Here is a 57,523-nt window from a genome sequence, read left to right as displayed (position 1 = left end):
GGCGCAGCCCCATCGGCCACGACCACGGCTTCGACTCCCACGGATGATGGTTGCCCGCGGAATTGGTCAGCCCCGAATGGAATTCGAGCACGTTCCCGCTGTAGTACCAGAGCGAGCGCAGTGCGTCGGGGACGAACGCGAACTGTCCGTCGGTGCCCACCTTGGTGCCGACGGCGTTCCGGTCGACGCCGGTCTCCGAGGCGAACCACGACCAGTAGCTCGCCAGGTACACCAGCACCGGGATCACCACGAGGGCGTAGAGCGCAGGTCCCACATCGCGCAGCCCGGCGCCGATCCACGGTCGGCTGACGCCGTAGGCGCGCCGGGCGGCAACGTCGAACGCGACGCTGAGGAGTCCGAAGAAGACGATGAAGTACACGCCCGACCACTTGGTGCCGCACGCCAGTCCGAGCAGCACGCCCGCGCCGAACCGCCACCAGCGCACCCCGAGGCGCGGCCCGTAGAGGGAGTCGTGGATCCGGCCCTCGACCCACACCAGGGCCATCCGTTCGCGCACCTCGTCCCGGTCGACCACCAGGCAGCCGAACGCCGCGACCACGAACACGGCCATGAAGATGTCCAGCATCCCGATCCGCGAGGACACGAACGTGACGCCGTCGGCGATGAGCAGCAGCCCGGCGATCGCACCGACGAGGGTGGAGCGGGCCATCCGGCGGACGATCCGCACCACCAGCAGCACCAGGATGGTGCCCGCGACCGCGGACGCGAACCGCCAGCCCCAGCCGTTGTAGCCGAAGATCGCCTCGCCGACGGCGATCAGCTGCTTGCCGATCGGCGGGTGCACCACGAGGCCGTAGCCGGGGTTGTCCTCGAGCCCTCCGCCGGTGAGGACCTGCCAGCCCTGGGGCGCATAGTGCTTCTCGTCGAACACCGGGGTGCCTGCGTCGGTGGGGTAGCCGAGCATGACGAAGCGGGTGATCGCCGCAAGGGTGGTGAGGAAGATGGTGACCGCCCAGCCACGCATCCGGTCGGTCGGACCGGGGTCGAGGGTGGGCGCGGTCGGCGCCGGGCTGACGATCAGGGTGTCGACTGCGGGCGTCGCGCGCTCGTCGGTCAACTGGGTCACGTGCTCGATCGTAGGCTGTGTGACATGAACGGTCGTCTTGTCCTAGCCGCGACACCGATGGGTGAGGTCCGTGACGCCTCCGAACGCCTCAAGGAGGCCCTCGCAACCGCGGACGTCGTCGCGGCGGAGGACACCCGCCGCACCAAGCACCTGGCGGCCGCGCTCGGGGTGGTGATCACCGGCAAGGTGGTCAGTTTCTACGACCAGGTGGAGACGACCCGGCTGCCGGCGTTGGTCGCCGATGTCGCCGAGGGCAAGACCGTGCTGCTGGTGACGGACGCAGGCATGCCGTCGGTCAGCGATCCCGGCTACCGGTTGGTGGCGGCGTGCGTGGAGAAGGACCTGCCGGTGACCTGCCTGCCGGGTCCCTCGGCCGTGACGACCGCGCTGGCGCTGTCCGGGCTGCCGGTCGAGCGCTTCTGCTTCGACGGGTTCCCGCCGCGCAAGCAGGGGCAGCGCCGCACCTGGCTGGAGTCGCTGCGCACCGAGCAGCGGGCGTGCGTGTTCTTCGAGGCGCCGCACCGGTTGGCCGCCTGCCTTGACGACGCGGTCGAGGTGCTCGGCGGCGACCGCCGCGCGGCGGTGTGCCGGGAGCTGACCAAGACCTACGAGGAGGTGCGCCGCGGCACCCTTGCCGAGCTGGCGCAGTGGGCGATCGAGGGGGCGCGCGGGGAGATCACCGTCGTGCTGGAGGCCGCGCGTCTCGTCGCCGCGGAGCCCGAGGATCTGGTCGGGGAGGTGGAGCGGCTCGTGGAGGGCGGAGCGCGTCTCAAGGACGCGTGCGCGATGGTCGCGACCGCCGGGGTGTCCAAGCGTGAGGTCTACGAGGCGGTGCTGGCGGCCCGACAGGGCTGAGTGGGTCCGGCAGCGCCGGAGCGTCAGTTCGGCGGTGCGCCCATCAACATGATGAGGCCGACCGCGGCGGCGAGGACGAGTGCTGCGGCGAGGGTCGGTGGAACCGTGGACGCGATCTTGGCGGCGATTCTGCTCATGGTCACTCCGTCGTGTGTGGTCGGCCACGTGCACACCGGCGGGAACAACCCCCCCTCGGGCTGACAGTTCCCGCCGGTGTGGCGCGGTGATGCAGGGCCCCCCGTGCGTCGAGATCAACTCTGGTCGGCGAGTGGGACCCAACCAAACCGCGTGTCCCGCTATCCGGGTATCGTCCCAGTTCGCAGTGGGTGAGGAACTTTTCCGCAGCGGATTTTCCACGGCAGGAACTGGGGTGATCGACGATGTCCGGTGGCGATTCGGCCGATGCGGTGGACGGTGCGGATGCACAGGCGCGGAGCCGGCGGAGCGCCCCCGACGAGCAGGAAGGCAGCCAACCGAGCGACCCGGACGCACAGGCGCGCCTGCACTTCGCGGATCAGCTGCGCCTGCTGTTCGCGACGGCTGGCGGGCCCGCCCTGAAGAAGGTCGTGTCCGAGGCGTCGGCGGTCGGCCGGACCATCGGCACGGATCGGCAGGTCTCGGTCCAGCGACTGAGCGACTGGCGATCGGGCAAACGCGTCCCCGCGACGTTCGACTCCGTCCGCCCGGTTCTGGTGGTCCTCATCCGCGCGGCCCAGGCGCTGCACGGCACCCAGCCGCCGGTGCCCGGCCTGTACTCGATGAAGCAGTGGCTGGCGTGGTGGTCGAGTGCCCGCGACACGAACGCCACGCGCGGCCGCGGCGAGACGGCCGATCAGGTGGCGCCCGCTCCGGTGACCGGGGTTCGGCCCTATCGCGGGCTCGAGCCGTACCGGGCCGAGGACGCGCGGATGTTCTTCGGCCGCGGTGCCAGCCTGCCCGGACTGGTCGACACGGTCACCTCCGCACACGGGCACGGGCTGGTCATCGTGACCGGTGCCTCGGGGGTGGGGAAGTCGTCGTTCGTCCAGGCGGGTCTCGTCGCGGAACTGGCGGGCCAGGGATCCGGCGCGCACGTCCGACCGGTGGTGCTCACCCCGGGACCGCGTCCGCTGCAGGCGCTGGGCGAGGCCCTCCCTGAGCTGCGGGAGGCGGTCGGCGATCCCCGGCCGGAGATCGTGCGCAGGGCCGTCCGCGCGGCCGCCGCCCGGCTGGATTCGAACCCGCTGCTGATCGTCGTCGACCAGATCGAGGAGCTGTTCACCCAGTGCGATGATCCCGAGGAGCGCGACCGCTTCCTCACCCTTCTCGATCTCGCCGCGACGACGGTCGGTGCGGAGGAGACGCCCGATGCCGCGCCCGTCGTCGTCGCGACGATGCGCTCCGACTTCTACGGGCAGGCGCTGTCCCAGCCGGTGCTCGCCCGCGCGCTCGAACGCCACAGCAAGGTCCTCGCGCCGCTGACGCGGGAGGACATGGTGGAGGTGATCACCCAGCCCGCCCGGATGATCGGTCTCAAACTCGAGGCGGGGCTGGTCGACCTCATCCTGCACGATCTCGGGGTGCTCACCTCGGACGAGGGCGCGGGCACGGTCCTGCCGCTGCTCTCGCACCTGCTCGACACTATGTGGGAGCGCAGGCGCGGCGGGGTGCTCACCGTGGCGAGCTACCGCGCCACCGGCGGTGTGCGTGGATCTGTCGCGGCGACGGCCGAGCGAACCTGGGCGGCGTTGGACGAGCGGGGCCGGGTGCTCGCCAGGGCGATGCTGGTGCACCTGGTGTACGTCACGGACACCGGCACCGACGTGAAGATCCGGCGCACGCTGCCGCAGTTGCTGGCCTTCGCGGGCGAGGACGCGGCGACCGGCAGGCAGGTGGTCGACCAGTTCATCGCGGCCCGCGTCCTGGTCGCGGACACCGAGAGCGTGGAGCTCATCCACGACGCGGTGATCGATGCCTGGCCGCGGCTGAAACAGTGGATCCAGGAGGACCGCTCGTACACCGCGCTGCGTCAGCAGATCGAGGCGGACGCCACGAACTGGGAGCAGGCGGACCGCAACAACAGCCTGCTCTATCAGCGCGGCCGCCTCGACATGGTCGCCGAGCACGACGCGTCGCGGGTCGCCGTCGAGGGGCTCGGCGCGACGAAGGTCGCCGCGTCCCTGACCCCGATCGCCTCGGAGTTCCTCGCCACGTCGACCGGGCACGTGCGCCGGGACACCTGGATCCAGCGGGCCGTGATGGCGGCGCTGGTGGTGTCCACGGTGATCGCGTTGGTCGCGGTGTCGATGGCCTGGACGGCGAAGCAGCGCGCCGAGTCGGAGCGCTCGGCCGCGCAGTTCCGCCAGTTGATCGCGCTGACGGACTCGCTGCGGGATTCCGACCCGACGACCTCCGCGCGGCTGGCGATCGAGGCGTGGCAGATGAATCCGGGCAACGACGCCGCGTACTCGCGCCTGATCGCGACCGAATCGACCCCGGTTGGCCGCGTCCTGACCGGCCATCAGGGCCCGGTCTACGGGGTGGCGGTCTCGCGCGACGGCTCGACGATCGCCTCCGCCAGCGACGACCGCACCGTTCGCCTGTGGGACCTCACCGATCGCACCGACCCGCGACCGATCGGGGGCCCGCTCGGCGGGGCCGAGAAGTACATGGCGTCGGTGTCCTTCAGCCCGGACGGGCGGATCCTGGCCGCGGGCAGCGGCGACGGCCTCGTGTTCATCTGGGACATCACCGACCGGTCGGCGCCGCGGCCGCTGCTCGACGGGACCAAGGTGGGGACCAGGGCGGTCCACAACCTCCGGTTCAGCCCCGACGGGCGGATCCTGGCGGTGCCGAACGACGACGGCACGGTGACGATGTTCGACACCTCGGAGCCGTTCTCGGGTCACTTCGGGTCCACGGTGCTGCCCGCCCATCAGGGCGCGGTCCGGACGGTGTCCTTTCGCGGGGACTCGGCGGTGCTGGCGACGGCGAGCGATGACCGCAGCGTCCGGTTGTGGGACATCGCCGGGGTCGGCGGCGGCGTCGCGCCCGTCCCGTTGCCGTCGGTGCTGACCGGATTCGGCGACGTGGTGCACTCGGTGGCGTTCGCGCCCGACGGGCGGACCCTGGCCGCCAGCAGCGATGACGGGGTGCTCCGGGTCTTCGACACCACCGACGTGCGGGCGGTCGGCGAGATCGGGGCCCCGGTCCAGGCCCACACCGGTGGGGTGTGGACTATCGCCTTCGCATCGGACGGCGCGACCCTGGTGAGCGCCTCGTGGGACGGCACGGTGAAGACGTGGTCCCTCGACCCCGCCTCCCGGAGCCTGCGCGAGCTGCGTCCCGCCCTGACGGGCAACGGCGGCGGAGTCCCGGCGCTCGCCCTGGTGCCCGGCAGCGGCGCCATCGTCACCGGCGGACAGGACTCGACGGTCCGGGTGTGGACCCTGCCGACGACGGCGATCCACGTCTCGGCGTCGGCGCTCACCCAGCCCGCGGCCAGCCGCGACGGATCGTTGATTGCGACGGGTGGATACGACTCGGTGATCCGGCTGTGGCGGGCCGCGGCGGATCGACGGTTGTCCCTTGCGGGTGCGCTCGCGCTGCCGCGCCCGTTCGGCGGAGCCCACGTGGTGGCGTTGTCACCGGACGGCGGCACGATGGCGACGGCACCGACCTCGGGCGGGCAGGTGCAGCTCTGGGATGTGCACGACCCGGCCCACCCACGTGCCCTCGGCGGACCGATCCTGACGCAGACCAGGTTCACCTGGGAGCTGGCCTTCAGTCCGGACGGGTCGACCCTCGCCATCGGTGCGGACGACGTCAGCGTCCGGCTGTGGAATCTGGCGGATCCGGAACGGCCGGTGCCGTGGGGTGAACCGCTCGGCGGTCCGACCAATCTCGTTCGCACGGTGGCCTTCAGCCCGGACGGGCGCAACCTGGTGGCGGCCGACGCGGACGGCGGGATGCACGTCTGGGACGTGCGGGACGCGGCGAGCCCGCGCGAGATCGTGGTCCCGGACGGCGGTCAGGCGGACGGGATCAACTCGATCTCGTTCAGCCCGGACGGGACCATGTTGGCGACCGGGGGTGACGAGCAGTCGGTCGTGCTGTGGGATCGGGCAGGCGATGGAACCCTCACCATGAGGGGTTCGCCGCTGCGTGGACACACCGGCACCGTCTACTCGGTGTCGTTCGACCCCGACGGCCGCCACGTGATCAGCGGCAGCGACGACGGCACGGTGCGGCTGTGGGACGTCGCCGACGCGGGGTCGATGCACAACGTCGGCGGGCCGATCACCACCGCGGGTACGGGCCGGTGGCAGGTGGCCTTCCTGCCGGGTACCCACGCCGCCCTCTCCGGCGACGGCGAGGGCGTGCTGCGGACCTGGGAGCTCGACGCGCCGTCGATCATCCGTCGGATCTGTTCGTCGACGGCCCCCCTGTCGGCGGACCGCGCGGCGGACTTCGAGCTGTCCGGCTCGGGGGAGCAGGCCTGCGCGCAGGCCTGAGGGGCGACTACCCGAGCGACATGATGCTCGACGCCTTGTCCAGGCATTCCTGCCACTCGGCGTCCGGGTCGGAGTCGATGGTGATGCCGCCGCCGACGCCGAGCACCGTGTTTCCGTCCGGGTCGAACTCGACGGTGCGGATCGCCACGTTCAGTTCGGTGCCCGCGAGTGGGGACGCGAACCCGACTGCGCCGCAGTACACCCCGCGATGGTCGGGCTCCCAGTGCGAGAGCAACTGGCGGGCGCGGTGTTTCGGGCAGCCGGTGACCGAGGCGGGCGGAAAGGCGGCCTCCAGCAGGTCCGCGGTGGTGGTGCCGGGCGCGGCGGTGGCGGCGACGGTGGAGACCAGGTGCCAGACCCCAGGGGCGGGGTAGACGCCGAGCAGGTCGGTGACCGTGACCGATCCGGGTACCGCGATCCGGCCGAGGTCGTTGCGCACCAGGTCGACGATCATCACGTTCTCCGCGACGTCCTTGACGGAGGCGCGCAGGCGATCCGGATCGTCGGCGATGGGCAGCGTGCCCTTGATCGGGCTCGAGCGGAGCAGGTCCCCGTGGCGCGAGAGGAACAGTTCGGGGGACAGCGATGCCACCGCGCCCCACTCGCCCTGCACAAAGGCGGCGCGGGCGGGCCGGGTCGCGGCCACGGCGTCGGCGAAGAAATGCAGCGGTTCGCCCTCCGCGCGGCCGCGGAACTGGGTGCACACGCAGGCCTGGTAGACCTCGCCCTGCCGGATGGCCTCGAGGCACTGCAGCACGCCGTGGCGGTGTGACTCGCGGTCGGGCGCGGTCCACTCGATCCGCCAGGGCTGCGCGGGCGCGGTGGGCGCGGTGATGGCGTCCGACCATGCGGTGGGGCAGGGGTCGTCGGTCAGGCTCTCGTACCACCAGCAGCCGTCTCGGTCCTGCCGCAACACCGAGTCCGTCCAGCCGCCTGCCGCGGCGGGGAGCGCGGCGGTCGCACCGCCGACCGGGGTGTCGGGGTAGGAGAGGTAGCCGATCCAGCCGCCGCCGATCACCGGACGGTCGTTCCCGGGTTCCTGGGCGGTGTCCGTTTCTCGATCCGAGAGGCCGAAGGCGCTCGCCGTGCCGACGGGGGCGGTGTGCACGGTCGGGGCCAGCACCGCCAGGGAACCGAACCAGTCGCCGATCAGCGCCGCGGGCGCGGGTGTGCCGCGGTCGACGGCCAGGCTCGCGAGGGCGCGCAACACGTCGGCCGGGTCGCCGCCGTCACCAATCCGCTCGATCCGCACCCGACAAGCGTGACACGGCCCCGCCCGCACACCCGAATCGAGCGGTCACGGGCCGTCAGTGCGGACCGCGACGCCACCGGTAGGACCCGCGAGTCGCCTGCTTCGCCATCCACTGCACCGTCGCGTCGCAGATCTGCTCCTTCACGAGCGCCCCCGCGCGTCCGGTGACCGCAGGCCAGGCGGGTGCGTCGTCCGCGCGGGTCGGCTGGAAGGCGCCGCGCTGCCGCCCGAGGCTGATGCACTGGCCGACGAATCCGAGCGAGAGCGGTGCCGGTTCGGTACCGCCGAGGCGGGCGAGGACCGTGTCGGCGGCGTGCGCACCCATCGGGAGGGCGGCCTGGCAGCTCATCCGGAGGTGGCCGAGTTCGTCCGGCGGTCCGGCGACCGCGTCACCGGCGCCGACGATTGAAGGGGTGCCAAGGCTCGTCAATGTCCCGTCGACCAGCAGCCTGCCATCGGCATCGACCTCGAGTCCGCTCCTGCGGGCCAGGTCGGGAACCGCGAAGGAGGTCGCGAGCACCGTGCAATCGCTCTGCAGGATCCGTCCGTCCGCGAGAGTGACCTTGCCCTCGGCGATTTCGGCCACCCGGTTCCCGTCGATCACCGTGACGCCGAGTGTGGCCAGCGTTGCGAGGATTGTGCGTCGCGTCCGCGGCGGCAGGGCAGGCGCCACCGGGGAGTCGGACACCAGGGTCACCGCGATCTCGGGATCCTCCTCGGCGAGCTCGGCCGCAGCCTCGACGCCGGTCAGTCCGCCCCCGATCACGGTGACGGCGAGCGGTCGCGGCAGAGCGCGCAATCGGAGCCGGAGCAGGTGCGCCTGTTCGAACTCGGACAGGGAGAAGGCGTGTTCGGATGCCCCCGGGATGTGGTCGCGCCGGTCGGTGCTGCCGACCGCATAGATCAGATGGTCGTAGGCGAGGTGTTCGCCATCGCCCAAACCGATCGAACCGGCCTGCGGATCGATCCGCTCGACGGTCCCCACCCGCAGCTCCACCCCGGGGTGGAGCACCCGCTCGAATGGGATTGTGGCGTCGGAGCTTCCGGTGACGAGCTGATGAAGCCTGATCCGTTCGACGAATGCGGGCCGGGGATTGACGACGATCACTCGCGTGTCCTCGCTCCGTGATTTCAGCCTGTTCGCGGCCATCACCCCGGCGTAGCCCGCCCCGACGACCACCACACTTGCGCTCATCAGCGCACCCCCTTCGACATCTTCAGTTCGGCGACCACGGACGTGGCCGCGCGTAGCGCGCTGTTGATCGCGATCTCCCCGCGCATCCCGGGGGCGGCGACCATGTCCCCGACGAGGTACACCCCCGAGCCCCGGTCGATCCCGGGTCGGTCGCGCCAGGTCTGGCCAGGCAGGTCGACGGCGCCGGTCCTGCCCCTCGCCGTCGCGGTCCGTTGCCAGGTGGCCCGGTCGCGCCAGTTCGGAACCGTGAGATCGGCGAAACGGTACAAGCGGGTGCGGGCCTGGTCGACGGACTCGCCCGCGCGCACCGGCATGTCGATCTGGAACAGGGACTCGCCCGGCGGCGCGACGGAGCGGTCCTGCATCGAGTAGCAGTCGTGGAAGCCGCCCTCGTCGAGGTCGGCGGCGGTGAACAGGTCGCGCCGTCCCTCGCGCACGGCGAGGTCGAGCATCACGCAGTGCCCGCTCTGCCAGTGCAGCGTCGAGTCGTCGAGGAGGCCTCGCGCGGAGGACAGTTCGGTCGCGACGATCGTCGGGGTGGAGGGGATCGCGTCCACCCGGGAGCCCAGTTCGATCCGGACCCCGAGGTCCCGCGCGCGGACCGCCATCCGGTTCGTGACCGCCTGCCATCCGCCGGCCACGTAGCGCACGCCGGGGACTCGCGGTCCGTAGATCCGTTGAAACAGATTCCACACGAAGGCCGCCGAGAGCTTCCCGGTGTCCGCCTCGTAGGTCGCGACACCGACGGAGTTCGCCATCGCTGTTGCGGCGTCGTGTCCGAAACGCCGTGTGGCCCAGGAATGGAAGTCGGTGTCGACGGGGGCGGCGGCCCAGGGGGTGAGCTGGGCCCGCAGCATCCCCATCGGCGGCCGCCTGCGAAATCTGCCACCCGACCGGAAGCCGAGCAGTGCGAGGCTGCGGACCGGTGGGAGGCACAGGCCCGCGACGAACCCACGCCGCTTGAGCCACTGCCAATGCGGGCCGTCCGCGTAGAACACGTGCGCACCCTCGTGGGCGACATACGGGCCCGCCGTGGCACGGGCTCGGCCGCCGAGCGTGGTGTGCGCCTCGTGGAGGGTGACCCGGGCGCCCGCCTCCGCGCACGCGATCGCCGCGGTGAGTCCGGCGAGGCCGCCGCCGATCACAGAAACCGAATCAGTCACGACTGCGACGTTAGGGAGCGGGCGACGATTACTCCAATGCATTGTTTCTGTCGTCTCGATGCGCTAGACGTATGCATGTGACCCTGACGCAGCTCGCCTGCTTCCTCGCCGTCGCGCGCACCGGGCATTTCACCAAGGCGGCCCGCGAGGTGCACCTGGCCCAACCCTCCCTGAGCAGACAGATCCTGGCGCTGGAGAAGAGACTGGGCGCCAGCCTGTTTCACCGCGCGCGGGGGAACATCGTGCTGACCGCGGCGGGCGAGGTGCTGCTGCCGCTGGCGACCAGGATGCTCGCGGACGAGGAGCTCGCGTACCGCGAGATCGCCGAGCTGACCGGGTTGCGGCGCGGCCGGGTTCGCCTGGGTGCGCCGCCGAGCCTGTGTGTCAGTCTCGTCGCGGACCTTCTCGAGCGCTATCTCGCGGCGTACCCGGGAATTGCGTTGAACGTGAACGAGAGTGGATCACGAGCGCTGGTCGACGCGTTGACCGGCGGTCTGGTCGACATGGCGTTGATCGTCTCGAACGAGGACCGCGGCGAGGAGGCGCTGGAGGTCACTCCGCTGCTGCGGGAGGACCTCGTCGTGGTGTCCTCGGCCGCCGCCGATCCGCTCACCGTGCGCAGTGCGTTGACGCTCGACGAACTCGCGAGCTCCCCCCTGGTGATGTTCCACCGTGGATACGACCTGCGCGCGGCAACCGACGTCGCGTTCCGGCAGGCCGGATTGACGCCGCGGGTCGCGGTGGAGGGCGCGGAGATGGAGGGCGTGCTGCGGTTCGTCGAGCGCGGTCTCGGTGTGGCCTTGGTGCCGTCGCTGGTGGCGGCCCATCGGCCCGGCCTGCGCTCGGTGCGGCTCAAAGCGCCGGAGCTCAGCCGCACCATTTCCCTGGCTCGCCGGGCCGACGTGCAACCGACCCACGCCGCGCGGGCGATGCAGGACATGCTGATGGCGGTCGTCGACGACATGGTCGCGGGAGGGGCGCACGGTCTCACGCGCCTTTGATCCGCCTTCACCCCGCGATCGCACGCCCTCCGGCCGAAAGCGTTGCCGCATCGGCGGCCTCCCGTCCCGCCCGCGCGCCACTCGGGTCGACCGCGGAATGCTGCCAACTCTTCGTGGGGCCGAACAGGCGGTCCACCTCGGCCTTCACCGCCGCCGCGCGCCCGGCGAGGAGGGGGAGCAGGTCCCCGAACCGGACTTCGGCGTCGACCACCACCCGTGCGGTCGCGGCCTTGTCCGCCTCGGTCAGTCGTTGGCCGATCCGGATGGCGAACCCGAACAGGAAGGCCTTGCGGAACGAGGTGGATCGCGAACCGTCCTCGCCCGCCTTGCTCATCGCCCTTGTCGCCTGGATGAGCAGCGAGGTGAACAGCATCTCGACCTGCTCGAGGTCGACGGGAGCCCCGACCACCGTGGCTGTGGCCATTCGTGAGTTGTACAGGGTCCGAACATGATTGGCATGGCCGATCGAGGTGAGCAGCAGGGCCTTCTGCTTGACATACGGGTTGTCGAGGTGGACCCGCCTGCTGTGCACGGTGACGCCGAGGCCCGGCTCGCCGGCGTCGAGAAGTGCGGAGCTGATCGCGTACCGGGTCATCAGCTCCTGGGCCTTGGCCGTGAGCGTCTCGGCCTCCTCGGTGAACTCCGTGCTCTCGGCCTTCGCCAGCAGACCGCGAATCTTGTTCGACACCTTCAGATCTGCCGGGCGAGATGGCTGCGTCTCCGATTCGCTGCGCTGCCGAGGCCAGGCCGAGGGCGGCGGGCACAGTGCCGTCCAGGGGCTCAGGTACTGCCACAGGAACCCGAGTGATCGGGCGTGCGCCTGGTCGACTGTCGCGGTCGCGACCGCCTCCGGGTGTGCGTCCGCGATTGCCTGCAGCTGGTCGAGCCACTGCCGCGGAGCCCTCGACCAGGCGTGGCTTCGTCGCGACTCCTCCAGGATCAGCGCCGCCGCGGTGAGGGTGGCGGTGGCGTCGAGCGCGCGTCTGGTGACGTGGATGACATCTGCGGGCTGCCAGCCGTGCTCGTACGCCAGGGCGAGCGCGTCGACTGCGGACATCTGTCGAATGCGTGTTCGATTATCGCTCATGGCGACAGTGTGCACCGAGGGTCCGACACGTGGTCCCGTCGCAGTTCAGGGGCGGAACGGGGCCTACTTGCGTCTGATTGCGCGCCCGCCCTTGGTCAGCGATGCGCTGTCCGCCGCGGCCCGCCCTGCGTGCCATCCCCTGGCGTCCACCGACCGGGCCCTTGCCTTCTTCGTGCTGGGGAACAGTCGGGTGAACTCTGCGTCGACCGCAGCGGATGTGGTGGCGAGGACCGGCAGCAGATCGCTCAACGGGATCGACTCCTCGTCGGCCGCCGCCTCGGTGGCCTTGGCGTCGGCGTCGTGCAGTCGCTGCCCGATCCGGCTGGCGAACCCGGCGAGGAAGGCCTTCCTGAACCCCGTGGTGCGCGCACCGCTGCGGCCCTCGGCGGCGGCCGACTGCATGGCCCTGGCCGACTGGACCAGCAGCGAGGTGTACAGCAGGTCGACCTGCTGTAGGTCGACCGGGGTCCCGACCGCGGCGACGATGTCGAGGTCGCCGAACAGGACGGTGCGAACCCGGTTCGCGTCACCGATCGCGGTCAGCAGGTGTGCCTTCTCCTTCAGGTACGGATTCTCGAGGTGAAACCGGCGGCTGTGCACCAGGGTTCCGCCGGTGTGGGCGCGTGACCGCAGCAGCGCGGCCGTGATCGCGTACCGCGTCATCAGCTCCTGCGCCTTCGCGGTGAAGGCCTCGGCCTCCTCCGCGAACTCGGTGCGCTCCGCCTTGGCGAGCAGCCCGCGGATCCGGCCCAGCACCTTGGGATCCGGGGCGGTCGAGGGTCCGGGGACCTCGGCGTCGGCTTCCGTGTGCGGCCGCTGCCCTGACGGGGCGGCGCTCTCAGCCGGCCACTGCGACGGCGGGGTGAGCAGAATCATCCAGTCCGGCAGCCGGTTCCACTCCGCCGCCAGCTCCGACAGTTGAAAGCCGAGGAAGCCCGACCGGCCTGCGGTCAGCGCGCCGGCGAGGTGCCCGCCCCGCGGACCGGTGACCGGTGTCCGGTCCGCCAGGCTGGCCTGCTCCGGGTACAGCTCGGCCACGGCGGTCAGCTGATCGGACCACTCCGCGGGGGCCCGCTCGGCCGCCCCGCTCAGCCGTGCCTCGTACAGCAGCACGGCCGCGGCGAGGGCGGGTGGCGACTCGGCGCCCCTGCGGGTCAGGTGCAGCAGGTCCGCGGGTTGCCAGCCGCGTTCGTAGGCGCCGACGAGCACGTCGAGGAGCGCCGCGGCCTCGGCCGACGGTCGGCCGTCGTCGGGCACGCCCTCGTCCCTCATGTCAGGCGGTTTCGGGCTCCACGTACCGGGGGAACACCGGCGACGGCGCAGGCAGCGGGTTCCCAGCCGCGATCCGCACGCCGAGGCTCGCGAAGTCGCGGGCGTCCTCGGCCTGCCCGAGCAGGTCCAGGATCTTCGCCCCGGAGTCCGGCATCACCGGCTGGACCAGGATCCCGACGATGCGCACGACCTCGAGGGTCACGTAGAGCACCGTCGCCATCCGGGCCGGGTCGGTCTTGCGGAGCACCCACGGCTCCTGCTGGGAGAAGTACCGGTTCGTATCCGCCAGCACCGCCCAGATCGACTCGAGAGCCAGGTGCAGGGCCTGACGGTCGAAGTCCGCGCGCACGACCTCGAGCAGCGCGTCGGCCTTGGCCAGCAGCGCGTTGTCGTCGTCGGTGAGATCGCCTGGGGTGGGGACCTGGGCGTCGCAGTTCTTGGCGACCATCGTCAGCGACCGCTGCGCGAGGTTGCCCAGCTCGTTCGCCAGGTCCGCGTTCATCCGCGTGACGATGGACTCGTGGCTGTAGTTGCCGTCCTGGCCGTAGGAGATCTCGCGGAGCAGGAAGAAGCGGAGCGCGTCGAGGCCGTACTGCTCGACCATCTCGAGCGGGTCGACGACGTTGCCGACCGACTTCGACATCTTCTCGCCCTTGTTGTACAGGAAGCCGTGCACGAAGATGCGCTTCGGCAGCTCCAGGCCGGCGGACATCAGGAACGCCGGCCAGTACACCGCGTGGAAGCGGGTGATGTCCTTGCCGATGATGTGCAGGTCCGCAGGCCAGAACTTGCGGAAGGACTCGCCGTCGGTGTCCGGGTAGCCGGCGCCGGTGAGGTAGTTGGCGAGGGCGTCGACCCACACGTACATGACGTGCTCGGGGTGACCGGGCACCGGCACGCCCCAGTCGAAGGTGGTGCGCGAGATGGACAGGTCCTTGAGGCCGCCCTTGACGAAGCTGACGATCTCGTTGCGCCTGGTGTCGGGTGCGATGAACTCGGGGTGCGACTCGTACAGCGCGAGGAGCTTGTCCTGGTAGGCGGAGAGCCGGAAGAAGTAGGTGGACTCCTCGGTCCAGACCACGGGGGTGCCGGTCAGCATCGAGACCCGGGTCCCGTCCTCGAGCAGTTCGGTCTCGGCCTCGGTGTGGTAGGCCTCGTCGCGCACCGAGTACCAGCCCGCGTAGGTGTCGAGGTAGATGTCGCCCGCCTCGGCCATGCGCTCCCAGAGCACCTTGCAGACGGCCTCGTGGTCCTCGTCGGTGGTCCGGATGAACCGGTCGTACGAGACGCCGAGGGCCTTGTCCAGCGCCTGGAACTCGTCGGAGTTCCTGGCCGCGAGCTCGCGGACGGGGATGCCCTCCTTGGCCGCGGTCTGCTGCATCTTCAGGCCGTGCTCGTCCGTGCCGGTCATGAAGAACACGTCGAAACCGTCGAGGCGCTTGAAGCGCGCGAGGGCGTCCGAGGAGATGTACTCGTACGCGTGGCCGACGTGCGGGACGCCGTTCGGGTACGCGATCGCCGTGGTCATGTAGAACGGCGGCCGGGTGGCTTCGGGGCGGCTGGGTGCGGGTGACACAGTCATGGTGCGCCTACTCTATCTGCGTGCCAAGAGACCGTCCGGCCCCGGACCTGCCAGAGCCGCTCGCGCCCCTGATCGACTCCCACACCCACCTCGACGCGTGCGGCGCCACGGACGCCGCGTCGGTGGCCGAGATCGTCGACCGCGCGGAGCGGGTCGGCGTCGGTCGCGTGGTCACGGTGGCCGACGATCTGGCCGCCGCACGGTTCGCGGTGGACGCCGCGAACTGGGATCCGCGGGTGTACGCGGCGACCGCGATCCATCCGACCAGGGCGAACGTGCTCGACGACGCGACAAAGGCCGAGATCGAGCGCCTCGCGGGCGATCCGCGGACGGTCGCGGTGGGGGAGACCGGGCTCGACTACTACTGGCCGGGCAAGCTCGAGGGCTGCGCCACCGTCGAGGAGCAGGTCGAGGGGTTCCGCTGGCACATCGACCTGGCCAAGCGGCTGCGCAAGCCGCTGATGATCCACAACCGGGAGGCGGACCACGACCTGCTGGCGGTGTTGCTCGACGAGGGCGCGCCGGAGACAGTCATCTTCCACTGCTTCTCCTCCGACGCGAACATGGCGATGGCATGTGTGGAGGAGGGCTACGTGCTCAGCTTCTCCGGCACGGTCAGCTTCAGGAACGCGCGCGAGCTGCACGAGGCCGCGAAGCTGGTGCCCGACGACCAGCTGATCGTCGAGACCGACGCGCCGTTCCTCACCCCGCACCCGTTCCGCGGCGCACCGAACGAGCCGTACTGCTTGCCGTACACGGTCCGAGCGCTGGCGCACACGCGTGGGCAGGATCCGCTCGAGCTCGCCCAGGCCTCGACCGCCACCGCCCGCCGGGTCTACCGCATCTGACGCCGAGTGTGCAGTTGCGGTCGCATCGCCCGAGAGCGACCGACGGAAACTGCACGCTCGACGAGTAGATTGGGCCGCACAGGTGACGACGAATGCACGGGTTCACGAATTCGACTCCCGTCGACCGCGGCGTCGACGTCGTCGCCGTGTACGTCGCGGCGTGGGAGATCGAGTGCTGCGCCTCGCCGCCCGAGGTGGGCCGCGAGGCGACGTGGGTGCTCTCATTCACCGCGGACGACACCGAGCCGGAGATCTTCCACCGACCGGTGCGCTGGGACCGCATCGGCAGCAAGCTCAGCGCTGGCGGCGTCAGTGCCTACTGGCGGGACGCGCCCGACGACCTGTCCGACCATCCCTCCGGGCTGCGCGGACGGTTGCAGGGGACGGTGCACGGCGCGGACGTCCCTGATGGATTCGACGGCACCACCGGCACGGTGCTTGGCGTGTACCTGCTCGACGAGCTGTACCGCGAGGACGAGGCGGGCGTGTGGCGCCCGCTGCCGGGGACCGAGTTGCGGACCTCGGTAGGGAAAAGTCCCAGTTGGTTCGGTGGCAGTGGGACATTCGTGTCCGGGATGGACTGCCGCAAACAGACCGGTGTCGTGATGGAGCTGGCGGTCCCGGGCTGACGCAGCCGCCGAGTGTGCAGTTGTAGGGGCATCGCCCGGGAGCGACCGACTACAACTGCACACTCGGCGAGCGGCGGGGTCCGGCTTACAGCACCTTCTTGAGGAAGTCCTGCGTGCGCGGGTTCTGCGGGTTCCCGAACAGCTCCGCGGGGGTGCCCTCCTCGACCACGAACCCGTCGGCCATGAAGATCACCCGGTCGGACACCTCGCGGGCGAAGCCCATCTCGTGGGTCACCACGACCATCGTCATGCCCTGGTCGGCGAGGTCGCGCAGCACCTGCAGCACCTCGCCGACCATCTCTGGGTCGAGTGCGCTGGTGGCCTCGTCGAACAGCATGATGTCCGGGTTCATGGCCAGCGCCCGGGCGATCGCCACGCGCTGCTTCTGTCCACCAGAGAGGTTGGCGGGCTTGGCGTTCGCCTTCTCGCCGAGACCCACCTGCTCGAGCAGTCTGAGCCCGGTGGCCCTGGCCTCCTCCTTGGTGGCTCGCTTGGTCTGCACCGGCGCCAGCATCACGTTCTCCAGCGCGGTCATGTGCGGGAAGAGGTTGAAGTGCTGGAACACCATGCCGATGTGCTGGCGCACCTTGTCGATGTCGACCTTCTTGTCGGTCAGGTCGTAGCCGTCGACGATCACCGTGCCGTCGGTGATGTCCTCGAGCTTGTTCAGGCAGCGCAGGAAGGTGCTCTTGCCGGACCCGGAGGGCCCGATCACGCAGACCACCTCGCCGTTGGCGATGTCCACGTCGATGCCCTTGAGCACCTCGTTGTCCCCGTACGCCTTCTTGAGGCCGGAGACCTGAATCTTGGTGGTGGGCGACGCAACCGGCGTCGCTGACGACTCCGTCATGCGTTGATCCTCTTTTCGAGCCGGTCGGACAGTTTGGTCAACGCCATGATGATGACGAAGTAGAAGATGCCGACGATCAGCCACATGTTGAAGGACTCGAAGTTCCTCGCGATGATGATCTTGCCGGTCTGGGTGAGCTCGGCGATACCGATCACCGACAGGATCGAGGTGTCCTTGAGGGTGATGACCGCCTGGTTCACGAACGACGGCATCATCGTGCGCACCGCCTGCGGCAGCACGACCTTGCGCATCGAGGCCATGTAGTTCATGCCGAGGCTGCGCGACGCCTCCATCTGGCCCTTGTCGACGGACTGGATGCCACCGCGGATGATCTCGGTGATGTAGGCGCCCGCGTTCAGGCTCAGGGTGATGACGCCGGCGGTGAACGCAGGCATCTGGAAGCCGAGCGCGGCCGGGATGCCGAAGTAGATGAAGAACGCCTGCACCAGCAGCGGGGTGCCGCGGAAGATGTCGACATAGGTGACGCCGATCGCGCGCAGGAACTTGCTGTGCGAGACCCGCAGGAACCCGAAGACCAGACCGAGCACCAGCGCGATCGCCAGCGACACCACGGTCAGCACGATGGTCATCCACAGACCCTTGAGCAGCTGCGGGTAGGTGTCCTTGAGGAGCGAGAAGAAGTTGTTCCCGCCCTGGGCCTCCTGCGCCCCCTCTCCGAGATAGGTGTCGAGGATCTTGTCGTACTGCCCGCTGGCGCGCAGGTTCGCGAGCCCGGCGTTGAACTTCTCGATCAGTTCGGCGTTCTGGCCCTTGGAGACCGCGAACCCGTAGGAGTTGCCCGCCTCCTTCTCGCCGACCGCCTTGAGGCCGTTGCCCTGCGCGATGCCGTACAGCAGCACCGGGTAGTCGTCGAACACCGCGACCGAGTTACCGGTCTTGACGTCGTCGTACATGCTGGCGGAGTCGTCGAAGGTGACGGTGGTGAAGCCGAACTTGTCCTTGATGGACTCGGCGAACATCGCGCCCTCGGTGCCGGTCTTGATCGCGACCCGCTTGCCCCTGAGGTCCTCGTAGGACTCGATGTCGTCGTTCGACTTCGCGACCGCCATCTGGACGCCGGAGTCGAAATACGGATCGGAGAAGTCGAAGACCAGCTTGCGCTCGTCGGTGATCGACATGCCGGCGATGACGCCGTCGACCTGGCGCGACTGCAGCGCCTGCACGGCGGCGTTGAAGCCGAGCGGCTTGACCTGGTAGCGGAATCCCTGGTCCTCGGAGATGGCCTTGAGCAGGTCCATGTCGATGCCGACGAAGTCGCCCTGCTCGTTCTGGAACTCGAACGGGGCGAACGTCACGTCGGTGGCGATGACGTAGGTCTTGTCGGGGTCGGATTGCGCGGTGGCGGTTCCGGCTCCGAGGACGAGGGCGAGCAGGGCGAGGATGCCGATCACGACGGGTAGTCGGTCGAGTCTTCGGCGCGATTGTGTACGCATCCGCGTGAGCATTCCTGGTCACGATTGCAGGAGCAAACGGCTCGCCCTGTGTACCGATTTGAGACCTTTGTTTACGCTGGTCAGAGCCTCGCGGTTGCCAGGAGTCCTCGTGCTCGTTACCGTACTGTGATCGAACCGCGTCGGGAGTACCCCCGACGACCGTCGGCCCTCAGGACTCCTCGTGTCACCTTTAACTCGGATCAACAACGCCAACTCCCCGCTGCTGCGCGTGGTCGTCGGAGCCCTGCTCCTCACCCTGATCGCGGGTGGACTGCTCGCGGTGTTCCGCCACAAGACGGTCACCGTTGACGTCGATGGGGAGACGATCGCGTTGAGCACGATGAGCACCGAGGTGGTCGACGTCCTCGCCGACGCCGGCTACTCGGTCGGCGACAAGGACGTGGTGGCGCCCGCCGCCGACTCCGCCGTCGCCGACGGGTCGACGGTGGTCCTGCGTCGCGCCCGTGAGCTCGCGCTCACCGTCGACGGCGAGCCGCGCACCATCTGGACCACCGCGCTCACGGTGGACGAGGCCCTGCAGCAGCAGCGACTGGCAGGCGACGTACACGTCTCCGCCTCCCGCTCGCAGCGTCTGCCGCTCGACGGCGCCGCGCTCGACGTGGTGAGCCCCAAGCTGGTCAGCCTGATCGACGGGGCCGCGGCTCCGGCCGAGCTGCGCCTGGCCGCGCCGACCGTGGGTGAGCTGCTGGCCGCCAAGGGCATCCCGCTCGAGCAGGCGGACACCGTCGTGCCCGCGCCCGAGACCAAGCTCGCCGAGGGCATGCAGATCGCGGTCACCCGCACGCGCACCGAGAACGTGACCGAGACGCTGCCGCTTGCGCCGCCGGACCAGCGCATCGAGGACCCGACGATGAACATGAGCCGGACCATCGTGGAGAACCCCGGCGCCCCAGGCGTGCACGACGTCACCTTTGCGATCACCAAGGTCAACGGTGTCGAGACCGGTCGCCAGCAGCTCGATGCCGTCGTCACCACCCCGGCCCAGCCGAAGGTGGTCCGGGTCGGCGCCAAGCCCGGCACCGAGGTGCCGCCCGTGACCAACGGCGCCACCTGGGACGCACTCGCGCAGTGTGAGGCGACTGGCAACTGGCACATCAACACCGGCAACGGCTTCTACGGCGGCGTGCAGTTCGACCAGAACACCTGGGAGCGGCAGGGCGGGCTGAAGTACGCACCGCGCGCCGACCTGGCCACCCGCGAGGAGCAGATCGCCATCGCGAGCAGGACGCAGGCGACTCAGGGCTGGGGCGCGTGGCCGTCCTGCACCTCCCGCCTCGGTATGCGCTGAGTGTCGGATTTCGCGGCAGCTCGGCAGAGGCGATAGGTTCATCTCGTGACAAACCCCGAGGTGAACCCCCTGTGACCAGCCCCGAGGTGGACCCCGCCGAGGGGAACCCGCGCGGCCAGGCCGCCCTGCTCGGCCCCGTCGAGGTGCGCGCGCTGGCCGAAGAGCTGGGCGTGCGCCCCACCAAGCAGCTCGGCCAGAACTTCGTGCACGACGCCAACACGGTCCGCCGCATCGTGACCACGGCAGGCGTCGGCCGCGATGACGTGGTGCTCGAGGTCGGCCCCGGACTGGGCTCGCTGACCCTCGCGCTGATGGATGTGGTCGACTCGGTGATCGCGGTGGAGATCGACCCGGTGCTTGCCGCCCGGCTCCCGACGACGGCGGCTGAGCGGGCTCCGGAGCTCGCGGACCGGCTCACCGTGGTGGGCGCCGACGCCATGAAGGTGATGCCCGCGGACCTGCCCGCCGCGCCGACCGCGCTGGTCGCGAACCTGCCGTACAACGTGGCGGTGCCCGTGCTGCTGCACCTGTTCTCCGAGTTCCCGAGCCTGCGCACCGCCCTGGTGATGGTGCAGGCGGAGGTCGCGGACCGGCTCGCAGCGGTGCCCGGCAACAAGATCTACGGGGTGCCCAGCGTCAAGGCCCGGTTCTTCGGCGAGGTCCGGCGCGCGGGTGCCGTCGGCCGCCAGGTGTTCTGGCCGGTGCCGAAGGTGGAGTCCGGGCTGGTGCGGGTGGACCGCTACGCGGAGCCGCCGTGGCCGATCGACGAGGAGCATCGGCATCGGGTGTTCGCCGTGGTCAATGCGGCCTTCGCGCAGCGCCGCAAGACGCTCCGTGCCGCGCTCGCCACCTGGGCGGGTTCGCCCGCCGAGGCCGAACGCCGACTGGTCGCGGCGGGGATCGACCCGTCCGCCCGCGGCGAGACTCTCGATGCGGCGGCCTATGTGCGCCTGGCGGGGGTCGAGCCACTCGACCCGATCGGATGACGCGGCCCTGACGACGGAAGCGGGCTTCTTCGGAGCCCGTTGCGTTTAACGAATTGCCAAGTGCAGCAACGGTATGCGAATTCGTTCCGCGCCCGGCCCGTCGTCTGTAGGTAATCCCCGGCCCGATGGTCGCGCCGTGGCGGCATAGGTGTGGCCCGTGTTCGGTCAGCTGGTGTTCCCCGCCGCCCTGGTTCCGAGATGCGTCGCCGCCTGGTCGTTGCGGGCATCGAACCATGCGCTCGAGGTAGGTCTTGGACGCCGCCGCTCTCGTGAGACTGGCGACCGTCGAGTGGTTCCGTGATTTGTTTGTGTTGAACGAATCATCATTTGCCGCAGGGATATTCGAATGCTGATGTGGGTCGGGGGCTTTGTCGGTAGGTTACCGCGCAGCGCCGGATCGGTGCTCTGACGGGTGGGTGAGTGCATCGTCGGGTAATTCGCTGTCGAAAGGGCTTCGTTATGGGTTCGGTTGAAGGATTGCTCTGGTACTACCTCATGGGTGGAAGTACGGACCCTGGGGGAATGGGGCCGTACCAGGGCTAGGTGTCTGCCCAGGCAGGTTGGTCGAGAGATTGCGACGACACGCTGTAGCTGGTCGTTGAACAACGAAGGTCTCCTGTCCTCGTGAAGCGGCTGCCATCACAGCCGCTTCGCGAGGACGGGAGAAGTTCGTGGCTGCCTAGCACTGACATCGGAGCAGGCTCCAATGGTCTCCGTTGCGTCTAACGAATCGCCTAGTGCAGCAACAGTATGCGGATTCTGATACGCGGCAGGCCCCTCGTCTGTACGGTGGCGCGAAGCGCGCTCGGTGCCGGTGCTGTCGAGGCTGCCGAGGCGTGACCCAATCCTCGTCACCGAATGGAGTTCATACATGCCTCGTCCCACGATGGGTCGTCTCGCGGCCGCCGTTGTCGCCTCGGCCGTGCTGGTCGGTGGCCTCGCCGCCGGGTCAGGTGCTGCGTCCGCGGCACCCGCCGGATCCCTCCTGCCGGCCGAATCCGTCGCCGCCGTTCCGGCCGGATCAATGGATGACGTCATGGCGAACCCCCTCCAATCCCTCGGTATCTTGATCGCCTTTCCGTTGGTCGTGCTGGGAAGTGGGAGTGCCACCCCCTGCCCTGGCACCCCTGGTTGCGGCCAGATGTGAGGCTGAGTCGAATTTCACCCCGGTCGTGACCATGGCGCGGCGCTGACGCTGTAGGCCGTGTTTCGAAAGTGGTTCCACCGGCGGGAACCACGCCCAGGCAGGCGTGTCGTGACAACTGAATGAACGAGGTCTCCGGTAGAGGGTGAACCAACCGGAATACCGGAGACCTCGTGCTCAGCGTCGCGGTGTCGGGGCGGGCGGGCGGACCTGACCGACGCACGGTGGGCGTTGTTGGGTCCGTTGCTGCCTCGCGGGAAGAAGGCGGGTGGACCGCTACGCCGAGCCGCCATGGCCCATTGACGAGGAGCATCGGCATCGGGTGTTCGCTATGGTCAATGCGGCCTTCGGGTAGCGACGCACGACGCTTCGTGCCGCGCTCGCCACGTGGGCGGGTTCGCCCTCCGAGGCCGAGCGCCTGCTGGTCGCGGCGGGGATCGACCCGTCCGCCCGCGGGGAGGTTCTCGGCGCTGCGGACTTCGTTCGATTGGCGAACGTCGAGTAGATCACCCGATTCGTTCGCGTTAAACGAATAATCAAGTGCCGCAACAATGTATGGATTCTTGCACCGGGCCTGACTGATGTCGGTAGGGTGCCGCGAAGCGTGCTCGGTGATGGTGCTCTTCGGCGCCGACGATGCACGACTCAATCGCCGTCTCTGAATGGAGTTCGTACATGCCTCGTTCCACGATGCGTCGTCTCGCCGCTGCTGTGGTTGCGTCGGCGGTGCTGGCCGGTGGTCTCGCCGCCGGGTCCGGTGCCGCGTCCGCGGCGCCCGCCGGATCCCTCTTGCCGGCCGAATCCGTCGCCGCCACTTCCACCGGATCCCTGGATGGCGTGGAGAACCTTCCCCTCTACGAGAACAAATACGGGGTGCTCGGCGCTCCGCTCGTCCTGCTCTCCTATTTTGGCGGAAGTTATGAGGAATGTAACTTCGCCCCCTACGGTTGCATGTTCCAGTAGGGAAACCGTCGCGGCCCGGTGTGCGCCTGCGCTCGGGCCGCGCTGCTCCGCACGGGCGGAGCATTGGCCGCTGATGTCGCAGCCTTGGTCACATGATCGCATCCGAGTCGCTGGACTCCGTCGTGTGACGGGCTGCTGGCGGCGTGGCAGATTCCGCCGATAGTCCGTTGTGTTGAACGAATCGACAAGTGCGGCAATAATGTACGAATTTCCGCACCGGGCTTGATTGTTGTCGGTACGGTGTCGCGAACCGTGTTCGGTATCGGCGTATTCAAGCCGTGCCGAGTGGGACACAATCTCGAAGCCTACGAATGGAGTTCGTACATGCCTCGTCCCACAATGCGTCGTCTCGCGGTCACGGTTCTCGTCTCGGCAGCGCTGACCGGCGGCCTAGCTGCCGGAGCGGCCGCCGCCACCGCCACCCCCGTTGAATCCCTCCAGCCTGCCTGATCGGTCACCACTCTTCCCGCCGACATCGACGCCGCAATATCCGGCGTCCTGGCAGAACTCCCAACCGGGAGCCTCGGGGGCAACGGGCTTTTGCACCGGCTACGCCCGTGAGTCCTTCTGGTGTGCAGTGACACCAGAAGGACTCACGGGCGGCGCAGCCGCCTACCGGAACCGACGCAGCCGTAGGCTGTTGCTCACCACGAACACGCTCGAGAACGCCATCGCCGCGCCGGCGAGCATCGGGTTGAGCAGGCCCGCCGCGGCCAGCGGGATGGCCGCCGCGTTGTAGGCGAACGCCCAGAACAGGTTGCCGCGGATGGTGCCGAGTGTCTTGCGGGACAACCGGATCGCGTCGGCGGCCGAGCGCAGGTCGCCGCGGACCAGCGTGATGTCGCTGGCCTCGATGGCCGCGTCGGTCCCGGTGCCCATCGCCAGCCCCAGGTCAGCCTGGGCCAGTGCGGCGGCATCGTTGACGCCGTCGCCCACCATCGCGACCACCTTCCCGCGGGACTGCAGTTCCTTGACGGCGTCGACCTTGTCCGCCGGCATGACCTCCGCCAGCACCGTGTCGATGCCGACCTGGTCGGCCACGGTCCTGGCGGCCGCCGCGTTGTCGCCGGTCAGCAGCACCGGTTCGAGGCCGAGCCGCTTGAACTGCGCGATCGCCTCGGCGCTGGTGTCCTTGACCGCATCGGCGACGACCAGCACGGCCCGTGCCGCGCCGTCCCAGCCGACCACGATCGCGGTCTTGCCCGCGTTCTCGGCCGCGGCCTTGGCCTCGCTCAGTTCCGCCGGCAGGCGCAGCGACCAGTCCTCGAGCAGCGAGGTCCGGCCCGCGACGACGGCGTGCCCGTCGACGACGCCCTGGACCCCGCGACCCTCGACGTTCTCGAAGCCCTCCACCGACGGCAGCTGACCTGTTGCATCGGCCGCGGCGGCGTTCGCGATCGCCTTGGCGATCGGGTGCTCGGAGGCGTGCTCCAGGGCACCGGCCAGGCGCAGCGCCTCGGCGCGATCGGTGCCCTCGACCACGATCACGTCCTCCAGCGTCATCTTGCCGGTGGTGACCGTGCCGGTCTTGTCCAGCACGATGGTGTCGACCTTGCGGGTGGACTCGAGTACCTCGGGCCCCTTGATCAGGATGCCCATCTGGGCGCCGCGCCCGGTGCCGACGAGCAGGGCCGTCGGGGTGGCGAGGCCGAGCGCGCAGGGGCAGGCGATGATCAGCACCGCGACCGCGGCGGTGAACGCGACCGACAACGGGTTGCCCGTTCCGATCCAGTACCCCAGTGCGGCAACGGCGATCGCGATGGCGATCGGCACGAAGACCCCGGCGATGGTGTCGGCGAGACGCTGCACCTGGGCCTTCCCGTTCTGTGCGTCCTCCACCAGGGCCGCCATCTGGGCCAGTTGGGTGTCGGCGCCGACCCTGGTCGCCCGGACGACGAGCCTGCCGCCTGCGTTGACGGTCGCACCGACCACCCCGTCGCCCTCGGCGACCTCGATCGGGACGGATTCGCCGGTCAGCATCGACATGTCCACCGCTGATCGGCCCTCGACGACCTCACCGTCGGTGGCGATCTTCTCTCCCGGCCGCACCACGAACAGGTCGCCGACCGCGAGTTCCGTTGCAGGAATGCGGGTCTCGACTCCGCCGCGGAGCACCGAGACCTCCTTGGCCCCGAGCTCGAACAGTGCGCGCATGGCGGCCCCTGCCCGCCGCTTGGAACGCTGCTCGAAGTAGCGGCCCGCGAGCACGAAGGTGATGACTCCCGCGGCGACCTCGAGGTAGATGTTGGCGGCCCCGTCGGTGCGCCCGATGGTGAGCGAGAACGGGTGCGTCATCCCGGGTTCACCCGCGGTGCCGAAGAACAGCGCGTACAGCGACCAGAGGAACGCCGAGCCGGTGCCGATGGTGATCAGGGTGTCCATGGTGGCGGCGCCGTGCTTGAGATTGGCCCAGGTGGCCTTGTGGAACGGCAGCCCAGCCCACACGATGACCGGTGCGGCCAGCGTGAGCGAGAGCCACTGCCAGTTGGTGAACTGCAGCGCCGGGATCATCGCCATGGCGATGACGGGGACGGACAGGATCGCCGAGACGATCAGCCGGGTGCGCAGGGCGGCGAGGGCTCTGGACTGCTCGTCCTCGGGCTCGGTGTCGGCACCGGTGTCACGGTCGGCCGAGGACGGCTGGGGAACGGTGGCCGAGTACCCCGCCTTCTCGACCTCGGCGACGAGGTCGGCCGAGGTGACCGCGGGGTCGAAGACGACCTTGGCCTTCTCGGTGGCGTAGTTGACGGTGGCGCTCACGCCCTCCATCTTGTTGAGCCGCTTCTCGATCCTGGCCGCGCAGGAGGCGCAGGTCATCCCGCCGATGGCGAGCTCGATGCTGGCGGTGCCGGTGGTCTCGGGAGCGAGGTACTCGGTGGTCATGTCAGTGGCCTTCGTGGGTGGAGACCGTGAATTCCGCTGTGCGGACCACGTTCTCGTGCTGGAAGTCGAGGAACAGGCGGTAGGTGCCGTCGGACGGTGCCTGCGCGTGGAAACGGACGTCCGGTCCGGGCGGGGTGACGCCGTCGCCGGGCTCGCCCTGCGGGTGCACGTGCAGGTAGGCGAGGTCGCCGGTGCGCAGCGCGACCAGGTGCCCGAAGGCGCCGAGGTACGGCTGCAGATCGGTGACCGGCTTCCCGTCGCGGGCCACGGCAAGGGTCAGCTCTCCGCCTGCCGTGCTGAGGTCGCCGGACAGGGTGACCTGGTAGCCGTCCACCTCGGCGACCCGGGCTTCCCGGGGCAGGGGGGCAGGCGCGAAGTCGCCCGCGACGTCGACGTTGCGGCCGAGCGTCAGCTGCGGGCCGCCGGTCGGCTGGAAGTCGGCGAACACGCGGTAGGTGCCGCCCCGTGGCCAGTTCCAGTCGATGGACCAGGTGCCGTCCGCGGCCAGGACCGGGTGGACGTGGCGGAACTCGATGGTGTCGCTGCGGACGACGATCAGGTGCAGCTGCTTCTCGTGCAGCTCGTCGTACTCGGTGACCGCGGTCCCGGACGGGTCGAGGATCCGGAAGGCCAGTGCGCCGGGGTCGTTGGCTGCGGCGGGCGCGGTGACCTCGGACAGGGTGTAACCCTGCTCGGAGACCTGAAGGCCCGCGGGGGTGGTGGTGACGGTGGTGTCCGCATCACCGTGTCCGCCGTGGGCGGCGGTGTCGTGGGTGTTCGACATGTCGATCGGGCTTCCTGTTGCCGCGCCCAGCCCGAGGGCCGCCGCGAAGATCACGGCGAGCCCTCCGGCGTAGGCGGCGAGTTTGATCGGGGTGTTCATGGCCGTCCCTATGCGGGAGTGGCCGAGTAGCCGGCCTCGTCGACGGCGCCGAGTACTGCCGATTCGTCGAGCGGGGCGGAGCTGGTGATGGTGAGCCGGCCGGTGGGGACGTCGACGGCGATGTCGGTGACCCCGCCGAGCTTGCCGACCTCGGCGCGGACCGAGCCCGCGCAGTGGCCGCAGGTCATGCCGGTGACGGTGTAGTTCGCGATGGTCATGTCGTTCTCCTCTGTGTGGGCCATACCAATGGGGGGTACGGGTTCTTGCATGGATGAAGGTACCCCTGGGGGGTAGTTCGCGCAAGTCCCTGTCGGGTGTTGCGCGTCATACCCATGGGGGGTATAAACCGAGGCGCGGCATTCGCCGTGACAGTCATCCGGAGTATCAGGAGGAGTGGTCGAGATGGATCGGACACAGGGACCGACGCAAACCCGAAAATGGTTGGCGCTGGGGTTGATTGCGCTCGCGCAGTTCATGGTCATCATGGACACGTCGATCATCGGGGTCGCGCTGCCGGAGATGCGCGAGGATCTCGGCTTCAGCCAGGGAAATCTCACCTGGGTGTTCAACGCGTACGTCGTGATGTTCGGTGGGATGCTGCTGCTCGGCGGGCGGCTGTCCGACCTGTACGGCGCCCGCCGGATGTTCAGCCTCGGATGGCTCATCCTGCTGGTGGGATCGGCGGCCGCGGGTCTGGCCGGTGACGTGCCGACCGAACTCGTAGGGCGGGCGGTACAGGGCGTCGGCGCCGCGCTGATCGCGCCTGCCGCGCTCACCCTGCTGATGATGCTGTTCGGGTCCACCCCGCGGGAACTGACCAGGGCGCTGGCCGTCTACGGCGCCGCTGCGCCCGCGGGCGGAACCGCGGGCGTGTTCCTGGGCGGACTGCTCACTGAGTACGCCTCGTGGCCATGGGTGTTCTACATCAACATCCCGATCGCGGTCATCGCGCTCGTTGCGGCGCCCGCGCTGCTGCCCGGCGGTCGCGGCGGTGCGAGTGGTGGCGTCGACCTGCTCGGTGCGCTCACCGTCACGCTCGGCATCGGGGCGGCGGTGTTCGGCATCGTCCGTGCCCCCGAGGTCGGCTGGGCAGCCGCGCAGACGTGGGGGACACTGATCGCCGCCGCGGTGCTGATCGCGGGGTTCGTGGTGATCCAGTCCCGCAGGCGCGAACCGCTGATCCGGCTCGCGATCTTCCGTACGCCCAACCTGGGTGCCGCCAATCTCGCGCAGTTCCTGCTCGGGGCCGCGTGGATCCCGATGTGGTTCTTCCTGAACCTGTATCTGCAGCAGGTGCTCGGCTACTCGGCGTTTCCCAGCGGCGCCGCCCTCATCCCGATGACGGCGCTGATCATGATCGGCATGATCGTGCTCGCCCCTCGGCTGATCGCGAGGTTCGGCCCGAAGTCGATGGTGGTCTCGGGTCTGGTCCTGCTGTCGGCGGGCCTGGCCTGGTTGTCGCTGGTTCGCCCGGACGGCAACTTCTGGGTCGACGTGCTGCCCGCGTCGTTGGTCTCGGCGCTCGGCATGGCGCTGGCCTTCATCCCCTCGCTTGGCACCGCGATCTCCAGCGCAAGGCCGGAGGAGGGCGGACTGGCGTCGGGCATCGTCAACACCAGCTACCAGCTCGGCTCCGCGCTGGGTCTGGCCGCCGCGACTGCGGTCGGCGCGGCGCTGGGGGCGAACGAGCTCGGTGATTCCGGCGCCCTCACGGACGGGTTCTCGGCGGCCTTCCTGGTCGCGGCGGCGGTCGCGTTGGCCGGGGCTGCCCTGGCCGGGCTGACGTTGCGCGGTTCTCGGGCGTCCGCGCCGGACGCCGAGTCGGTGACGGTCTGATGGCGCGGGGAGCGGTCCGGCTGGACGATCCGAGGATCAGGGCCGTGCTGCGCTGCGTGGGGGGCTGCCTGCTGGTCTCGCTGCGGGTCCGGCTGGATCGACGTTCCGTCGGTGACGCTCGCTGAGCTCCGGCACGGATCGGCTGCTCGCTGACGCTCCTGTGGGACGCGAGTCCGCGCAGGAGCGTCAGCATCCGCCGTTTGTGGCGGAAAGCGTTATCGGAGTATGGAAGTCGCCGCGGGGGCCCACTGAGGATCGCGACCGAGGAGGGCGGCCAGCCGGTCGAGGGCGGGGGCGTCCGGGTCGAGAGCGCGGACCGGGGCGAACAATGCGCCCGGCCCGCGCATGTCGGGCGAGTCGGGGTATCCACCGGCGAATTTCAGTGCGGTGGCCACCCGGCGTTCCGCGGGACGGTAGTCGATACCGATCGCCCTGCTCAGGTCCCAGCCGTGGGTGAGGACGTCGACGAAGTGGACGCCGATGGCGATCGAGCCGGACGCTGCCCCGGAGTTCGCGAGCGGAATGCTCCGATCGAGGACCGCGTCGTCGGTCAGGGCGAAGGTGAGTTCGCTTGCGGCAGCGGCGAAATCGGCACGGGGATCCGGAGTCGGCGGGGCGTCGCCGGTGAGGCCCGCGCTGGTGTTGTCGGCGGTGCCGGACAGGTGGGAGCACATCGCCCTGGCGTTGGCGTTCAGGTGGCAGATCACCGCACGGACATCCCACTCGTCGCAGGGGGTCGGGAGATCTAGCTGTTGTTCGCTCAGGTCGGCGATGATCCCGCCCGTCAGGGTGAGTGCCTCCAGGTAGTGCTCGCGCAGGTCCATGAACCCTCCTCTATACGTACGAACGATCGTGCGGTTATTTGACCACGCGATCGGCGTGCGGATCAAGGGGGTGCAAACACGGGCGACCGGGCGCCCGTGTTCAGCTCCGGCGGTAGCGCTCGCTGAGCATCGCGTGGCGCTCGGCCTGCCGCAGGCATTCCTCGCGGACCTCGGGCGGGCTGAGCACCGTGAAATCGACGCCGAACGCAGCGAGCCAGCCCGCGATGCCGCTGGCCGAGTCGCCGCGGAGCTCGATCACACACCGGCCGTCGTCGACCGCCTCGAGCGCGCCCCAGAACTCGTCGACCATCGGCGTGATCTGCTCGATCGGGGCATCCAACAGCACCCGCGCCGTGACCTGGCTGAACGCGCGGCTGATGCCGCGGGAGACGAACGCGGCGGCGTCGCCTGCCGGCAGCTCGCGCGGCGTGAACCGGGGCCCGCTGGGCGTTTTGGGCGTCATCCGGTCCACCCGGAACGATCGCCAGTCCTCGCGCGTGAGGTCCCAGGCGACCAGGTACCACCGCGCCCCGGCCCGGACCAGGCGGTGCGGTTCGACCTCCCGCCTGCTCTCGGTGCCGTCGGGGGTGCGGTAGTCGAAGCGCAGCCGCTCGTGGACGTGGCAGAGCGAGGCGATCGCGGAGAGCACCTTCGCGTCGACCGCGGACCGGGGCGCGCCCTGCGGCACCACGTCGATCCGCAGCGCGTCGAGGCGGTGCCGCAGCCGCGAGGGCATCACCTGCCGCAGCTTGGTCAGTGCGCGCAGCGACGAGTCGCCGAGGCCCTCGACCGATCCGGTGGCGCCGGACTGCAGGCCGAACGCGACGGCCAGCGCCTCCTCGTCGTCCAGCAGCAGCGGCGGCATCTCCGCGCCTGCGCCGAGCTGATACCCGCCACCGACGCCAACGCTCGCGTTGACCGGATAGCCCAGGTCGCGCAGCTTGTCCACGTCGCGGCGCACCGTCCGCGGCGTCACGGCCAGCCGGTCCGCCAGGTCCGCCCCCGACCACTCCCGCCGCATCTGCAGCAGCGACAGCAGTCGGAGCAGTCTCGCCGAGGTTTCCCGCATGGCTACACCCTGCCAGCCATTGCGGACAGTTGTGGTCCGCATTAGCCGCGTGAGTCGCCGGGCGATCGTGCGGGTCCCTGGAACACTCGAGAAATTCGGGGAAGGGGGAAATTGCGATGGCCGACTTGTTGCGGAGAAACCGACCACCGACTCTGTCCACGGCGGTCACCGGCGATGCGGAGCTCGTCGGTCGGGTCGGGCCGCTGATCGGGGACGGCGTGCGCGACTGCGTCAGCGTCGTCGAGATCGACAACGGGCGAGATCGTGAGGCGCATTTCGGGTCGTCCCGCGACGCCTCGTTCGAGATCGGGTCGATCACCAAGGTCATGACCGCCATGCTGTTCGCGGATGCGATCGATCGAGGCGAGGTTGCGGAGGGGACCCGGCTTGATGAGTTGCTTCCGGTGCGGGGGACCGGCGTCGCCGCGGTGACGCTCGGGGACCTGGCCGGTCACCGGTCGGGACTGCCGCGCCTGTCGCCACGGACGCGGGACTCGCTCGGCGCGGCCATCGCGGCCGCCGCGCGGCGCGACCCCTACCGCGCCGATCTCCGTGGGCTGCTCGCTCAGGCACGGGCCTCCACGCCCGGCCCGCCCGGCCGCATGGCCTACTCGAATCTGGGTGGCGCGCTGCTGGGTCAGGCCCTGGCCGCTGCGGCGGGCATCGGATATGCCGACTTGCTCACCGAGCGGTTGTCGGCGCCCCTCGGCATGACCGACACGTATCTGCCCGTCACTCGGGACGGCATCCGGTCCGGCGCCATGATCGGGTACGACCGACGCGGTCGGCGCGCGGGGCCGTGGACGATGAATGCGGCGGCACCGGCGGGTGGGGTGCGTTCCACTCCGGCCGACATGACGCGATTCGCCCGAGCGGTCCTCGCGGGGGCGGCACCGGGAATGTCTGCACTCGAACCCCGATGGGACGCCGACGGCGACGGCCGGATCGGGTACGCCTGGCTCACGAATCGGGTCGGCGAGCGGACCGTCACCTGGCACAACGGCACGACGGGCGGCTTCGCGAGCATGCTCGCGCTCGACCGTGACCGGCAGCGCGCCGTCCTCGTCCTGTCGAACACCGCCACGTCGGTCGACGGGGCGGCCGTCGCGCTGCTCCTCGGGGTGGTCAGCCCTCGTTGAAGACCGGGCGTGCCAACCGATTCAGCTGGAATGTCGAACGTTGCGTTTTACGAATCATGTTGTGTCGCAATGGAATGAATACGCAACCGCGGGTGCGGAGCGCAGGGTACGTTGACCCCCAATCACGACCGCGTCGACCGATGCCGGTCTCGCGGCAGTTGTCACGGCGGCGCCTCGTCCGAGGTCCCGCCCCTTTCACACAGGATCTTGACGACACATCATTCCGGGCGTCGAATCATCTCGACTGCCGTCGTCGCCACCGCGCTGGCAGGTGCACTGGTCACCAGCGGCGGAACCGCGGCGGCGGATTCCCTGGACCCGATCGAGAACGTCATCGGCACGGGATCGGCTGCCACGGTGGTGGCCTTGGACGAGATCGGGTCGTCGGAAGCGGCATGACGGGAAGCAACGAGATCGTGGGCCCGACTATGGATGTGGGAGGTACGGCGCTCGGTTCTGTCTGCGCTGCTGTGCGGAACCTGTTGTTGGGCCAGAATTACTGCATCGCCCCATTCAGTATGGGCGTACAGGGCTGACACCGCTTCGGGCCGCAGCAACAAATGGGCGCCGCCGGAATCGTTCCGGCGGCGCCCACTGCTGTCACAGATCGATCCCTACACCGAGTTCAGAGCCTTGCCCATGCCCCGCTCCACCGCGTCGACCAGGCGCGGACGCAGCTCGGCCGCCGGGACGATCGCATGCACCGAGCCGACCTCGCGGGCCCGCTCGATGTTGTGGATCGCCTCGAATTCGGCGGCCACCTCGCCGAGCTTCGACGACCGGACCGCGGAGCGCTCGGCGGCGAGCTCGACCCGCAGGCGGGTGCGTTCGGCGTTGTCGTCCGTCTCGGCCAGGCGGGCCTCGAGGTCACGGACCGCGGGATCCGCTGCGGTGCGGGTGTTCACCTCGCGGGTGAAGACGACGGCCGCGGCGGGTGCGCCGCCGAGCACCGAGGCGAAGGAGCCCTCCACCGCGAGCACCTCCATGTTCTCGTTCAGCGCGCCGGAGAACACCACGAACGCGCCGCCGTGGTACCGCGAGACCACCACGAACACGATCGGTCCGTCGAAGTTCACGATGGCACGGCCGATCTCGGCGCCGTACTCGAGCTGCAGGTTCCGCAGCGACTCCGGGGAGCCGTCGAAGCCGGACAGGTTCGCCAGCACCACGACCGGGCGATTGCCGCTGGCCGCGTTGATCGCGCGGGCCGTCTTCTTCGACGAGCGCGGGAACAAGGTGCCGGACGTCCACTGGTCGGGTCCGTCGGTCGGGAACCAGCCCTTGCGGGCGATGGCGCGCGACTCGATGCCGATCACGGTCACCGCGTTGCCACCGAGGTGGGCGTCGAACACCACGGAGGTGTCGGCGTCGGCCATGTCGGCCCACCGTTCGAGCACCGCGTGGTCCTGGTCGACCACGGAGCGCATCACGGTCCGGATGTCGAAGGGCTTCTTGCGGTCCGGGTTGGTCTCCGCCGAGAAGATCTCGCCGACGGTGGTGAACTCGCTCGACGGGTGCACGTGCGGGAAGGTGCGAACGTCGCGGTCGATCGGGTCCGTGGACTCGACCTTGCGCGGGAATCGTTCGCCCGCAGCGAGGTACGAGTGCTCGTAGTGCGTGAACAGGACGCCGATGGCCGCCGTCAGGTTCGGCGCCCAGTACTGCGCCTGGCCGTTCGGGCCCATCACCCGGTCGTAGCCGCCGATGCCGAAGTTGTCCTCCGCGGAGACACCACCCGAGTAGTCGAGCGACTGCTTGCCGGTCAGCACCATCGCGCTGTCCGGGGTCATCACCAGGATGCCCTTGGTGTGCATCAACATCGTCGCCTCGGCGTTCCAGTAGGGCTGGGCGCCGACGTTGATTCCGGCGACGATGACGTTGATCTCGCCGCCGTTCTGGGTGAACGTGATGATCCGGCGCAGCCCGCGTGAGACCCAGTCCATGTTCTCGGTGCCGGACTCCATCGAGATGGTGGCGCCGGAGGAGAGAGCGAACCACTCGACGGGCACGCCGAGACGCTCCGCCATGTCGATCGCGGCGACCACCCGGGAGCACTCGGCCTCGGCCACGGTGCCCAGCGCCTTCGTCGGATCACCGAACAGCGCGACGCGGGTCATGCCCTCGGGATGCCGTTGGGTGGGCGTGGTCACCAGGCCGACGATGATGCCCGCGGAGTTCCGTCCGTGGGGGCGGTCGACCGGGACCAGCACGCCGGACTCGTCGAGGTCGTACTCGACGAACGTGCCGCCGGCCGACAAGGCGGGGATCAGCTCGTAGGGGTACACGGTGCCGCGCGCCTTGGAACGCTGCACCTTCTGCGTGTACGCGTCCAACGGCTTGAGCGGCTCGGTCGGCGGCTCGGTGACGGCAACCTGCAGGCCCGCGCCCGAACGGTACGAGAACCGAACCGCCACCTGACGAGGCGCCCCGTTGGGCGTCTCCTGCAGGCGACCGATGATGGTGAGCTGCTCGAGTCCGGCGCCAACGGTCAGCGGCGCGACGTGCTGCGCGATCCTGGCGATCCGGTCGGCCGACACCTCGAACTTCGGCCACACGTAGAGCACAACGCGGTTGTTCTCGATGCGCTTGCTGCCGCGCTCGGCCTGGACCCGGCGGATGCCGTCGAGGCAGGCCACGACGGCCCGCTCGATGGCGGGCGCGGCGGCGATCTCGCCGTCCGCGTCGAGCTGCAGCGTCAGGTCCCGCACCTGCGCCATCGCGATCAGCCGCTCGTCGGTCTGGTTCTCCTTGGCGACGAGGCGGTACAGGTAGGTGTCCGCCGGGGCGGGCAGGCGGGTGCCGTCGAAGTTCTTGAGCCGCCACATGTTCAGGCGCTGAGCGGTGAGCGGGTGCATGTCGCGGATGATCTTGTCCTCGACCAGCCCCGAATCCGGCTCGGCCGCGGGCCGGAACGTCACGACGCGCTGCGCCGTGATGTCGCCGGGGGTCGCCACCGTGACCGTGATGCGGCGCCAGGACGCCGCTGCGCCGTGTTCCCGCAACACCGTGCGCAGCGACTCCGCGAGGGCGTCGCCGTCCGCGGGTGCGTCCGGCCAGACGAGGTAGAGGTCGATGACCTGGTTGACCGGGGCAGGCCCGACCGCGGCGTCGACGGCGGCGAGCGCCTCGTCGAGGCGGTCCCGCTCGGCGGCGACCGAGACCAGGTTCAGCTGTTCACCCGAGAGCTCGAAAGTGCCCGTGACGCAGGGCAAGCCGTGACCGTCGAGGGCCTTGACGTCGTGCAGGCCGCGAATCTTGTAGTACTGCCGGGTGACGACCTCCAGCAGGTCGCCCGGCAGCGACAGCGGGTCGGCGAGGAGACCGACCAGCGGCTCCGGCGTGTCCACCAGCGCGTCGATCCGCTCCGCGCGGTCGACCGCGCCCGGACGCTCCGCGAGGTACTGCAGGCTGCCCCGCACGCCGTCGTAGACCTGCTCGCGGGCCTTGCGGATCGCCGGCTCGTCGAAGATCCGGAACTGCAGGTTGCGGGCGACGTCGCCGACGACCGGGTAGCGCAGCTGGGTGGCGAGGACGAGTCGGTCGAGCACCTCAGCCAGGGCGGGGTAGTTGTCCGTGCAGACGCGGCCGTCGTGCAGCCACTGCGCGAGCAGGCCCGCGACGATCGGGACCTGGGTCTCCATCCGCTGCTGCGCGACGAAGATCCGGTAGACGGCCTCCTCGAGCTCCAGCGTGCGCTCGAGATCGTTGACGTCGTAATGACGCAGCGATCGGGAGAGCTTGGCGCGGAACGAGTCCGGCATCCCGTGGACGTCGACGTCGAGCGACTGCAGGAATGAGTGGAAGTGCTCGCGCGGGCTGTGCACCCGCTCGACGGTGTCCTCCTCGTCGACGGTCGGCCGGTTGCGTGAGAGCTCGCACAGGTCCGCGAACGTGGTCATCAGGTTCAGCTCGGCGGCGACGAGGGTGTTGTCGGACTCGGGGAGCGACTCGCGCAGGGCGAGGTACTCGGCCAGCAGCGCGCGCGAGCGGGCGGCGTCGACGTCGAATCCGGTGATCATCGCGCTCAGCGCGTCGAGCCGCGCCAGCGCCTCGGTGAGGTCGTCGCGGTCGCGGGTCTCGGGGGCGACGAACTCGACCCGCGGGGCCTGGGTGGTCACCGTCTCCTCGGCGACCTGATCGACGCGCAGCAGCGGCGCGCCCGCGTCCACCTGGGCGTTGACCACGGCCAGCACCTCGCGGACGGTGCCCGCGTATGGAGCCCGGATCGCGGTCTCCATCTTCATCGCCTCGAGCACCACGAGGGTGTCGCCGGCCTCCACCTCGTCGCCGACGGCGACCGGGAGGGCGACCACCACGGCGGGCGAGGGGGCGCGCACGACGCCCGCCTCGTCCTGGCTGATCTGGTGGCTGATGCCGTCGACCTCGACGAGGTGATGGGCGGGGCCGGTCACCGAGACGATGTGGAACCGGCGGCCGCCGACCACGATCCGGCTCTCGAACTCGCTGAGCCGGTCGACGTCGACCTCGATCTCGCCGCTGTCGCCGTCGATCCGGTAGCGGTGCGGTCCGATCTGACCGACCACGAGCTGGTAGGCCTGGCCCTGGTAGCTGAGTTCGACGGGTCGGCCGACGTTGTGCTTGGCGCGCGGCCTGCCGCCGCGGGCGGCGGCGAGGAACGCGCCGCGCTCGTGGGCCTCCTCGGCGTCGTACACGCCGACGGCGGTGGCCAGCAGCGCCACGGCGGCGGCGGGCGTCGGGCCGTTCGCGGTGCCCGCGCCGGTGCGGTCGAGCCATCCGGTGTCCGCGCTGGCGGTGATCACCTCCTCGCGGTCCAGCAGGTCAAGCAGGAACGACTTGGTGGTGGTGCCGCCGTCGAGGACGACGGTGGTCTCGCGCAGCGCGGTGCGCAGCCGGGCGAGGGCCTCGGACCGGTCCCGGCCCCAGGCGATGACCTTGGCGACCATGGAGTCGTAGTCGGGCGGGATGACATCGCCCTGGGCGATGCCGGTGTCCACGCGCAGTCCGGAGCCGAGCGGGAACTTGAGCAGGCGCACGGTGCCGGGCGCAGGGGCGAAGCCGTTGTCGGCGTCCTCGGCGTTGAGCCGGGCCTCGACGGCGTGGCCGAACTCGGGCGGGCAGTCACCGACCAGCGGGTCGCCGCCTGCCACCTGGATCTGCAGCTTGACCAGGTCGATGCCGGTGGTGGCCTCGGTGATCGGGTGCTCGACCTGCAGTCGGGTGTTGACCTCGAGGAAGGTGAAGACCTGCTGGGAGGGCTGGTACAGGTACTCGACGGTGGCGGCACCGCAGTAGCCGGCCGCGCGCACCAGGTCGGCGGAGACGCCACGCAGGTGGTCGGCCTGCTCCTTGCTCAGCAGGGGAGAAGCCGACTCCTCGATGACCTTCTGGTTCTTGCGCTGGATGGAGCAGTCCCGCACGCCGGGGGCCCAGACGTTGCCGTGCGCGTCGGCGATGACCTGCACCTCGACGTGCCGGGCCTCGGTGACCAGGCGCTCGATGAACACGACGGGGTCGCCGAAGGAACGCTCCGCCTCGCCCTGGGTGCGCTCGAGGGCGAGCTCGAGTTCGTCCTCGGCGAAGACCTTGCGGATGCCACGGCCACCGCCGCCGGAGCGGGCCTTGATGATCAGCGGGTAGCCGATGGCCTGCGCGTGCCTGCGGGCGTCGGCGCGGGTCTCGACGGGGCCGCCGGACCACGGCGCGACCGGGACGCCGACCTTCTCGGCGAGCAGCTTGGCCTCGACCTTGTCGCCGAGCAGGCGCATGGCGTCGGCGGAGGGGCCGATGAAGGTGATACCGAGGCGGGCGCAGAGGTCAGCGAAGGCCGGGTCCTCGGCGACGAAGCCCCAGCCGACCCAGACGGCGTCGGCCCTGGCCTCGATCAGGGCGCGCTCGAGCTCGGCGTGATCGAGGTAGGGGGTTGCGGCCGTGGTGGACGGTCGCAGGGTGACGCCCTCGTCCGCCTGCCGGACGAACATCGCCCGACGCTCGGCCTCCGTGTGCAGCGCGATCGTCGTGATGCCGTAAGGGTGCTCGGCATTGAGCTCGCGCACTGCCCGGATCAGGCGTACCGCCGCCTCACCCCGATTGACCACCGCTACACGTTTGAACATCCTCGCCCACCGTTTCTCGAATATGTGTGTCGACTGCGCCGCGCCCATGCGACCGTCCGCCCGTCCCGAACCCCATGAGGATGCCGGAGCGGTGTGCAGTCCGGACCGGTTGGCCTGGGACATGCCCGACCGAGTGCGGCTGGGACCCGAAACCTCGTGTGGAAACGAAGTCGAGGCGCGAGCGAATTCGATCCGGTCACGCGTAATCCTCGCCCGGCCTGGCGTCCCAAGTCGACCCTGCCGGTACGCAAGCATGCAGTATTTCCCCGACATTGTCATGTCGCGTCCGTCGGCGCCGGCGGATCGATCAATGTCGTTGCAGTGCAGCGGGATTCGATTCGTCCTCGGTGGGGACCGGAGGGTGAATCGGTACTACCAACCGGTAATAAGATTGATACTGGCGAGTAGGTATAACGCGTACTCGTGAGTAGGAAATTGTTTACTCACGAGTAGGGTTACTGGCAGGCGAAGTTTTCATATTGAGAAAGATGCTGTTACGGCGAGTATCGATTCCCTGGCGAGAACACATGATCTTGATATCTGCAGGTGAATGGATTGTGCTCCCGCGTGCCAAATCAAGTTGATCTTGGCGGGGGTCCAACAGGCCCTGGACCTGGACATTTGCTCAAGTGGATTCCGATTTCCGAATGATGTAGAACGGGTCTCAAGCGCTACTGGTTCGTGATCTTTCTCACAGAATAACTGGGAGAAAGCGACACACCTGGAACGCCGGAATGACAGGTCCCCGGGGGACCGGAGCCGCTCACGGTTCCGGGCACGGGATTTCAGGAAAGAGGCGTCCATGCTGCTGCCGATGTCACCGACCGACTCGATGTTCTTGCTGGGCGAGTCCCGAGAGCATCCGATGCACGTCGGGGGTCTGGCGCTGTTCACGCCACCGGAGGGCGCAGGCGCGCGGGACGTGCGGGCGATGCTCGACGCGGCCTTCGCCAGGGGCGAGGTGTCGCCGTTGCTGCGCAAGCGGGCGCGGCGATCGGTGACCTCGCTCGGTCAGTGGGGCTGGGAGACCGACTCCGACATCGACCTCGGCCACCACGTCAGCCACGAGGCGCTCCCGGCGCCCGGCGGGCTCACGGAGTTGCTCGAACTGGTGTCCCGACTGCACGGCGGGCTGCTCGACCGCAGCCGCCCGCTGTGGGAGATGCACCTGATCGAGGGACTCGAGGACGGCCGGTTCGCGGTGTACACGAAGATCCACCACGCCCTTGCCGACGGCGTGTCCGCGATGAAACTGCTGCGCAGCGCGCTCAGCGAGGATCCGGAGGCCCGCGAGATGCCCGCCCCGTGGGAGCCGCTGGTGCGGGAGCGTCCCGCGCTCACGCTCGTCCCGGACGTGTCTGACGGGGCCGTGGTCGAGCCCTCCAGGAGTGGCCCCCTCGATCTGGCGTCGGCGGTCCTGCGCGTCGCGCGTGGCGCCGTCGGCGAGGCCGTCGGCCTCCTGCCCGCGCTCGCGGGCACGGTCGACCGGGCAAGGAACGACCGCGGCGGTTCGCTCTCCTTCGCCGCGCCAAGCAGCATCTTCAACGTGCCGATCGGGGGCGCTCGGCGGTTCGCGGCGCAGTCATGGCCGATCGAGCGGCTGCGGCTGGTCGCGAAATGCGGCGACGCCACGATCAATGACGTGGTGCTGGCGATGTGCGCGGGCGCGCTGCGCGCCTATATGGACGAACTCGATGCGCTGCCCGCCGACCCGCTGATCGCGATGGTGCCGGTCTCGTTGCGGCGTGAACAGCCGGAGGCCAAGGCGGGCAACGAGATCGGGCTGCTCATGTGCAATCTCGCCACGCACCTCGACGATCCGGCGGCCCGGCTCGACACGGTGCGCACCGCCATGCGCGAGGGGAAGGACTCGATGCGCACCATGAGCACGGCGCAGGTCCTGGCCACCAGCGCGCTCGGTGTCGCCCCGTTGGCGCTCGGCATGTTCGGCCTCGGCGGGCCGATCCGCCCCGCGAACGTGATGGTCTCCAATGTGCCGGGCCCCGGGACGCCCCTGTACTGGAACGGTGCCCGGCTGAGCGCGCTCTACCCGCTGTCGATCCCGGTCGACGGGCAGGCCCTGAACATCACCTGCACCAGCACCGACGACGAGATCGCGTTCGGGTTGACCGGCTGCCGCCGCAGTGTCCCGCCGCTGCAACCGCTACTCGGATACCTCGATGACGAGCTCGCCGCGCTCGAGCGCGCCGTCGGTTTGTGAAACCGCAGAGGGAAAGGACGATTCAATGCAGCTCACCGCACATGACCAGTCCCTGTTTCCAGATGATCACGCTCCCCACCGGGTCCGCTCCGCCGTGGCCATCGCGCTGGGGTCGGCCGTTCCCGCCACGGCGTCGGCCGTCCTGGTGACCGGGTCCGGCACCACCGGCGTGCTGACCGGGGCCTTCACCATCGCCTGCGTGGCGGTGGCGGCCCTGATCATCTAGGCCCGGCTCACCCGATCGGCCCGGCCAGCATCCACCGGTGACCGAAGGGGTCCACCAGGGTGGCCCCGCGATGGCCGTTCTCGGTCGCCGGCTCGCGTTCGACGGTCGCGCCCGTCGCCCGCGCCCGCTCCAGGGTGGCGTCGGTGTCGGTGACCGGCAGCATCAGGCTCACCCCGGAACGGCCGGGGCTGGGCGCGGTGAAGCCGATCTCCGGGAACTCGTCGGCCAGGTACAGCGTGCCCTCGCCGATCGCCAGCTCGCAGTGCCCGACCCGGCCGTCGGGCATCATCACCGGCTCGCCGTCGACGCGGGCGCCGAAGGCCTCGGCGTACCACTCGATCGCACGGCGGGCGTCGGGCACGGACAGGTAGGGCAGGGCGGCGGGCCGCGGCACCACGGTCCGCTGCTGGTTGGGGTCGCGGGGATCGGTCATCTCGGCTCCTCGGTGGGTCGGCGGCGTCCACCACCATGGTCGTCCCATCGGCGCGGTCATCGGACCGCATTTGTTCCACTACGCTGGTGCCTTGTGCTGTCCGCTGTTCCTCGCCCGGTGATCGTCCGGGCACCGTCGAAGGTCAATCTGCACCTCGGCGTCGGTGACCTGCGCGAAGACGGCTATCACGAGCTCACCTCGGTCTTCCAGGCGCTCTCGCTGCACGACGACGTCGAGGTCAGCGACGCGGACGAGCTCTCGGTCGCGGTGCACGGCGAGAGCGCGCGGGTGGTGCCGACCGACCGGCGCAACCTGGTCTGGCAGGCGGCCGAGCTGCTCGCCGAGCGGGCCGGCCGGGACCCCGCGGTCGCGATCACGATCGCCAAGGGCATCCCGGTCGCGGGTGGCATGGCGGGCGGCAGCGCCGACGCCGCGGCGACGCTGGTCGCCCTCGACGAGCTCTGGGAGCTCGGCCTCGAGCGCGTCGATCTGGACGAGTACGCGGCCCGGCTCGGCAGCGACGTGCCGTTCTCGCTGCGCGGCGGCACCGCGATCGGTACCGGTCGCGGGGAGAAACTGCTGCCGGTGCTGTCCCGCAACACCTTTCACTGGGTTCTCGCGCTGGCCAAGGGTGGGCTGCGGACCCCGGACGTGTTCCGCGAGCTGGACCGGCTGCGGGCCGAGGGCGACCCGCCCCGGCTCGGGGACCCCGACGAGCTGATGCACGCGCTGGCCGTCGGCGATCCCCACCAGCTCGCGCCCCTGCTCGGCAACGACCTGCAGCCCGCGGCGCTGTCCCTGAAGCCGGAGCTGCGCCGGACCCTGCGGGCCGGCACCGCCGCGGGTGCCCTGGCCGGCATCGTCTCGGGCTCGGGGCCCACCTGTGCCTTTCTCTGCGCGGACGCCGACGCGGCCGTGGCGGTCAGCGCGGAACTGGCGGGCGCGGGCGTCTGCCGGACCGTGCGAACAGCCCACGGACCGGTGCCCGGTGCCCGCGTGATCGACGACAAGACGGAGCGCTGATGGCGAATCTGATCAATCTGGAACAGGTCTCGAAGTCGTTCGGGATCAAACCGCTGCTCGACTCGGTGTCGCTCGGCGTCCAGGAGGGCGAGCGGATCGGTGTCGTCGGCCTCAACGGCGGCGGCAAGACCACCATGCTCGAGGTGCTCGCAGGCCTCGAGCCGCCGGACTCCGGCCGGGTGAGCCGGGTCGGCGGACTGCGGATGGCGGTGGTCACCCAGCGCGGCGTGCTGCCCGCGGGCTCGACCGTCGCGGACGTGGTGCTGGCCCCGCTCGGGGTCGCCGAGCACGAGTGGGCGGGCGACGCGCGGATCCGATCGATCCTCGCGGGCATCGGCGTCGACTCGGTCGGCCTGGAAGCGAAGGTCGACGGGCTGTCCGGCGGCGAGCGGCGCCGCGTCGCGCTCGCGGCCGCGCTGGTGCAGGACCTCGACCTGCTGGTGCTCGACGAGCCGACCAACCATCTCGACGTCGAGGGCGTGCAGTGGCTGGCCGAACATCTCGTCGGCAGGCGCAGTGCCCTGGTCGTGGTGACCCACGACCGGTGGTTCCTCGACACCGTCGCCACCCGCACCTGGGAGGTCGTCGGCGGCAATGTCGAGACCTACGAGGGCGGCTACGGCGACTGGATCTTCGCCAGGGCCGAGCGGGCCAGGCAGGCGGACGCGGCCGAGGACCGGCGTCGGAACCTGGCCAGGAAGGAACTGGCCTGGCTGCGTCGTGGCCCGCCGGCCCGGACCTCCAAGCCGCGCTACCGGATCGAGGCGGCCGAGGCGCTCATCGCCGATGTGCCGCCGCCGCGCGACAACGTCGCGCTGGCCTCGTTCGCGCAGCGTCGGCTCGGCAAGGTCGTCATCGAGCTCGAGAACGCCACCATCTCGACCCCCGACGGTCGGGAGCTCGTGCACGACCTGACCTGGCGGCTGGCCCCGGGCGAGCGCATCGGCCTTGTCGGCGTCAACGGCTCCGGCAAGACCACGCTGCTGCGCACCCTTGCCGGCGAGATCGCGCCGTCGACGGGCAAGCGCATCGAGGGCAAGACGGTCAAGATCGGTTGGCTCCGACAGGAACTCGACGATCTGCCGACCGACATGCGGGTGCTCGAGGCGGTCAAGGATGTCGCCGAGCGGATCGTGCTCGGGGACCGTGAGGTCTCGGCCGGTCAGCTCGCCGAGCGGCTGGGCTTCACCCCGGCCCGGCAACGGACCCCGGTTGGCGACCTGTCCGGCGGCGAGCGCCGTCGGCTGCAGCTCACCCGGGTGCTGATGTCGGAGCCGAACGTGCTCTTGCTCGACGAGCCGACGAACGACCTGGACATCGACACCCTCCAGCAGCTCGAGGACATTCTCGACGGCTGGGCGGGGACGATGGTCGTGATCAGTCACGACCGGTTCCTGATCGAACGGCTCTGCGACTCCACCTGGGCGCTGTTCGGCGACGGCAAGCTCACCAACCTGCCCGGCGGCATCGCGGAGTACCTGCGACGGCGCGAGCAGGTCGTGGCGATCGCGGCTCCAGGGCCCGCGCCGGTGACGACGCCGACCGCGACCCGCGACGGCGCGGCGGACCGGGCCGCCCGCAAGGAACTGAGCAAGCTGGAGCGTCAGGTCAGCAAGCTCGACGAGCGGGAGACCACGCTGCACGCGGCGCTGGTCGAGGCCGCCACGGATCCGCAGCGGTTGCAGTCGCTCGACGCGGAGCTGCGGCAGGTGCTGGCCGACAAGGAGGCCGCGGAGGAGCGCTGGATGGAGTTGGCCGCCGAGCTGGAATGAACCGGCGCTCACCCATTCCGGTCTCCTCGCCGGGCGAAGGCGACTAGTCTGCGATGCAGGTCAGTATCTGTGCATGAGTCCCGTCATGGAAGGCGTGCATCATGGATCTGGAGGCCGTCGCCGAGATCTGCCGACTCAAGTACCGGTACACCCGCGCGCTGGACACCAAGGATTGGGCCACGTTCCGCGACACCCTGTTGCCCGACGCGACGGCGACCTACGGCGAGCATCTCCGGTTCGAGGATCGCGATGCGCTGGTCTCCTTCATGGAGATCACGCTCGCCCCGCACGTGCTGACCGAGCACCTGACCGGGCAGCCCGAGATCGACGTGGACGGTGACACCGCGTCCGGGGTCTGGGTGCTCTCGGACACGGTGATCATCCCGGAGGACGGGATGCTGCTGCGCGGTGCGGCTTTCTATCACGACCGGTACGCCAGGGGTGCGGACGGACGATGGCGCATCTCGCACACGGGCTACGAGCGCACCTACGAGGTGGTCATCTCCCTCGCCGACATCCCGAGCTTCCAGGTCACCTCGAGTCGGTGGGCGCTCTCGGTGACCCCGTCCGCCACCCAGGCCACCGCCTGACGGGGGCCCGCGGGTCGAATCGTGCTCGGCGCCAGGACCTCTCGGTCGGTGGCGTGTCGTCGCGGTGCGCGGACCCGCGGTCGGGCCTAGGGTTCGAGCGTGCCCGACATCACGCCCCGGTCCTCGTTCGCCGACACCCGCGCGTGGCTGCGCGCCCTGCCCGCCCTCACGGCAACCGCGGTGGCGGCCGATGCCCTTGACCCGACGCCAACCCCGTCGCCGTTGTTCCTGCGCTGGCTCGAGGACGCGATCGCGGCGGGAGTGCCGGAACCCCAGTCCGCCGTGCTGTCCACGACGGAGGACGACGGCGGGGTCGATGCCCGGGTCCTCATCCTCAAGGACGTCGACGAACGGGGCTGGTGGTTCTCGGGCTCGGTGGACTCGCCGAAGGGGCGTCAGCTGGCGGCGAACCCCTCGGCGGCGCTGACCTTCTACTGGGCCGGAGTCGGCAGGCAGGTCCGGGTGCGCGGCCGCGCCGAGCCGGGGGAGGCGGGGGTGAGCGCGCGGGACTACGTCGAACGGTCGGTGACCGCCCGCGCGGTGGCCGCGGCCAGCAGGCAGAGCGAGGTGTTGGCGGATCCCGCCGAGTACGACCGCGCGGTCGCCGAGATGGTCGCCCGGATCGAGGCCGATCCGGGCACCGTCGCGCCGGCCTGGCAGGCTTGGTGCCTGGTCCCGGACAGCGTGGAGTTCTGGCTCGCCGACCCGGGGCGCAGACACCAACGGTTGCGGTACCGGCGGCTCGGGCCGTCCGCGGGGTGGTCGACAGACACCCTGTGGCCGTGACCGCGAGATCACCTGAACGGGAGTGTGCATGAGCTTCATCCGGACCAACGTCGCAGGCGGCGTCGGCGAGATCGTGCTGGACCGACCGAAGGCGCTCAACGCCCTCGACCCGAGCATGATCCGCGACCTGTACGAGCCGCTGCTGCGCTGGCGCGACGATCCGGCGGTCGAGACGGTCCTGGTGACCAGCGGTTCCGAGCGGGCGTTCTGCGCGGGCGGCGACATCAAGGCCGTGCGGGAGGCGGTGCTGCGCGGCGATCGGGAGTTCGTGCACGGGTTCTTCGCCGAGGAGTACCGGCTCAACCTGCTGATCGGCGAGTACCCGAAGCCCTACATCTCGCTGATCGACGGCGCCGCGATGGGCGGCGGGCTCGGCATCTCGGTGCACGGCTCGGTCCGGGTGGTGACCGAGCGGGCGGTGCTGGCGATGCCGGAGACCGCGATCGGGTTCTTCCCCGACATCGGAGCCAGCCACTTCCTGCCGCGGCTGACCGGCGCGGCAGGGATGTACCTCGGGCTCACCGGCGCCAGGGCGTCGGCGGGTGACGCTGTCGCGTTCGGGCTGGCGACGCATTTCGTGCCGAGCGAGCGGTTGGCGGAGCTGGCCGACGCGATCCGCGGTGGCTCGGCCGCCGAGGCGCTGGAGAAGTTCGGCGAGCAGGCCCCCGACGCGCCGCTGGCCGCGCGGCAGGCGGAGATCGACGAGGTGTTCGCGCAGGGCACCCCGGCGGACATGCTGGCCCGGCTGACCGGGGACGACGAGTGGACGGCGCAGGCGAGGACCGCGCTGACCGCGGTGTCGCCGACCGCCGCCTTCGTCACCGCGGAGCTGATCGGGCGCGGCGCGGACGACGGGCTGTCGCGGTGCCTCGACCGTGAGCTGGCGCTGACCGGCCCGGTGACCGCCGGGCCCGACTTCGCCGAGGGCGTGCGCGCGGTGCTGGTCGACAAGGACCGCAACCCGACCTGGTCGCCGTCGAGCCTCGCCGAGGTGGACCGGGACGTGATCGCCGCGCTGTTCGACTAGCACCGCCCGCCCCGCCGAGTGTGCAGTTGCTGTCGTCCCTTCCCTGGCGACGCCCGGCAGATGCACACTCGGCGGGGTCCGGGGGCGCGCGGATAGCATCGAATCCGCCATCCCAACCGGAGGAGCCAGCAATCGTGATCACCGAGATCCTCGCCCGTGCGGCGCTGAGCCCGATCCCGTCCGCCCGGGCGATCGCCGCGAAGATCCTGCCGATGCGCGAGCACCGGATCGAGGGCAAGCGGATTCTGCTGACCGGGGCGTCGTCCGGGGTGGGGGAGGCGGCCGCACGGCGCCTCGCCGCCGAGGGCGCCGAGCTGATTCTCGTCGCGCGCGGCGCCGAGGCGCTCGAGGCCGTGCGCGACGAGATCGTGGGCGACGGCGGGACCGCGCACGCCCTGCCATGCGACCTCACCGATGCCGACGACGTGGACCGGCTCCGGACCCTGGTCCGCGACGAGTTCGGCCCCGTCGACGTGCTCGTCAACAACGCGGGCCGGTCGATCCGCCGCCCGGTCGAGGACTCGTTCGACCGGTTCCACGACTTCGAGCGCACCATGGCCCTGAACTACTTCGGCCCGGTGCGGCTCACCCTCGCGCTGCTGCCGGAGATGCTCGAGCGAGGGCAGGGACACGTGGTCAACGTGGCCACCTGGGGCGTGCCGGGTGGCGTCATGCCCAAGTTCGCGGCGTACCACGCGTCGAAGTCCGCGGTCAGCGCGTTCGGGCGCGACCTCGGCGCCGAGCTCGAGGGTCGCGGGGTGTCCGTGACGACCGTTCACTTCCCCCTGATCCGCACCCCGATGATCGCCCCGACCAAGGACTACGACTCGATGCCCGCGCTCGCCCCCGAGGACGCGGCGTCCTGGCTGGTCACGGCGATCCGCACCCGGCCGGTCGAACTGCTCCCGACCTATGCGGAGCTGCTGCGGTTCCTGGACAACTTCGCGCCGACGATCACCGACGCCCTCGTCAGGCGCGCCGGGATCTGACCGCAGCCGGTCGAGAGTGCACTTACCGGGGCATCGCCCGAGTGGCGGCGACCGTAGGTGCACACTCGGCGGGGCCGGAGCGGGGGAGCCGCAGCGACAGCCTGACGCCGCCGAGCGGGCTGTCCACCAATTCCACGGTGCCGCCGTGTAGTTCGGCCTGCTGGGCGACCAGCGCGAGCCCCAGCCCGGACCCCTCGGAGCCGGAGCCGGTGCCGCGGACGAATCGCTCGAACATCGACGCCCGCTCGGACTCGGGCACCCCGCTCCCGTCGTCGTCGACGGTGATGACGGCGTCACCGTCGGTGTCGGTGCGGACGGAAACGAGCACCCGTCCGGCCCCGCCGTGCCGGACCGAGTTGGTGATGGCGTTGTCGAGCACCAGCCGCAGGCCGGTCGGAATGCCGCGCACCGCAACGGGTTCGGGTGCCGAGAAGTCGATGTCCAGGTCGGGGTGGGTGCGCTCGGCTGCCTGGACGCAGCGGTCGACGAGCTCGGCCAGGTCCAGCTGCTCGTGGTCGGCGACGTCGGAGAGCTCGCCGACCGCAAGCCGTTCGAGGTCGGTCAGGGTGGTCTCGACCTGACGTTGGGTGGAGAGCAGGTCGCGCAGGATCTCGTCACGCTGCTCGCCGGTGAGCCGCATGGTCGAGAGCACCTCGAGATCGGTCCGCATCGACGTCAGCGGGGTGCGCAGCTCGTGCGCGGACACCGCGGCGAAGTCGCGGGCGGATCCCAGCGCCTCCTCGGTCCGTTTCTGGGCGGCGGCGATCCGGTCCAGCATGTGACCCATCGCCTCCGACAGATCCTCGGCCTCCCTGGCGCCGCGCACGCTCGGGCGCGCGGCCCGGGGATCGTCGCCGATGTCGTGGGTTGCGTCGGCGAGCAGTCGGAGCGGGCGCACGGCCCGGCCGGCCAGCAGCCAGCCCAGCCCGCCCGCCGCCGCGATCGCCACCACGGCGGCGATGGCGACCGCCACCTGCTGTTGCCGGATGGCCTGGGTCAACGGGTCCTCGGGGACGGTCAACGCCAGGAAGGCGCCCGGTTCTCCGGGGACCGCGACGTCGCGGATGCGGACCGCGGTACCTGCCAGCAACTCCGTTCTGGTCGCATCTTCGGCCGGGGTGGCCTCTGCGGACCCTCCGGACACGACCGCAGGCAGCGGAAGGGCCGGTGCCATCTCGACTATGTCGGCCGGGACCGTGTTGGCCGGGGCCGACAACGTCACCGAGTCGAGTGTCCGGTCGATCTGCTCCGAGCCGTTCACCCGAAGGAACACCGCGATGGCGGCGCCGATCGCGACGATGACGACGGCCGCGGACAACGCCGACACGATGGCGACCCGCGCGCGTAGCGACAGCGACCGCCTCACGGCTGCGCTCGCAGGACGAACCCGACGCCTCGGACGGTGTGCAGGACTCGTGGCATCGAGTTCGCCTCCAGTTTCTTGCGTAGATACGTGACGAAGACGTCGACCACGTTGGTGTCGGCGTCGAAGTCGTAGCCCCACACCAGGCGGAGCAGCTGGGGGCGGCTGAGCACGACGCCCGCGTTCTCGGCCAGCGCACCGAGCAGGTCGAACTCGCGCTTGGTCAGGTCGAGCCTGCGGCCCGCGACGTGGGCGCGCCGTCCCGGCAGATCCACCTCGAGGGCCCCGACCGTGACGAACCCGGCGGGCGCCGCGGCCCTGGGTGCCCGCCGGAGCAGCGCCCGCAGCCGGGCGACCAGTTCGCCGAGCTCGAACGGTTTGGTCAGGTAGTCGTCCGCGCCCGCCTCCAGGCCCGCGATCCGGTCGCCGACCGAGCTGCGCGCACTGAGCACGCAGATCGGCACCTCGTTGCCCATCGCCCGCAGCGCGGTGACCACACCGACGCCGTCGAGTCCGGGCATGTTGACGTCGAGGACGATCGCGGCGGGGCGCTTGTCGGACACGGCCCGCAGGGCAGAGGCCCCGTCCGTCGCGGTCTCGGTGTGGAAACCGGACAGGCGGAGCCCCCGCTCCAGCGAGGCCAGGACCTTGGGGTCGTCGTCGACGACGAGGATGCGGGCGGTGTCGGTCACCGCATCCATGGTGCCAGTGGCCGCGGGGTGCCTCAGCAGGCGCGAGTCACGGTCACGGCACCGGCCGGGACGCTCTCGTCCATCTCAATGGTCAGCATCTGTGCATCCGCGGGCAGTTCGTCCGCCGGGACGGCGCGCGTGATCGTGCCGTCGGCGATCATCCTCTGCACCTCCTCGTCGGTGAGCACCTTCGTGAGGGCCAGTCCCGGCTCGCCTGCGGGGGTCCCCGGGGCAGAGGTGACGGCGGGCATCGCGGTCCCGTCGGCGATCAACCGCTGCACCCCCTCGGTCAGGACGTCCGTGAGGGGCTGTCCCGGCTCGCCCGCGGGGGTCGCCGGGACAGTCGCGACGGCGGGCACCGCGGTCCCGTCCTCGATCATCTTCTGCAGCGCCTCCGGGCTGAGCTCGACGGCCGTGGCCGCACAGGTCGCCGCGTCCAGCGGTGCGCCTGCCACCGCGGGGCCGGACTCCTGGACGGCGACCGCCCCGCCCTGCGGGATGGCGTCGTTCGCCCACGCCACGCCGGGCACCGTGACGGCGGCGGCGACCGCCAGCCCGGCGGCCGCGAACCCGGCACGCTTGCGGACGATGCCGGTGTTGAGGGACTTGCGCATGGGGAACTCCTTCGGTCGTGTCGGAGCCCCGGTGGCTTCGACGTGACCCAAGGTATGGACGAAAAACTCGGCGCCCGTTAGCGAATCATTAGGGGTTCGTTAGACCCGAACGGGCGTCGTCCGACGCTGGATCCGCAGCCACACCGCGAAGCCCCAGACCACGAAGCCCGCGTACACCAGGTACAGGATCGCCGACGGGTAATAACCGGCCTTGAGCAGCAGCGGAACACCGACGACGTCGACGCCGATCCAGATCAACCAGAACTCGGTCCACCCGCGGGCCATCCCGTAGGTGGCGAGCATCGACCCCATGAAGATCCAGGCCTCCGCCCACGGGCCGTAGGAGCCGAGCCGGGCGAAGATCTGCGCGAACGCCACCGTGCCCGCGGCCATCGCGAGGACCAACAGGAGCCGGTCCCGCGGCGGCGCCCATCGCGGCAGCACCGCCTGGCCGGACTCGTGCCGCGACCGCAGCCACTGCGTCCAGCCGTACACGCTCACGGTGATGAACATCAGCTGGCGGCCGGCCTGGCCGTACAGGTTCAGCTCCTGTGGGGTGTGGAACAGCGCGCCCATGAACACGGTGAACAGCAATGCATTTCCGGCGATGCCCACCGGCCACGCCCAGACCACGCGCTTCATCCCGCCGATCGCGGAGGCGATGCCGAAGGTGTTGCCGAGGATCTCGCGCCACAGGATCGTGGCCCCGCCGAGGTGCAGTTCCGCGTCGAACAGGGTGAGCAGCGGATTCACGGAGCTAGTCGGCGGTCGCGACGAGCGGCTCGAGGGTCAGCTCAGGAAGCTCCTTCTGCAGGTACTGCAGCCGCCACTTGTCGCTGATCAGGGCGAGCATCACGCCGTCGGACCTGGTGAAGACCTCGACCCCGCGCTGGCGGCCCAGCTCGGTGGCCGACTCGGCGTCGGTGCGGCGGGCCAGCGCGTACGGCAGGCCCTCCATCCGGGCCTCCACCGAGAACTCCGCCTTCATCCGCGCGGCCACGACCTCGAACTGCATCGGGCCGACGGCCGCCATCACCGGCGCCGCGTCGCCGCGAATGTCGTTGCGCAGCACCTGGACCACGCCCTCGGAGTCGAGCTGCTCCACGGCGCGGCGGAACTGCTTGTACTTGCTCGCGCTCTCCGCGCGCAGCACCGAGAAGTGCTCGGGCGCGAACGAGGGGATCGGCGGGAACTCCACCTTCTTGTCCGTGAACAGGGTGTGGCCGGGTGCCAGGGCGGTCGCGTTCACCAGGCCGACGACGTCACCCGGGTACGCGGACTCGACGGTGGAGCGCTCGCGGCCGAACACGGTCTGCGCGTACTTGGTGGTGAAGGGCTTGCCGGTCTGGGCGTGCGTCACGACCATCCCGCGCTCGAAGACGCCGGAGACGATCCGCATGAACGCCAAGCGGTCTCGGTGGCTCGTGTCCATGCCCGCCTGCACCTTGAAGACCACCGCGCTGAACGGATCGGTGACCTCCCGCGCGGCGCCCTTGAGGTCGTCGCGGGGGCCGGGAGCCGGCGCGAGCGCCACCAGGGTGTCGAGGATCTGCCGGACGCCGAAGTTCAGCATCGCGGAGGCGAAGATGACAGGGGAGGTCTGCCCGGCCAGGAACATCTCCTGGTCGTGGTCCTGTCCGCTGGCCGAGAGCAGCTCGCTCTCCTCGACCGCGGTGTCCCAGTCGGAGCCGTCACGGGCCGCGGCGGCGTCGGCGTCGAGGATCTCCTCGGGCGCGATCGTGGCGCCGCCCGCGGTGCGGGTGAACCTGATGTACTCCCGCGGGGCGCCGTCCTCGCCGCGCCGCAGCAGGCCGCGGAAGTCGCCCGCGATGCCAACCGGCCAGTACAGGGGGGTCGGGGTAAGGCCGATCCGCTCGTGGATCTCGTCGAGCAGCTCCAGCGGGGTCTGGCCGGGGCGGTCCCACTTGTTGATCACGGTGATCACCGGGATCCCGCGGTGGCGACACACCTGGAACAGCTTGAGGGTCTGCGGCTCGAGGCCCTTGGCTGCGTCGATCAGCATGACCGCGGCGTCGACGGCGGTGAGCACCCGGTAGGTGTCCTCCGAGAAATCGGAGTGACCCGGGGTGTCGACGAGGTTGATGACGCTGATCGGATCGTTCGGCTCGGACTCGGCGGACTTGTAGTTGAACTGCAGCGCGGTCGAGCTAACCGAGATGCCGCGGGCCTTCTCCATCTCCATCCAGTCGGAGACGGTGGAGCGGCGACCGGCCTTGCCGTGCACGGCGCCCGCCTCCGAGATCATCTTCGCGTGCAACGCGAGTGCCTCGGTGAGCGTGGACTTACCGGCGTCGGGGTGCGAGATGACAGCGAAGGTCCGACGCCGGGCGGCCTCGGCGGCCAGGCCCTTCGGCGTCGCGGGGGTCCCGGCTGAGGCGACCTCCGCTGCGGCGTCGGGTGAGGTGGAGGCGGACGCCGACGCGGGCTCGGTGGTCACCGGGATTCCTTACTGATATGAGACGGACGAAATGTGGCGAAACGCCAATATGCCAGGTTACCCGTGCCGGTGACGCCTATGCTCGGGTACACCCCGAACCTGGCCGTGGCCCTGCGGGAGTAACGGCCGAACTGCGTTTCCGGAAGTACCAGTGAGGGCTCTGGGGCCCTCGGCGCGGCGTGCACCGCGCCCGGCCGCCTCGTCCCTCCATCGTGCGGAGGAGGGCGTCATGAGCCGGTTCACCGATGAGATGTATGCCAACGCAGCGGACAGTCCCCATGGGCTCGTGACCGGGGAACCGGACAGTCCGCGCCGTCAGGTCTGGAGCGAGATCCACGCGGCCGCCCGCGCGATGGCGGGCGCGCTCGCGGACACGGGCATCGGCCCGGGCGATGCGATCGGGATCCTCGCCGGTCAGCCCGTGGACATCGCGCCGTCCGTGCAGGCCATCTGGATGCGTGGCGCCTCGGTGACCATGCTGCACCAGCCGACGCCGCGCACGGACCTGACCGTCTGGGCGGAGGACACCGAGACGGTCATCGGCATGATCGCGGCCAAGGCGGTCATCCTCGGCGCACCCTTCGACGCGGCGGCGCCGCTCCTCGAGGAGCGGGGCATCAGGGTCGTCACCATCGCGGACCTGCGAGCGGGACCCGATATCGACCCGGTGCAGACCGCCGAATCCGACATCGCGTTGCAGCAGCTCACGTCGGGATCGACGGGGTCACCCAAGGCTGTGCAGATCACGCACGGGAACTTCTACACGAACTCTTGCGCGATGCTCTCCCGGATCAAGTTCTCGGTCGACGACGACGTGATGGTGAGCTGGCTGCCGCTGTTCCACGACATGGGCATGGTCGGTTTCCTCACCCTGCCGATGCAGATCGGTGCCGAGATCGTCAGCATCACCCCGATGGACTTCCTCACCTCGCCGCTGTTGTGGGCGGAACTGATGGGCAGGTACCGGGGCACGGTCACCGCCGCACCGAACTTCGCCTACTCGCTGCTCGCCAGGCGGCTCGCGCAGGCCGGGGACGGCGTCGTGGATCTGTCGACCGTGCGCTGCCTGCTCAACGGTGCGGAGCCGGTGGACGCCGACACGATGCTCGCGCTCGCGGAGGCGGGGGCACGATTCGGGCTGGACCCGGCGGCGCTGGCGCCGACGTACGGGATGGCGGAGGTGACCCTCGCGGTCTCCCTGCCCCAGCCGGGGCAGGGATTGGTGCTCGACCTGGTGGACCCGGACCTGTTCGAGGCGGGCGGCCTTGCGGTACCGACCGACCGGGCCAATGCCCGCCGGCTCCCGACGCTCGGTCCGCTGGTGTCGGGCCTGGAGGGGCGCATCGTCGGTGAGGACGGGCGGGTGCTCCCACGCCGTGCGGTCGGCATCATCGAGCTCAGGGGCGGGTCGGTGACCCCCGGCTACCTCACGGTGGACGGGCACAAGCCCGCGCGGGACGCGGAAGGGTGGTTCAACACCGGGGACGTCGGCTACTTCACCGAGGAGGGCCTGATGGTGGTGTGCGGGCGCGTCAAGGACGTGATCATCATGGGCGGGCGCAACGTCTACCCGACCGACATCGAGCGGGCCGCGTGCACCGTCAGGGGGGTCCGGCCGGGCAACGCCGTCGCGGTGCGGCTCGACGCGGGGCAGAAGCGGGAGTCCTTCGCGGTCGCGGTGGAGACCAACGACCATGAGGACCCCGAGGAGGTCAAGCGGATCGAGCACGAGGTGGTGCACGCGGTGGTCTCGGAGGTCGGCGTGCGACCGAGGACGGTGGCCGTGCTGGGTCCGGGCAGCATCCCGAAGACGTCGTCCGGCAAGCTGCGGCGCGGGCGGTCGGCCGCCCTGGTGAGCGGGGTGTAGTCCGGCGACGCGTGGTCGGGCGGGCTATTCGCGGATGCTGACCTCGGAGGTCGAGCCGTCGAAACTGAACGATCCGGCCGGTCCTCTGCAGGACATGGACTTGCCGTCGAGGGCCGTGCACGACAGCGCCCCGACCGTGAGCGTCGAGCCCGGCGGCAGCAGTTGGCCCGCGATGAAGGCACCGGCCACGTTGACGACCTTGCGGACCCCGTCGGGCTCGATGACGATCGCGTCGGCGGGCGCCCGCACGTTGGTCTGGGGGTCGACGATCGGCGGGTCCGTCTTCGGCAGCGGGAGGTCGCACAGCATGTGCGGCGCCTGGTTGTCGGCCTGGTTGGGGTTGAACCAGCAGCCCGCGGCCCCGGACACCAGGTGGAACACGTGCTTGCCGTCACCGATCGCGTACTCGGCGGGGTCGACCTGGACCCCCTCGGCGGCGGTGGCGACCCCGGTCGTGGCCGAATTCGCGCAACCGCTCATCAAGATCCCGGCCACGAGCACGAGCCCGGCACCCGCTGCGCCGCCCAACCGAACCACTACGCCCCCTGTGTCATTCTCGATCTCCACACCATCGCGGCGTCCGCAGCGTAGCCCAGATAGTAGCCAGCCGGTTCGATCAGTGCAGCTGGTTCTGTGCGGCCTCGAGCCCGGCGCGGAGCAGCAGCTCGACGGCGTCCGCGGCTTCCTCGCACACCAGGTCCAGTTCCTTGCGCTCGACCGACGAGAACGGCTTGAGCACGTAGTCCGCGGGATCCATCCGACCGGGCGGGCGGCCGATGCCGACGCGGGCGCGCAGGTAGTCCTTGGTGCCGATCGCGCTGGAGATCGAGCGCAGGCCGTTGTGCCCGCCCTCGCCGCCGCCGAGCTTGAGCCGGAGCGTGCCGAAGTCCAGGTCCAGCTCATCGTGCACGACGACGAGATTCGCGGGTTCGACCGAGAAGAACCGGGCCAGGGCGGCCACCGGCTTGCCGGACAGGTTCATGTACGAGCGCGGTTTCGCCACGATCACCTGGCGGCCCGCGATGCGCAACGTCACCGCGTCCGAACCGCTCTTCTTGTGCGCGGTGAACCGGGCCCGCTCGCGGGCGGCCAGCGCGTCGACCACCATGAACCCGATGTTGTGCCTGGTGCGTTCGTACTGCGGTCCTGGATTTCCCAGCCCGACGACGAGGGCAGTTGATTCGGATGGCTGGCTCAACGCGGTCGGCTCTCGGTCGTAGGGGTGGGGCCGCGAACGACAACGGCGCGCCGTCCCTCGCGGGATGGCGCGCCGTTGACGTTAGCGCTGCACTGATGTGTGCGGTGGAGCAGGCTCAGCTCTCGGTGGACTCGGCCTCGGCCTCGCCCGCCTCCTCGGCGGGGGCCTCGGCGCCCTCGGCGCCCGCACCCTCGGCCTCGAGGGCCTCGGCGGTCGGCGCGGCGACGATGTTGACGATCAGCAGCTCCGGGTCACCCTGCAGGGTGGCGCCGGCGGGCAGGGTCAGGGCGGAGGCGTGGATCTGGCTGCCGACCTCGAGGCCCTCGACCGAGACCTCGATGGACTCGGGCAGGTTCATGGCGTCGGCCTCGACGGAGACGGTGGCGGCGTCCTGGGCGACCAGGCTGCCTGCGGCGGCATCGCCGGTGACGACGACGGGCACCTCGACGGTGACCTTCTCGCCCTTCTTGATGACCAGCAGGTCCGCGTGCTCGATGTAGTTGCGGATCGGGTGGACGACGACCGACTTGGTGAGCGCGATCTGCTCCTTGCCCTCGATGTCGAGGGTGAGGACCGCGTTGGTGCCGTGCGCGCGCAGGACCTTGGCGAACTCACGGGCGTTCAGCGCGAGGTGGCGCGGCTCTTCCTGGTGGCCGTAGAGGACCGCGGGGACCTGGCCGTCGCGGCGGGCGCGGCGGGCAGCACCCTTGCCGAACTCGGTGCGGACGGCGGCTTCGAGGCGATTGGCATCGGTCGACATGGGAAAACAGCTCCTACGGCTCACATCAGATTTGATTCGGTGGCATTGCGGTGTTCTCGACGGGGGCGGACGACGCGCACGGCCCGGAGCGCAAACTGCTCGAAAGGTAGCCGTAGCCGCGTCGATCACGGTGAGCCAACGAAGTGGTTCACCCTCGCCGAGACAACGCTGGCCAGCATACCGGAGACCGGCGATCTCCCGCCAATCGACCTCGACACGCGCCCAGCGCGAAATCGCACGGGTTCGGGATGGCCGTTAGGTTTGGACGGAAATGGAAGACCACGACAACTCCCGGGAGTGCCGATGACTGACGTGACCGCCGCGCTGGCGCCGCTGGGCGTGCTCGCCCCGTTTGCCGGCCACTGGGCAGGCTCCGGCGAGGGGCACTACCCGACGATCGAGGATTTCGCGTACGACGAGCAGGTCAACCTGACGCCGATCGGGAAGCCCTTCCTGACCTACCTGTCCCGGACTCGCAAGCCGGGCGGCGGGCCGCCGATGCACACCGAGAACGGGTACCTGCGGCTCACCGGAGGTGACAGCGTCGAGCTGCTGGTCAGCCAACCCACGGGATTCGTCGAGATCCATCAGGGTGACGTTCGCGACGGCGTGCTCGAGATGACGACGGTGACACTGAGCCGGTCGCCGAACGCCAAGCCCGTCCACGAGATCCGCCGACGCTGGGTGGTCGAGGGCGATCTGCTCACCTACGACCTGTGGATGGCACACGACACGACGCCGCTCACCCACCACCTGCACGCCGAGCTGCGCAGGCAGGAGTAACTCCGCTACAGCGCCGCGACCGCCTCGACGAGCCGCTCGAGGTCCTCGAACGAGTTGAAGCAGTGTGGCGACGCCCGCACCACCGCGTCCAGGTCCCGGTTGCTCATGTCGACCAGCGTCGAGCCGCGGCCGCTGACGGTCACCGTGATGTCCTTGGCGGCCAACGCTTCCCGCACCGCCGCCGGGGCGACCCCGTCGACGGTGAAGGAGACGATGCCGCTGCGGGCGCGGCCGAGATCGCGCACCGTCGTACCGGGGACCGTCGCCAGCCCGGCGCGCGCGGCCTCGCCGCGTTCGGTCACCGCGGCGCTCACCTCGTCGATCCCCAGTTCGAGCAGGTAGCGGACCGCCGCACCCAGGCCGAGCCGGCCCGCGACGCCGCACTCCCAGAACTCGAACCGCGACGCGTCCCCGGCCATCCGGTAGCCGTCGGTCGCCGTCCACTGCGCGCCGTGCAGGTCGAGCGCTGCGGGTTCAAGGGTGCGGGCCAGTTCGGGGCGCACGTAGAGGAATCCGGTGCCCCGCGGGGCCCGCAGCCACTTGCGGCCCGTCGCCGAGAGCGCATCGACGCCGAGGGCGGCGACGTCCACCGGGATCTGGCCGACCGACTGGCAGGCGTCGAGCAGCACCAGCGCGCCGACATCGTGCGCCAGATCCACCACCTCGCGGACGGGATTGATCAGCCCGCCATTGGTCGGCGCGTGCACCAGCGACACCAGCCGAACCCGCTCGTCGAGCATCCCTGCGAGGGCGTCGAGGTCGATCTCCCCGGTCGGGGTGGACGGCACCACCTCGACGACCGCGCCGGTCGCGCGGGCGCGC

At 70.2% G+C, this 57,523-nt stretch carries 48 protein-coding genes and 1 pseudogene (2 of these 49 only partly in view); 24 read left to right on the top strand and 25 right to left on the bottom strand.

The window, feature by feature from the left end; translation table 11 throughout:
* A protein-coding gene (locus tag BR31_RS0111725) for a dolichyl-phosphate-mannose--protein mannosyltransferase (protein ID WP_051637331.1) crosses the window boundary here: on the bottom strand, positions 1-1,039 show its 5' portion. The gene continues 470 nt to the left of window position 1, outside the view; 1,039 of the gene's 1,509 nt are visible here — the first part of the coding sequence; it begins with the start codon at positions 1,037-1,039; its stop codon lies off the left edge, out of view.
* Positions 1,040-1,111: 72 nt separating this feature from the next.
* On the opposite strand from BR31_RS0111725, the gene rsmI reads away from it, so the two are divergent.
* Positions 1,112-1,942, top strand: coding sequence for a 16S rRNA (cytidine(1402)-2'-O)-methyltransferase (rsmI, locus tag BR31_RS0111720; protein WP_027501130.1), 831 nt, complete (start codon positions 1,112-1,114; stop codon positions 1,940-1,942).
* Positions 1,943-2,322: 380 nt separating this feature from the next.
* Positions 2,323-6,435 (top strand): nSTAND1 domain-containing NTPase, encoded by a 4,113-nt coding sequence (locus BR31_RS0111710; RefSeq protein WP_081830424.1) that lies wholly within the window; start codon positions 2,323-2,325, stop codon positions 6,433-6,435.
* A 7-nt stretch (positions 6,436-6,442) separates the two neighbouring features.
* Here the strand turns inward: BR31_RS0111710 and BR31_RS0111705 are convergent, their stop codons facing one another.
* Genes BR31_RS0111705 through BR31_RS0111695 form a run of 3 tightly spaced genes read right to left on the bottom strand, consistent with a single transcriptional unit; the run spans position 6,443 to position 10,045 of the window.
* Positions 6,443-7,687 (bottom strand): aminodeoxychorismate synthase component I, encoded by a 1,245-nt coding sequence (locus tag BR31_RS0111705; RefSeq protein ID WP_027501128.1) that lies wholly within the window; start codon positions 7,685-7,687, stop codon positions 6,443-6,445.
* A gap of 55 nt (positions 7,688-7,742) precedes the next feature.
* A complete protein-coding gene (locus BR31_RS0111700; protein ID WP_027501127.1) occupies positions 7,743-8,882 on the bottom strand; it encodes an NAD(P)/FAD-dependent oxidoreductase in 1,140 nt (379 codons plus the stop codon).
* Positions 8,882-10,045 carry an FAD-dependent oxidoreductase gene (locus BR31_RS0111695; protein WP_027501126.1) on the bottom strand — a complete coding sequence of 388 codons (1,164 nt, stop codon included), beginning with the start codon at positions 10,043-10,045 and terminating at the stop codon, positions 8,882-8,884. The genes BR31_RS0111700 and BR31_RS0111695 overlap by 1 nt, the downstream gene beginning before the upstream one ends.
* A 71-nt stretch (positions 10,046-10,116) precedes the next feature.
* Between BR31_RS0111695 and BR31_RS0111690 the strand changes: the two genes are divergently transcribed.
* Positions 10,117-11,046: a LysR family transcriptional regulator gene (locus BR31_RS0111690; protein WP_027501125.1), complete on the top strand. Its 930-nt coding sequence runs from the start codon at positions 10,117-10,119 to the stop codon at positions 11,044-11,046.
* 7 nt (positions 11,047-11,053) lie between these two features.
* Here BR31_RS0111690 and BR31_RS0111685 read toward each other — a convergent pair whose 3' ends face one another.
* The 3 genes from BR31_RS0111685 to metG form a co-directional block, all read right to left on the bottom strand.
* Entirely contained in the window at positions 11,054-12,103 is a 1,050-nt protein-coding gene (locus BR31_RS0111685) for a DUF2786 domain-containing protein (RefSeq protein WP_231496453.1), read from the bottom strand.
* Between the two features lie 93 nt (positions 12,104-12,196).
* Positions 12,197-13,405 (bottom strand): DUF2786 domain-containing protein, encoded by a 1,209-nt coding sequence (locus tag BR31_RS0111680; protein WP_051637319.1) that lies wholly within the window; start codon positions 13,403-13,405, stop codon positions 12,197-12,199.
* A gap of 1 nt (position 13,406) precedes the next feature.
* Entirely contained in the window at positions 13,407-14,987 is a 1,581-nt protein-coding gene (metG, locus tag BR31_RS0111675; protein ID WP_037176338.1) for a methionine--tRNA ligase, read from the bottom strand.
* 20 nt (positions 14,988-15,007) lie between these two features.
* Here metG and BR31_RS0111670 point away from each other — a divergent pair, with 20 nt between their 5' ends.
* Both BR31_RS0111670 and BR31_RS28325 read left to right on the top strand, forming a co-directional pair.
* The gene (locus tag BR31_RS0111670; RefSeq protein WP_027501121.1) at positions 15,008-15,835 is read left to right on the top strand and encodes a TatD family hydrolase; all 828 of its coding nucleotides are present in this window, start codon (positions 15,008-15,010) and stop codon (positions 15,833-15,835) included.
* A 92-nt stretch (positions 15,836-15,927) separates the two neighbouring features.
* Complete coding sequence (locus BR31_RS28325; RefSeq protein ID WP_051637318.1) at positions 15,928-16,464, top strand: DUF6578 domain-containing protein; 537 nt, start codon at positions 15,928-15,930, stop codon at positions 16,462-16,464.
* A gap of 85 nt (positions 16,465-16,549) precedes the next feature.
* On the opposite strand, the gene BR31_RS0111660 is transcribed toward BR31_RS28325, so the two are convergent.
* Together BR31_RS0111660 and BR31_RS0111655 are read right to left on the bottom strand one after the other, a co-directional pair.
* Positions 16,550-17,314, bottom strand: a complete 765-nt coding sequence (locus tag BR31_RS0111660) for an amino acid ABC transporter ATP-binding protein (protein WP_027501120.1) — start codon at positions 17,312-17,314, stop codon at positions 16,550-16,552.
* Entirely contained in the window at positions 17,311-18,768 is a 1,458-nt protein-coding gene (locus BR31_RS0111655) for an amino acid ABC transporter substrate-binding protein/permease (protein ID WP_156042446.1), read from the bottom strand. The genes BR31_RS0111660 and BR31_RS0111655 overlap by 4 nt, the downstream gene beginning before the upstream one ends.
* Positions 18,769-18,949: 181 nt before the next feature.
* On the opposite strand from BR31_RS0111655, the gene BR31_RS0111650 reads away from it, so the two are divergent.
* The 5 genes and pseudogenes from BR31_RS0111650 (at position 18,950) to BR31_RS32440 (ending at position 23,620) form a co-directional block, all read left to right on the top strand.
* Positions 18,950-20,077: a resuscitation-promoting factor gene (locus tag BR31_RS0111650; RefSeq protein WP_027501118.1), complete on the top strand. Its 1,128-nt coding sequence runs from the start codon at positions 18,950-18,952 to the stop codon at positions 20,075-20,077.
* A 71-nt stretch (positions 20,078-20,148) separates the two neighbouring features.
* On the top strand, positions 20,149-21,063 hold the full coding sequence (gene rsmA, locus BR31_RS0111645; RefSeq protein WP_051637316.1) for a 16S rRNA (adenine(1518)-N(6)/adenine(1519)-N(6))-dimethyltransferase RsmA: 915 nt from the start codon (positions 20,149-20,151) through the stop codon (positions 21,061-21,063).
* Between the two features lie 1,397 nt (positions 21,064-22,460).
* Positions 22,461-22,712 (top strand): annotated as a pseudogene (locus tag BR31_RS32190) (16S rRNA (adenine(1518)-N(6)/adenine(1519)-N(6))-dimethyltransferase RsmA); the annotation flags it as partial.
* 170 nt (positions 22,713-22,882) lie between these two features.
* Positions 22,883-23,170, top strand: coding sequence for a hypothetical protein (locus BR31_RS30585; RefSeq protein WP_156042445.1), 288 nt, complete (start codon positions 22,883-22,885; stop codon positions 23,168-23,170).
* A gap of 324 nt (positions 23,171-23,494) precedes the next feature.
* Complete coding sequence (locus tag BR31_RS32440; protein ID WP_269321346.1) at positions 23,495-23,620, top strand: hypothetical protein; 126 nt, start codon at positions 23,495-23,497, stop codon at positions 23,618-23,620.
* Between the two features lie 162 nt (positions 23,621-23,782).
* On the opposite strand, the gene BR31_RS0111635 is transcribed toward BR31_RS32440, so the two are convergent.
* From BR31_RS0111635 to BR31_RS0111625, 3 genes are read right to left on the bottom strand one after another with little or no spacing between them, the layout of a single operon-like run.
* A complete protein-coding gene (locus tag BR31_RS0111635; protein ID WP_027501115.1) occupies positions 23,783-26,053 on the bottom strand; it encodes a heavy metal translocating P-type ATPase in 2,271 nt (756 codons plus the stop codon).
* Position 26,054: 1 nt separating this feature from the next.
* Positions 26,055-26,936: a hypothetical protein gene (locus BR31_RS0111630; protein WP_027501114.1), complete on the bottom strand. Its 882-nt coding sequence runs from the start codon at positions 26,934-26,936 to the stop codon at positions 26,055-26,057.
* Positions 26,937-26,944: 8 nt separating this feature from the next.
* The gene (locus BR31_RS0111625; protein ID WP_027501113.1) at positions 26,945-27,154 is read right to left on the bottom strand and encodes a heavy-metal-associated domain-containing protein; all 210 of its coding nucleotides are present in this window, start codon (positions 27,152-27,154) and stop codon (positions 26,945-26,947) included.
* 184 nt (positions 27,155-27,338) lie between these two features.
* Between BR31_RS0111625 and BR31_RS0111620 the strand changes: the two genes are divergently transcribed.
* Together BR31_RS0111620 and BR31_RS32435 are read left to right on the top strand one after the other, a co-directional pair.
* Entirely contained in the window at positions 27,339-28,772 is a 1,434-nt protein-coding gene (locus BR31_RS0111620; RefSeq protein WP_027501112.1) for an MFS transporter, read from the top strand.
* A complete protein-coding gene (locus BR31_RS32435) occupies positions 28,772-28,897 on the top strand; it encodes a hypothetical protein (protein WP_269321345.1) in 126 nt (41 codons plus the stop codon). Before BR31_RS0111620 ends, BR31_RS32435 begins: the two co-directional genes overlap by 1 nt.
* A 90-nt stretch (positions 28,898-28,987) precedes the next feature.
* Here BR31_RS32435 and BR31_RS28315 read toward each other — a convergent pair whose 3' ends face one another.
* The gene (locus BR31_RS28315; RefSeq protein WP_051637315.1) at positions 28,988-29,596 is read right to left on the bottom strand and encodes a TIGR03086 family metal-binding protein; all 609 of its coding nucleotides are present in this window, start codon (positions 29,594-29,596) and stop codon (positions 28,988-28,990) included.
* A gap of 100 nt (positions 29,597-29,696) precedes the next feature.
* The gene (locus BR31_RS0111610; RefSeq protein WP_027501111.1) at positions 29,697-30,665 is read right to left on the bottom strand and encodes a helix-turn-helix transcriptional regulator; all 969 of its coding nucleotides are present in this window, start codon (positions 30,663-30,665) and stop codon (positions 29,697-29,699) included.
* Between the two features lie 116 nt (positions 30,666-30,781).
* Between BR31_RS0111610 and BR31_RS28310 the strand changes: the two genes are divergently transcribed.
* Together BR31_RS28310 and BR31_RS0111600 are read left to right on the top strand one after the other, a co-directional pair.
* Positions 30,782-31,804 (top strand): serine hydrolase domain-containing protein, encoded by a 1,023-nt coding sequence (locus BR31_RS28310; RefSeq protein WP_051637314.1) that lies wholly within the window; start codon positions 30,782-30,784, stop codon positions 31,802-31,804.
* A gap of 207 nt (positions 31,805-32,011) precedes the next feature.
* A complete protein-coding gene (locus BR31_RS0111600) occupies positions 32,012-32,203 on the top strand; it encodes a hypothetical protein (protein WP_027501110.1) in 192 nt (63 codons plus the stop codon).
* 215 nt (positions 32,204-32,418) lie between these two features.
* Here the strand turns inward: BR31_RS0111600 and BR31_RS0111595 are convergent, their stop codons facing one another.
* Complete coding sequence (locus BR31_RS0111595; protein WP_027501109.1) at positions 32,419-37,899, bottom strand: ATP-binding protein; 5,481 nt, start codon at positions 37,897-37,899, stop codon at positions 32,419-32,421.
* An 802-nt stretch (positions 37,900-38,701) separates the two neighbouring features.
* On the opposite strand from BR31_RS0111595, the gene BR31_RS0111590 reads away from it, so the two are divergent.
* Together BR31_RS0111590 and BR31_RS0111585 are read left to right on the top strand one after the other, a co-directional pair.
* The gene (locus tag BR31_RS0111590) at positions 38,702-40,120 is read left to right on the top strand and encodes a WS/DGAT/MGAT family O-acyltransferase (protein ID WP_027501108.1); all 1,419 of its coding nucleotides are present in this window, start codon (positions 38,702-38,704) and stop codon (positions 40,118-40,120) included.
* Positions 40,121-40,145: 25 nt separating this feature from the next.
* Complete coding sequence (locus tag BR31_RS0111585; protein ID WP_027501107.1) at positions 40,146-40,346, top strand: hypothetical protein; 201 nt, start codon at positions 40,146-40,148, stop codon at positions 40,344-40,346.
* A 7-nt stretch (positions 40,347-40,353) separates the two neighbouring features.
* Here the strand turns inward: BR31_RS0111585 and BR31_RS0111580 are convergent, their stop codons facing one another.
* Positions 40,354-40,779, bottom strand: coding sequence for a VOC family protein (locus BR31_RS0111580; protein ID WP_051637313.1), 426 nt, complete (start codon positions 40,777-40,779; stop codon positions 40,354-40,356).
* Between the two features lie 93 nt (positions 40,780-40,872).
* Between BR31_RS0111580 and BR31_RS0111575 the strand changes: the two genes are divergently transcribed.
* From BR31_RS0111575 to BR31_RS0111550, 6 genes are all read left to right on the top strand, one after another.
* Positions 40,873-41,802, top strand: a complete 930-nt coding sequence (locus BR31_RS0111575) for a 4-(cytidine 5'-diphospho)-2-C-methyl-D-erythritol kinase (protein WP_027501105.1) — start codon at positions 40,873-40,875, stop codon at positions 41,800-41,802.
* Positions 41,802-43,574 carry an ABC-F family ATP-binding cassette domain-containing protein gene (locus BR31_RS0111570; RefSeq protein WP_027501104.1) on the top strand — a complete coding sequence of 591 codons (1,773 nt, stop codon included), beginning with the start codon at positions 41,802-41,804 and terminating at the stop codon, positions 43,572-43,574. Before BR31_RS0111575 ends, BR31_RS0111570 begins: the two co-directional genes overlap by 1 nt.
* A 101-nt stretch (positions 43,575-43,675) precedes the next feature.
* On the top strand, positions 43,676-44,164 hold the full coding sequence (locus tag BR31_RS0111565; protein WP_027501103.1) for a nuclear transport factor 2 family protein: 489 nt from the start codon (positions 43,676-43,678) through the stop codon (positions 44,162-44,164).
* 99 nt (positions 44,165-44,263) lie between these two features.
* On the top strand, positions 44,264-44,950 hold the full coding sequence (locus BR31_RS0111560; protein WP_027501102.1) for a pyridoxine/pyridoxamine 5'-phosphate oxidase: 687 nt from the start codon (positions 44,264-44,266) through the stop codon (positions 44,948-44,950).
* 22 nt (positions 44,951-44,972) lie between these two features.
* Positions 44,973-45,977, top strand: coding sequence for an enoyl-CoA hydratase/isomerase family protein (locus BR31_RS0111555; RefSeq protein WP_156042444.1), 1,005 nt, complete (start codon positions 44,973-44,975; stop codon positions 45,975-45,977).
* A gap of 131 nt (positions 45,978-46,108) precedes the next feature.
* Positions 46,109-46,966: an SDR family oxidoreductase gene (locus BR31_RS0111550; protein ID WP_442970209.1), complete on the top strand. Its 858-nt coding sequence runs from the start codon at positions 46,109-46,111 to the stop codon at positions 46,964-46,966.
* 22 nt (positions 46,967-46,988) lie between these two features.
* On the opposite strand, the gene BR31_RS28305 is transcribed toward BR31_RS0111550, so the two are convergent.
* From BR31_RS28305 to BR31_RS0111525, 5 genes are all read right to left on the bottom strand, one after another.
* Entirely contained in the window at positions 46,989-48,332 is a 1,344-nt protein-coding gene (locus BR31_RS28305) for a HAMP domain-containing sensor histidine kinase (RefSeq protein WP_051637312.1), read from the bottom strand.
* Entirely contained in the window at positions 48,329-49,030 is a 702-nt protein-coding gene (locus BR31_RS0111540; RefSeq protein WP_027501099.1) for a response regulator transcription factor, read from the bottom strand. Before BR31_RS0111540 ends, BR31_RS28305 begins: the two co-directional genes overlap by 4 nt.
* 23 nt (positions 49,031-49,053) lie before the next feature.
* A complete protein-coding gene (locus BR31_RS0111535; RefSeq protein WP_027501098.1) occupies positions 49,054-49,635 on the bottom strand; it encodes a hypothetical protein in 582 nt (193 codons plus the stop codon).
* 99 nt (positions 49,636-49,734) lie between these two features.
* Positions 49,735-50,388 carry a nicotinamide riboside transporter PnuC gene (gene pnuC / locus BR31_RS0111530; protein WP_027501097.1) on the bottom strand — a complete coding sequence of 218 codons (654 nt, stop codon included), beginning with the start codon at positions 50,386-50,388 and terminating at the stop codon, positions 49,735-49,737.
* A 4-nt stretch (positions 50,389-50,392) separates the two neighbouring features.
* Positions 50,393-52,093: a peptide chain release factor 3 gene (locus BR31_RS0111525; protein ID WP_027501096.1), complete on the bottom strand. Its 1,701-nt coding sequence runs from the start codon at positions 52,091-52,093 to the stop codon at positions 50,393-50,395.
* Between the two features lie 229 nt (positions 52,094-52,322).
* On the opposite strand from BR31_RS0111525, the gene BR31_RS0111520 reads away from it, so the two are divergent.
* Positions 52,323-53,960 (top strand): fatty acyl-AMP ligase, encoded by a 1,638-nt coding sequence (locus tag BR31_RS0111520; protein ID WP_027501095.1) that lies wholly within the window; start codon positions 52,323-52,325, stop codon positions 53,958-53,960.
* Positions 53,961-53,984: 24 nt separating this feature from the next.
* On the opposite strand, the gene BR31_RS0111515 is transcribed toward BR31_RS0111520, so the two are convergent.
* From BR31_RS0111515 to BR31_RS0111505, 3 genes are all read right to left on the bottom strand, one after another.
* Positions 53,985-54,497 carry a hypothetical protein gene (locus tag BR31_RS0111515; protein WP_027501094.1) on the bottom strand — a complete coding sequence of 171 codons (513 nt, stop codon included), beginning with the start codon at positions 54,495-54,497 and terminating at the stop codon, positions 53,985-53,987.
* A 79-nt stretch (positions 54,498-54,576) separates the two neighbouring features.
* Entirely contained in the window at positions 54,577-55,158 is a 582-nt protein-coding gene (gene pth, locus BR31_RS0111510; RefSeq protein WP_027501093.1) for an aminoacyl-tRNA hydrolase, read from the bottom strand.
* A 115-nt stretch (positions 55,159-55,273) separates the two neighbouring features.
* Positions 55,274-55,918 (bottom strand): 50S ribosomal protein L25/general stress protein Ctc, encoded by a 645-nt coding sequence (locus BR31_RS0111505; RefSeq protein WP_027501092.1) that lies wholly within the window; start codon positions 55,916-55,918, stop codon positions 55,274-55,276.
* 303 nt (positions 55,919-56,221) lie between these two features.
* On the opposite strand from BR31_RS0111505, the gene BR31_RS0111500 reads away from it, so the two are divergent.
* Positions 56,222-56,701 carry a heme-binding beta-barrel domain-containing protein gene (locus BR31_RS0111500; protein WP_027501091.1) on the top strand — a complete coding sequence of 160 codons (480 nt, stop codon included), beginning with the start codon at positions 56,222-56,224 and terminating at the stop codon, positions 56,699-56,701.
* Between the two features lie 5 nt (positions 56,702-56,706).
* Here BR31_RS0111500 and BR31_RS0111495 read toward each other — a convergent pair whose 3' ends face one another.
* Positions 56,707-57,523 carry the 3' portion of an aminotransferase class V-fold PLP-dependent enzyme gene (locus BR31_RS0111495; RefSeq protein ID WP_027501090.1) on the bottom strand. 353 nt of this gene lie beyond the right edge of the window, so 817 of the gene's 1,170 nt are visible here — the last part of the coding sequence; the start codon falls outside the window, past its right edge; its stop codon occupies positions 56,707-56,709.

Origin of the sequence: Rhodococcus sp. UNC363MFTsu5.1, assembly GCF_000686785.1 — a bacterium.
In the GTDB taxonomy this organism is placed as follows: Bacteria; Actinomycetota; Actinomycetes; order Mycobacteriales; family Mycobacteriaceae; genus Rhodococcus_G; species Rhodococcus_G maanshanensis.
Note: the sequence above shows the minus strand (reverse complement) of the source record. Positions and strands in the feature narration are given on the sequence as shown.

What these genes read in the sequence shown, in the direction of transcription:
- BR31_RS0111580 (WP_051637313.1), bottom strand. Translation starts at nt 40,779, where the DNA reads ATGACCGATCCCCGCGACCCCAACCAGCAGCGGACCGTGGTGCCGCGG.
- BR31_RS0111690 (WP_027501125.1), top strand. Translation starts at nt 10,117, where the DNA reads ATGCATGTGACCCTGACGCAGCTCGCCTGCTTCCTCGCCGTCGCGCGC.
- BR31_RS0111635 (WP_027501115.1), bottom strand. Translation starts at nt 26,053, where the DNA reads ATGACCACCGAGTACCTCGCTCCCGAGACCACCGGCACCGCCAGCATC.
- BR31_RS0111680 (WP_051637319.1), bottom strand. Translation starts at nt 13,405, where the DNA reads ATGAGGGACGAGGGCGTGCCCGACGACGGCCGACCGTCGGCCGAGGCC.
- BR31_RS0111700 (WP_027501127.1), bottom strand. Translation starts at nt 8,882, where the DNA reads ATGAGCGCAAGTGTGGTGGTCGTCGGGGCGGGCTACGCCGGGGTGATG.
- BR31_RS0111590 (WP_027501108.1), top strand. Translation starts at nt 38,702, where the DNA reads ATGCTGCTGCCGATGTCACCGACCGACTCGATGTTCTTGCTGGGCGAG.
- BR31_RS0111570 (WP_027501104.1), top strand. Translation starts at nt 41,802, where the DNA reads ATGGCGAATCTGATCAATCTGGAACAGGTCTCGAAGTCGTTCGGGATC.
- BR31_RS0111630 (WP_027501114.1), bottom strand. Translation starts at nt 26,936, where the DNA reads ATGAACACCCCGATCAAACTCGCCGCCTACGCCGGAGGGCTCGCCGTG.
- BR31_RS28315 (WP_051637315.1), bottom strand. Translation starts at nt 29,596, where the DNA reads ATGGACCTGCGCGAGCACTACCTGGAGGCACTCACCCTGACGGGCGGG.
- BR31_RS32435 (WP_269321345.1), top strand. Translation starts at nt 28,772, where the DNA reads ATGGCGCGGGGAGCGGTCCGGCTGGACGATCCGAGGATCAGGGCCGTG.
- BR31_RS0111655 (WP_156042446.1), bottom strand. Translation starts at nt 18,768, where the DNA reads ATGCGTACACAATCGCGCCGAAGACTCGACCGACTACCCGTCGTGATC.
- BR31_RS0111505 (WP_027501092.1), bottom strand. Translation starts at nt 55,918, where the DNA reads ATGTCGACCGATGCCAATCGCCTCGAAGCCGCCGTCCGCACCGAGTTC.
- BR31_RS0111620 (WP_027501112.1), top strand. Translation starts at nt 27,339, where the DNA reads ATGGATCGGACACAGGGACCGACGCAAACCCGAAAATGGTTGGCGCTG.
- BR31_RS28310 (WP_051637314.1), top strand. Translation starts at nt 30,782, where the DNA reads ATGGCCGACTTGTTGCGGAGAAACCGACCACCGACTCTGTCCACGGCG.
- BR31_RS0111710 (WP_081830424.1), top strand. Translation starts at nt 2,323, where the DNA reads ATGTCCGGTGGCGATTCGGCCGATGCGGTGGACGGTGCGGATGCACAG.
- BR31_RS0111585 (WP_027501107.1), top strand. Translation starts at nt 40,146, where the DNA reads ATGCAGCTCACCGCACATGACCAGTCCCTGTTTCCAGATGATCACGCT.
- BR31_RS28325 (WP_051637318.1), top strand. Translation starts at nt 15,928, where the DNA reads ATGCACGGGTTCACGAATTCGACTCCCGTCGACCGCGGCGTCGACGTC.
- rsmI (WP_027501130.1), top strand. Translation starts at nt 1,112, where the DNA reads ATGAACGGTCGTCTTGTCCTAGCCGCGACACCGATGGGTGAGGTCCGT.
- BR31_RS0111540 (WP_027501099.1), bottom strand. Translation starts at nt 49,030, where the DNA reads ATGGATGCGGTGACCGACACCGCCCGCATCCTCGTCGTCGACGACGAC.
- BR31_RS0111565 (WP_027501103.1), top strand. Translation starts at nt 43,676, where the DNA reads ATGGATCTGGAGGCCGTCGCCGAGATCTGCCGACTCAAGTACCGGTAC.
- BR31_RS0111660 (WP_027501120.1), bottom strand. Translation starts at nt 17,314, where the DNA reads ATGACGGAGTCGTCAGCGACGCCGGTTGCGTCGCCCACCACCAAGATT.
- BR31_RS0111520 (WP_027501095.1), top strand. Translation starts at nt 52,323, where the DNA reads ATGAGCCGGTTCACCGATGAGATGTATGCCAACGCAGCGGACAGTCCC.
- metG (WP_037176338.1), bottom strand. Translation starts at nt 14,987, where the DNA reads ATGACTGTGTCACCCGCACCCAGCCGCCCCGAAGCCACCCGGCCGCCG.
- BR31_RS32440 (WP_269321346.1), top strand. Translation starts at nt 23,495, where the DNA reads ATGCCTCGTCCCACAATGCGTCGTCTCGCGGTCACGGTTCTCGTCTCG.
- BR31_RS0111500 (WP_027501091.1), top strand. Translation starts at nt 56,222, where the DNA reads ATGACTGACGTGACCGCCGCGCTGGCGCCGCTGGGCGTGCTCGCCCCG.
- BR31_RS30585 (WP_156042445.1), top strand. Translation starts at nt 22,883, where the DNA reads ATGCCTCGTTCCACGATGCGTCGTCTCGCCGCTGCTGTGGTTGCGTCG.
- BR31_RS0111685 (WP_231496453.1), bottom strand. Translation starts at nt 12,103, where the DNA reads ATGTCCGCAGTCGACGCGCTCGCCCTGGCGTACGAGCACGGCTGGCAG.
- BR31_RS0111595 (WP_027501109.1), bottom strand. Translation starts at nt 37,899, where the DNA reads ATGTTCAAACGTGTAGCGGTGGTCAATCGGGGTGAGGCGGCGGTACGC.
- BR31_RS0111610 (WP_027501111.1), bottom strand. Translation starts at nt 30,665, where the DNA reads ATGCGGGAAACCTCGGCGAGACTGCTCCGACTGCTGTCGCTGCTGCAG.
- BR31_RS0111535 (WP_027501098.1), bottom strand. Translation starts at nt 49,635, where the DNA reads ATGCGCAAGTCCCTCAACACCGGCATCGTCCGCAAGCGTGCCGGGTTC.
- BR31_RS0111625 (WP_027501113.1), bottom strand. Translation starts at nt 27,154, where the DNA reads ATGACCATCGCGAACTACACCGTCACCGGCATGACCTGCGGCCACTGC.